This window comes from Bradyrhizobium sp. UFLA06-06 (assembly GCF_054820065.1).
The window spans coordinates 1-44,719 of sequence record NZ_JADFUD010000067.1; the positions used below are offsets into that span (position 1 = coordinate 1).

The 44,719-nt window shown below is 63.2% G+C and carries 40 protein-coding genes; 23 read left to right on the forward strand and 17 right to left on the reverse strand.

Annotated elements, in window-relative coordinates:
• The coding region (locus tag IF803_RS35430) for a GMC family oxidoreductase (RefSeq protein ID WP_461195414.1) at positions 1–612 on the forward strand (612 nt) is incomplete at its 5' end.
• A 28-nt stretch (positions 613–640) separates the two neighbouring features.
• Positions 641–1,363: a GntR family transcriptional regulator gene (locus IF803_RS35435; RefSeq protein WP_304496648.1), complete on the forward strand. Its 723-nt coding sequence runs from the start codon at positions 641–643 to the stop codon at positions 1,361–1,363.
• Between the two features lie 10 nt (positions 1,364–1,373).
• Here IF803_RS35435 and IF803_RS35440 read toward each other — a convergent pair whose 3' ends face one another.
• The 4 genes from IF803_RS35440 to IF803_RS35455 are packed head-to-tail and all read right to left on the reverse strand — an operon-like array spanning position 1,374 to position 5,213.
• A complete protein-coding gene (locus IF803_RS35440; protein WP_461195415.1) occupies positions 1,374–3,164 on the reverse strand; it encodes a chloride channel protein in 1,791 nt (596 codons plus the stop codon).
• 1 nt (position 3,165) lies between these two features.
• Positions 3,166–3,432 (reverse strand): SUMF1/EgtB/PvdO family nonheme iron enzyme, encoded by a 267-nt coding sequence (locus IF803_RS35445; RefSeq protein WP_461195416.1) that lies wholly within the window; start codon positions 3,430–3,432, stop codon positions 3,166–3,168.
• The gene (locus IF803_RS35450; protein ID WP_461195417.1) at positions 3,429–4,163 is read right to left on the reverse strand and encodes an SDR family NAD(P)-dependent oxidoreductase; all 735 of its coding nucleotides are present in this window, start codon (positions 4,161–4,163) and stop codon (positions 3,429–3,431) included. Before IF803_RS35450 ends, IF803_RS35445 begins: the two co-directional genes overlap by 4 nt.
• Positions 4,164–4,178: 15 nt before the next feature.
• Positions 4,179–5,213, reverse strand: coding sequence for a LacI family DNA-binding transcriptional regulator (locus IF803_RS35455; protein WP_016848473.1), 1,035 nt, complete (start codon positions 5,211–5,213; stop codon positions 4,179–4,181).
• 181 nt (positions 5,214–5,394) lie between these two features.
• Here IF803_RS35455 and IF803_RS35460 point away from each other — a divergent pair, with 181 nt between their 5' ends.
• The 7 genes from IF803_RS35460 to IF803_RS35490 are packed head-to-tail and all read left to right on the forward strand — an operon-like array spanning position 5,395 to position 12,556.
• Positions 5,395–6,696 (forward strand): ABC transporter substrate-binding protein, encoded by a 1,302-nt coding sequence (locus IF803_RS35460; protein WP_461195418.1) that lies wholly within the window; start codon positions 5,395–5,397, stop codon positions 6,694–6,696.
• 58 nt (positions 6,697–6,754) lie between these two features.
• On the forward strand, positions 6,755–7,642 hold the full coding sequence (locus IF803_RS35465; RefSeq protein ID WP_035631714.1) for a carbohydrate ABC transporter permease: 888 nt from the start codon (positions 6,755–6,757) through the stop codon (positions 7,640–7,642).
• A gap of 4 nt (positions 7,643–7,646) precedes the next feature.
• The gene (locus tag IF803_RS35470; protein ID WP_461195419.1) at positions 7,647–8,474 is read left to right on the forward strand and encodes a carbohydrate ABC transporter permease; all 828 of its coding nucleotides are present in this window, start codon (positions 7,647–7,649) and stop codon (positions 8,472–8,474) included.
• A gap of 7 nt (positions 8,475–8,481) precedes the next feature.
• On the forward strand, positions 8,482–9,486 hold the full coding sequence (locus tag IF803_RS35475) for a zinc-dependent alcohol dehydrogenase family protein (protein ID WP_461195420.1): 1,005 nt from the start codon (positions 8,482–8,484) through the stop codon (positions 9,484–9,486).
• Between the two features lie 6 nt (positions 9,487–9,492).
• Complete coding sequence (locus IF803_RS35480) at positions 9,493–10,566, forward strand: ABC transporter ATP-binding protein (RefSeq protein ID WP_461195421.1); 1,074 nt, start codon at positions 9,493–9,495, stop codon at positions 10,564–10,566.
• Positions 10,563–11,522 carry a sugar kinase gene (locus IF803_RS35485; RefSeq protein ID WP_461195422.1) on the forward strand — a complete coding sequence of 320 codons (960 nt, stop codon included), beginning with the start codon at positions 10,563–10,565 and terminating at the stop codon, positions 11,520–11,522. Before IF803_RS35480 ends, IF803_RS35485 begins: the two co-directional genes overlap by 4 nt.
• Positions 11,519–12,556: a tagatose 1,6-diphosphate aldolase gene (locus tag IF803_RS35490; protein ID WP_461195423.1), complete on the forward strand. Its 1,038-nt coding sequence runs from the start codon at positions 11,519–11,521 to the stop codon at positions 12,554–12,556. The genes IF803_RS35485 and IF803_RS35490 overlap by 4 nt, the downstream gene beginning before the upstream one ends.
• Positions 12,557–12,679: 123 nt before the next feature.
• On the opposite strand, the gene IF803_RS35495 is transcribed toward IF803_RS35490, so the two are convergent.
• On the reverse strand, positions 12,680–14,467 hold the full coding sequence (locus IF803_RS35495) for a N,N-dimethylformamidase beta subunit family domain-containing protein (RefSeq protein ID WP_461195424.1): 1,788 nt from the start codon (positions 14,465–14,467) through the stop codon (positions 12,680–12,682).
• A 22-nt stretch (positions 14,468–14,489) separates the two neighbouring features.
• On the opposite strand from IF803_RS35495, the gene IF803_RS35500 reads away from it, so the two are divergent.
• The gene (locus tag IF803_RS35500) at positions 14,490–14,825 is read left to right on the forward strand and encodes a hypothetical protein (protein ID WP_461195425.1); all 336 of its coding nucleotides are present in this window, start codon (positions 14,490–14,492) and stop codon (positions 14,823–14,825) included.
• Positions 14,826–15,016: 191 nt separating this feature from the next.
• On the opposite strand, the gene IF803_RS35505 is transcribed toward IF803_RS35500, so the two are convergent.
• Positions 15,017–16,000 (reverse strand): phosphotransferase enzyme family protein, encoded by a 984-nt coding sequence (locus IF803_RS35505; protein WP_461195441.1) that lies wholly within the window; start codon positions 15,998–16,000, stop codon positions 15,017–15,019.
• Complete coding sequence (locus IF803_RS35510) at positions 15,997–16,806, reverse strand: HAD-IIA family hydrolase (RefSeq protein WP_461195426.1); 810 nt, start codon at positions 16,804–16,806, stop codon at positions 15,997–15,999. Before IF803_RS35510 ends, IF803_RS35505 begins: the two co-directional genes overlap by 4 nt.
• A 407-nt stretch (positions 16,807–17,213) precedes the next feature.
• Between IF803_RS35510 and IF803_RS35515 the strand changes: the two genes are divergently transcribed.
• From IF803_RS35515 to IF803_RS35530, 4 genes are all read left to right on the forward strand, one after another.
• The gene (locus IF803_RS35515; protein ID WP_461195427.1) at positions 17,214–18,623 is read left to right on the forward strand and encodes an ABC transporter substrate-binding protein; all 1,410 of its coding nucleotides are present in this window, start codon (positions 17,214–17,216) and stop codon (positions 18,621–18,623) included.
• 101 nt (positions 18,624–18,724) lie between these two features.
• Positions 18,725–19,705: an ABC transporter permease gene (locus tag IF803_RS35520; protein WP_461195428.1), complete on the forward strand. Its 981-nt coding sequence runs from the start codon at positions 18,725–18,727 to the stop codon at positions 19,703–19,705.
• 2 nt (positions 19,706–19,707) lie between these two features.
• Entirely contained in the window at positions 19,708–20,625 is a 918-nt protein-coding gene (locus IF803_RS35525) for an ABC transporter permease (protein ID WP_304496633.1), read from the forward strand.
• Position 20,626: 1 nt separating this feature from the next.
• A complete protein-coding gene (locus tag IF803_RS35530; RefSeq protein WP_461195429.1) occupies positions 20,627–22,447 on the forward strand; it encodes an ABC transporter ATP-binding protein in 1,821 nt (606 codons plus the stop codon).
• A gap of 4 nt (positions 22,448–22,451) precedes the next feature.
• Here IF803_RS35530 and IF803_RS35535 read toward each other — a convergent pair whose 3' ends face one another.
• Positions 22,452–23,858: an amidase gene (locus tag IF803_RS35535; protein ID WP_461195430.1), complete on the reverse strand. Its 1,407-nt coding sequence runs from the start codon at positions 23,856–23,858 to the stop codon at positions 22,452–22,454.
• A 201-nt stretch (positions 23,859–24,059) separates the two neighbouring features.
• Between IF803_RS35535 and IF803_RS35540 the strand changes: the two genes are divergently transcribed.
• Both IF803_RS35540 and IF803_RS35545 read left to right on the forward strand, forming a co-directional pair.
• On the forward strand, positions 24,060–25,016 hold the full coding sequence (locus tag IF803_RS35540; RefSeq protein WP_461195431.1) for a phosphotransferase family protein: 957 nt from the start codon (positions 24,060–24,062) through the stop codon (positions 25,014–25,016).
• A complete protein-coding gene (locus IF803_RS35545; RefSeq protein ID WP_028341168.1) occupies positions 25,013–25,969 on the forward strand; it encodes a choline/ethanolamine kinase family protein in 957 nt (318 codons plus the stop codon). The genes IF803_RS35540 and IF803_RS35545 overlap by 4 nt, the downstream gene beginning before the upstream one ends.
• Positions 25,970–25,996: 27 nt before the next feature.
• Here the strand turns inward: IF803_RS35545 and IF803_RS35550 are convergent, their stop codons facing one another.
• The 3 genes from IF803_RS35550 to IF803_RS35560 all read right to left on the reverse strand — a co-directional run bounded on the left by IF803_RS35550 (position 25,997) and on the right by IF803_RS35560 (position 28,722).
• On the reverse strand, positions 25,997–26,788 hold the full coding sequence (locus IF803_RS35550) for an inositol monophosphatase family protein (protein WP_461195432.1): 792 nt from the start codon (positions 26,786–26,788) through the stop codon (positions 25,997–25,999).
• 67 nt (positions 26,789–26,855) lie between these two features.
• The gene (locus IF803_RS35555) at positions 26,856–27,887 is read right to left on the reverse strand and encodes a helix-turn-helix domain-containing protein (RefSeq protein WP_028341166.1); all 1,032 of its coding nucleotides are present in this window, start codon (positions 27,885–27,887) and stop codon (positions 26,856–26,858) included.
• A 13-nt stretch (positions 27,888–27,900) separates the two neighbouring features.
• Positions 27,901–28,722, reverse strand: coding sequence for a DeoR/GlpR family DNA-binding transcription regulator (locus IF803_RS35560; RefSeq protein ID WP_028341165.1), 822 nt, complete (start codon positions 28,720–28,722; stop codon positions 27,901–27,903).
• A gap of 352 nt (positions 28,723–29,074) precedes the next feature.
• Here IF803_RS35560 and IF803_RS35565 point away from each other — a divergent pair, with 352 nt between their 5' ends.
• The 6 genes from IF803_RS35565 (at position 29,075) to IF803_RS35590 (ending at position 36,494) form a co-directional block, all read left to right on the forward strand.
• On the forward strand, positions 29,075–30,418 hold the full coding sequence (locus IF803_RS35565; protein WP_028341164.1) for an aspartate aminotransferase family protein: 1,344 nt from the start codon (positions 29,075–29,077) through the stop codon (positions 30,416–30,418).
• 110 nt (positions 30,419–30,528) lie between these two features.
• Complete coding sequence (locus IF803_RS35570) at positions 30,529–31,836, forward strand: glutamine synthetase family protein (RefSeq protein ID WP_461195433.1); 1,308 nt, start codon at positions 30,529–30,531, stop codon at positions 31,834–31,836.
• Positions 31,837–31,869: 33 nt separating this feature from the next.
• Positions 31,870–33,255: an aldehyde dehydrogenase family protein gene (locus tag IF803_RS35575; RefSeq protein WP_461195434.1), complete on the forward strand. Its 1,386-nt coding sequence runs from the start codon at positions 31,870–31,872 to the stop codon at positions 33,253–33,255.
• A gap of 9 nt (positions 33,256–33,264) precedes the next feature.
• A complete protein-coding gene (locus IF803_RS35580; RefSeq protein WP_028341161.1) occupies positions 33,265–34,437 on the forward strand; it encodes an iron-containing alcohol dehydrogenase in 1,173 nt (390 codons plus the stop codon).
• 3 nt (positions 34,438–34,440) lie between these two features.
• Positions 34,441–35,271 (forward strand): type 1 glutamine amidotransferase, encoded by an 831-nt coding sequence (locus IF803_RS35585; RefSeq protein WP_461195435.1) that lies wholly within the window; start codon positions 34,441–34,443, stop codon positions 35,269–35,271.
• A complete protein-coding gene (locus tag IF803_RS35590) occupies positions 35,268–36,494 on the forward strand; it encodes an allantoate amidohydrolase (RefSeq protein WP_461195436.1) in 1,227 nt (408 codons plus the stop codon). Before IF803_RS35585 ends, IF803_RS35590 begins: the two co-directional genes overlap by 4 nt.
• A gap of 581 nt (positions 36,495–37,075) precedes the next feature.
• Here IF803_RS35590 and IF803_RS35595 read toward each other — a convergent pair.
• From IF803_RS35595 to IF803_RS35620, 6 genes are all read right to left on the reverse strand, one after another.
• On the reverse strand, positions 37,076–38,296 hold the full coding sequence (locus IF803_RS35595; protein ID WP_411780263.1) for a hypothetical protein: 1,221 nt from the start codon (positions 38,294–38,296) through the stop codon (positions 37,076–37,078).
• A 778-nt stretch (positions 38,297–39,074) separates the two neighbouring features.
• On the reverse strand, positions 39,075–39,686 hold the full coding sequence (locus IF803_RS35600) for a TetR/AcrR family transcriptional regulator (RefSeq protein ID WP_080583573.1): 612 nt from the start codon (positions 39,684–39,686) through the stop codon (positions 39,075–39,077).
• Positions 39,687–39,729: 43 nt separating this feature from the next.
• On the reverse strand, positions 39,730–41,256 hold the full coding sequence (locus IF803_RS35605) for a class I adenylate-forming enzyme family protein (protein ID WP_461195437.1): 1,527 nt from the start codon (positions 41,254–41,256) through the stop codon (positions 39,730–39,732).
• Positions 41,253–41,687, reverse strand: coding sequence for a Zn-ribbon domain-containing OB-fold protein (locus tag IF803_RS35610; protein WP_038388116.1), 435 nt, complete (start codon positions 41,685–41,687; stop codon positions 41,253–41,255). Before IF803_RS35610 ends, IF803_RS35605 begins: the two co-directional genes overlap by 4 nt.
• Position 41,688: 1 nt before the next feature.
• A complete protein-coding gene (locus IF803_RS35615; protein ID WP_461195438.1) occupies positions 41,689–42,846 on the reverse strand; it encodes a thiolase family protein in 1,158 nt (385 codons plus the stop codon).
• Between the two features lie 252 nt (positions 42,847–43,098).
• Positions 43,099–44,010: a dihydrodipicolinate synthase family protein gene (locus tag IF803_RS35620; RefSeq protein ID WP_461195439.1), complete on the reverse strand. Its 912-nt coding sequence runs from the start codon at positions 44,008–44,010 to the stop codon at positions 43,099–43,101.
• A gap of 135 nt (positions 44,011–44,145) precedes the next feature.
• Here IF803_RS35620 and IF803_RS35625 point away from each other — a divergent pair, with 135 nt between their 5' ends.
• Positions 44,146–44,601, forward strand: coding sequence for a CoxG family protein (locus IF803_RS35625; protein ID WP_461195440.1), 456 nt, complete (start codon positions 44,146–44,148; stop codon positions 44,599–44,601).
• Positions 44,602–44,719: the final 118 nt, after the last annotated feature.

Sequence of the window (44,719 nt, forward strand, 5' to 3'; positions counted from 1 at the left end):
ATGTGTATAAGAGACAGGTTGACGGTGGGGGCGGGACAGGTGGGCGGAGCGGCCTGTACCGAATATGCGGTCGGTGGCCGTCCGGACGTGCAGTTCAACGTGATGCCGCTCTCTGTCGACAAGCCCGGCGAACCCCTCCACAGCTATTCCGGCTTCACGGCTTCGGTCTGGCAATGCCACGGCCGGTCGCGCGGACAGCTCGCGATCCGCTCGGCCGATCCGTTCGAGCAGCCGCTGATCGCGCCCAACTATTTCGCCGAGGAGATCGACCGCAAGACCATCGTTGCCGGCCTGAAGATCCTGCGCGAGATCTATCGGCAAAAGGCGTTCCGCCCGCTCTGGGACGTCGAGATGGTGCCGGGCGAGGCAGCAAGCAATGATGCCGGGCTGTGGGATTTCGCGCGCAACACCGGCGGCACGGTGTTTCACTGCGTCGGGACCTGCCGCATGGGCAGCGACGAGCGGGCAGTACTCGATCCGCAGCTGCGGGTGCGCGGCGTCGAGCGGCTGCGCGTGATCGACGCCTCGGTGATGCCGCAGATCACCTCGGCCAACACCAATGCGACCAGCCTGATGATCGGCGAACGCGGTGCAGCCCTTGTCATGCCGTGATTGGGCCGCTTGATTTCTGGAGGGCGAGATGGAATTGAGTTCCGACAGTCACGTCCCCAAATACGCGCAGATTGCCGATATCTTTCGCCAGCGGATTGCGCGCGGTGTCTGGAGTCAAGGTTTTCGCCTGCCGGCCAACGAGGAGCTGGCGGCCGAGTTCGGCGTCTCGCGCGTCACCATCAGGCAGGCCGTCGAACTGCTCGCCCGCGACGGTGTCATCGAGGCGCAGCAGGGCCGCGGCACCTTTGTTACCGGGACCGTACGGCAGGACCGCTGGCTCAAGGTAGAGACCACCCTGTCCGATCTCGCGGACATGTACCGAGACACCTCGCCGGAGATCATCAACATCTCGGAAAGCCGGAGCGATGCGCCGTTGCTTCCCGAAGACGGCAAGCCGGCCGAGAAATATGTCTTCATGCGCCGTCTGCACTCGCGCCAGAAGCAGCCTTACTGCGTCATTTCCATCTACCTCGATGAGAAGATCTTTCGCAGGTCTCCAAAGCGCTTTCGCAACGAGACGGTGATCCCGATCCTCAACGATCTCAGGGATCCGGCGATTGCCAGCGCCCGCCAGACATTGACCATCGGAACCGCAGACATCGAGGCGGCGCGGCTGCTGCGCGTGCCTTTGAACTCGCCGGTTGCCGAAGTCCGCCGTGTCTTCACGGCGAGCGATCGCACCGTGATCTATCTCGGTGAAGTCACCTATCGCGGCGATTTTGTGCGGATCGATATGGATCTAAGGCCATAGCGCACAAGCATCACCGCGAAAACAGCTCCTGATTGCGGCGTTCGAGCTCTTCCCCATAGGTGCGCAGCACATGGGATTCACTTAAGGTACCGATCGTGACGCGATGGTCGGCACGGTCAATGACCGCAAGGACGTCGGCTTCGCTCCGTTCAAAGGTCTTCAGGATCTCGCGAACCGACGTGGTCGGAAGCAGGTACTCATCCTGCTGCTGGGCCAGCGATCCGAGCGGATCGTCGTCCCGATTGGTGACGGAATGCAGCGTCGCTGCCGCAACGATGCCGGCATAGCTGCCGTTCGGATCGCGTAGCACGACCTGTCGGACCTGCGCCGGCGAAAACAGCTTCTGCGCCTCGCCGATCGGCATTGTCGTCAGTGCATTCTCGAAGTCGGCGCGCATCAGGGAAGCCGCGCTCATCTGACGGACCCAGCCGATGTCCTGCGGACCGCGGATCACCTCGCCGCGCAGGTGGAAGCGCCATGTCGCAAAGCTGTAGCCGAACAACTCGCGGACGATGAGCGCGCAGACCGATGATGCGACCACGGCCCCGACGGTCACGGAGAAATCGCCGGTGATCTCGAGCGCGAGACAAACCATGCTGAACGGTGCGCCCAGCACGCCGGTTCCGAGCGCAGCGAGAGCTGCGATGGCGGCGGTGCCGGGCTGAAGCGCGAGCGTGGGGAAGGGGCCGGTCAGCACGACGCTGTAAAGCTGCCCGATCAGCGCGCCGAGCAGCAGCGAGGCGAAGAACAGGCCGCCGCGAAAGCCGGAGCCGAGCGAGACGGCCGACGCCAAGATCTTGAGCACGATGGTCGTCGTGAGCAGGAGCCAGGTCGGATTGCTGACCAGCAGGATCTGCATTGCGCCATGGCCTGCGCCGAGCACGGTCGGCGTCAGCAGGGCGAGGCCGCCGAGCAGCAGGCCGCCGAGGATCGGACGCATGAAGCCGCTGAAGAGCGTGACGCGCTGAAAGCAACGCTCGGAGAATGCGACCGCGAGCATGACGAGGATGCTGACGAATGCGCAAATGATGCCGATCAGCACGGTCTGTCCGATCATCTCGACGGACACGGGCGATGGGAAGCCGGGCACCATCAGAAACGACTGATGCGTCAACTCCCGCGCCACCAGCCAGGCCGTGACGGCGCTGGCGATGACGGGCACGAGAGCGGCCGAAGTGTAGGCTCCCAGCACGACCTCGAAGGCATAGAAGGCGCCGGCCAGCGGAGCCGAAAACGCTGCGCTGATCGCCCCCGCCGCGCCGCAGGCCACCAATAGCCGCATGTCGTTGCGGCGGGCGGCGAGGCGCTGGCCGACATGGGAGCCAAACATCGAGCAGATCTGCGTGTATCCCGCTTCCAGTCCGACCGATCCACCGAACCCGTTGGACAGCAGCGTCTGGATCGAGATCAACAGGCTGCCGCGGAAGGACACCCGGCCGCCATAGAGCGCGTTGGCTTCGATGGCGTCAGCGAGCTGTTGTCCCTTCACGCGCCGCGCGAAGTACAGCCCGATCAGCGCCAGGACCAGGCCGCCAACTGCCGGGATCAGCAGTGTGCGCTGCCAGGAAATGACGCCGGTGGCGCTGAGATGTGCGTCGAGGGGAATGTCGAACAGCAGTGCGTGCGAGGCCTGGCTGAGGCCCGAGATCGCGGCAACGAGGACGCCGCTCAGCAACCCGACGACAATGCCGACCAGCACGAGGCCGGTCTCGCGATTGCGCACGAAATTGCGCAAGAACTGCGGCAACAGACGGGTGCCGGGAGCAGGGGCCGGCTTCGCCGCATTTGTCGCCAGCGTCATCCTATGCCGGGCTCCGCAGCGGCCCGGTGCGCGCGACAGGGAAGCCGATCTTGCTTGACGAGCCGACCGACGCGTTGGGGTTTCGTGCTGCGAAGTGGTGGCGGCTGCCGCAGGACTCGTCGCTGAGGAAGGATTCGCCGCGCGTCGAGCGGTTCGGTGCAGGCTCGCGATTCAAGGGGACTCCCGGCGGTGCGAGGCGGTCCTCGTACCATTCCCAGACATTTCCGGCGACATTATGCAGGCCGTATTCGTTGGTTTCCTGGCTCATCCGGCAAGAAACCCGCCATCCACCGCGACGACGGTGCCGGTCGCGTATTGTGATGCCGGCATGCAGAGGAACGCGACGGCTCCCGCAATGTCCTCCGGCTGACCCCAGCGCTTGAACGCGGTGCGGTCGGCGATGCGCTGATAATGCGCGCGATCGGTGCGGCCGGCTGCATTGATCGCCGTTTCGATATAGCCGGGCGCAACCGCATTGACCCGGATGCCTTGCTCGGCCCATGCCAAGGCGAGCGCCTTGGTCAGCATCACGACACCGCCCTTGCTGGCGCAATAAGCCGGGATTCGCGGCAGCGCCAATGTCGCATTCATCGAGGCAAGATTGACGATCGAGCCCTTGCTCTCGGCGAGAAGCGGACGGAACGCCATGCAGGTTCGAAAGGTGCCCGTGAGATTGACGTCGAGCACCTTCATGAAGGTCTCGATCTCGTATTCCTTGTCGCGGGCGAGAATTCCCGCGCAGTTGACCAGCGCATCGACGCGCTTGTGCTGCCGGGCGAAAGAGGCGACGGCGTCGTCGTTCGTAACGTCGAGTGTTGCGAGCGTGAGTCCGGGGCGCGATTTCAGCAGGGTGCGCGCCAGATCGGTCTCGTTGGCCGCCGTTGCGGTCACGGTCGCGCCGAGGTCGCAAAACTGATGGCTGATTGCGGCGCCAATGTCGCCGGCGCCGCCGATCACCACGGCATGGAAGTCGGGCGCAAGAGAAAAGTTTGAGCGCATTGGAGGGGTCTCGCTTCAGGATTTGAGAGGGGGAGCCGTCGATTCACGGACCACCAGGGAGAAGTCGATCTCGCGATGCATGATGGTCTGCTCGCCGGCGAGGCTGCGCACCAGATATTCCCCGGCGCGCTGCCAGGTTTCTCCGGTCGGTACGTGGATCGTGGTCAGGCTCGGCCGCAAATGGCGGCTCCAGTCGAGATCGTCGAAGCCGACCACCGACAGGTCGCGCGGCACCGAAAATCCATCGCGCTCCGCCTCGAGCAACACGCCGTAGGCGATGACATCGTTGCCGCAGACGACGGCGGTCGGACGATCCTTCAGGTTGAGGAGATAGCGGGCCGCTTCGCGCGCGTCGTCCAGCGTGTAGGGCACCTCGACATGCCATTGCGGAGGAAGCTCCAGGCCGTTCTCGGTGAGCGCGCGGCGAAAGCCGGCGACGCGAGCGCTGGCGCGGTCGTTGTTGCGCTGAAGCGCCGAGACGATCCCGATGCGGCGGTGGCCAAGTTCGATGACGTGCGCGGCGGCGCGATGGGCGGCCGCTTCGTTGTTCGTTCCGACGCAAGGGTGGGGCCGATCAGGCTGGTAGATGCCGACATTGATGAAGGGAACCGCATTGTCCGCAAGCAACTTGCGCAGTCCGTCGTGATGGCAATCACCGCGCAGCACAAGTCCATCGACGCCGCGGCTGATCAGATTGCGCGCTTGTTGCAATTCGACGTCGAGATCGTAGCCGCTCGTGGTGAGAAACAGCATGTATCCAACCGAGGAGAGATACTGCTGGAGCGAGGCGATGCCGCGCGCGAACATCGTGTTGTCGATTGTCGGAACGATCGCGCCAAGAGTGCGCGAGCGCCGTGACGACAGAATGCGCGCCGGCGCATGCGGAATGTAGCCGAGCGCATCGATGGCCTGTTCGATGCGCGCCCGCAAGGAAGGGCTTACCGCATCGGGATTGTTGAGTGCGCGCGACACCGAGGCCGTTGAGACGCCGGCGCGGGCCGCCACGGCGCGGATGCCCTGCTTCACGGATTTGGCGTTGGTCAATCGCATCAATGTAACGTTACATTCGATGGAGCAAACCGCGCGGTAGCGGTAATCTCGTAAATTTGCCGCAGAATATTCGGTTTGTCCATTGCTTGACACAACCAATGTGAGGTCTAGATTGTAACCGTTTTCAAGCCGCGTTCAAATGGCCCGCCAGCTTAAGGCGGCCAGCCGGGAGGAGAGTTCGATGAAGGCCAGGATGTTCGCGACGCACGTCGCGTTGCCCGTTCTCGCGATTGTCGCCGTCAGCGCGCAGGCTCATGCAGCCGATTTCGACTGGATGAAGTTCAAGGGCAGGACCGTCACCTTTCTCGCCAATAACAATCCGGTCGCGCAGGCGCTGCTGACCTACAAGGCCGATTTCGAGAAGCTGACCGGCATGACCCTGAAGGTCGACGGCTATCAGGAACAGCAGATGCGCCAGCGTCTGGTTACCGTCATGAATGCGAACAGCGACGAGGTTGACGTGTTCATGACGCTGCCTTCGCGCGAGGGCGAGCAGTTCGCCGCGGCCGGCTGGTACGGTGATCTCACTGCGATGGCCAAGAACGAGGTGGCCAAGGAATACGACCCGGCCGGCTTGAGCCAGGCCCTGCTCAAGGCTGCGACCTTCGGCGGCAAGCTGACCAGCATGCCGATGAACATCGAAGGTCCGATCTTCTATTACCGCACCGATATCTTCAAGAAGTGCGGCCTTGAGGCGCCAAAGACCATCAAGGATGTCGCGGCGGCCGCCGAGAAGATCAAGGCCTGCGACAGCGCTGTCACGCCCTTTGTCTCGCGTGGCCTCAAGCCCGCGGTTGCCTACACCTTCAGCAACATGCTGCACAACATCGGCGGCAGCTACATCGCAGGCGGCAAGTCGAACCTCTGCTCGGCCAAGGGCAAGGAAGCACTCGACACCTATAGCCGGCTGCTGCGCGACTTCGGTCCGCCGGGTGTGGTCAACTACAGCTTCCAGCAGATTTCGGCGCTCTACCGCAGCGGCCGCGCCGCGATGGCGTTCGAATCCTCGAATGAGTTGCGCACGGTGATGGAGGGCGGCGCGCGCCTTAAGGACACCGGCCTGCTGCCGTTCCCGGCAGGCGAGGCCGGCCAGGTGCCGACCACGATCGGCTGGGGCATGGCGGTGTCCTCGCACAGCAAACAGCCGGACGCGGCCTGGTACTTCGTGCAGTGGGCGACCAGCCCCGAGGTGCAGAAGAAAATGGCGCTCCAGGGCATTGCCCCGCCGCGGCCGTCGGTTGCCAAGGATCCCGAGTATCGCAAGTGGATCGACGAGGAACCGGTCCGCAAGGAATGGCAGGCTGCGCTCGACGTGCTGGCCACGAAGGGCTCCTCCGAGGTCGGCTATCCCATCATAGCCAATCCGGAATCCCGAGAGTTCATCGGCCAGGCCGTGCAGGACCTGATCTTGAAGCAGAAGCCGATCGACCAAGCCTGTGCTGATGCCGACAAGGCGCTCGATGCGCTGATCGCCCAGAAGTAACCGCTTGATGCTGGCAGGCTTGTGCGTGCCGGCGCCTCACTCTCAAGGAAACGGATGCATGTCGGACGCGGCTGCGACACTCACGCAGGACCGGCAAAAGCTGGAAATGTCGGCGCTATCGGCGCCGGCCGTGATCTTCACGGTCGCGATGATCGCGTTTCCGGTCGTCTATACGATCTGGCTCGGCTTCCAGACATTCTCCTCGACCGGCAAGCAGTCCTTCGCGGGTCTCGCCAATTACTCAAAGCTGATCTCCGACTACGAGTTTTGGCACGGGCTCTGGGTCACCATAGCGCTCTATGTGCTGTCGCTGGTGCTCCAGCTCGTCTTCGGCGTGTGGCTGGCTCTGGTGTTGTTTCACGCCAAGCGCCTGCCGGGAATCGTGCGCTCGCTGTTCATCTCCCCGTTCATGATGCCGCCGGTGGTGGCGGGCATGATGTGGCTGGTGATCCTCGATCCCTCGCTGGGTGCGGCCAATTACATCCTCCAGTCGTTCGGCCTGCCGCCGTCGGACTGGCTGGCGTCGCCGACCTGGGTCATTCCGACCGTCGCTCTGATCGACAGCTGGCAGTGGACACCGTACGTCGCCTTGATCGTGCTGGGCGGCCTGCAATCCCTGCCGCCAAGCGTCTACGAAGCGGCGCAGATCGACGGGGCTTCGCCGTTCAAGACCTTCCAGCGCATCACGCTGCCGCTGCTGCTGCCGACCATCGTCACCGCTGCCATCCTGCGCAGCGTCGATCTCCTGCGTTTCTTCGACATCATCTACATCACGACCCAGGGCGGCCCCGGCAACGCCTCGAACACGCTCAACATCTACGGCTTCCGGGTGGGTTTCGAGTTCTTCAACATCGGTTACGCCAGCGCCCTGATGCTGACGCTGACGGCGATCGTGTTCGGCGCCGTGCTCGCCTTCAACCGCCTGCGCGGCGCAGTGGCGTGGTGATGTCATGACGGATGCCGCCAACACCGACCGCTGGATCCGCTGGCTCAACACCGTGCAGCTCGTGCTGGCCGGCGTGCTCATCATGGCGCCGACGGTCTGGATGGTGCTGTCCTCGTTCAAGCCGTCGTTCGAGGTCACGGCCTATCCGCCGACGCTGATCTTTACGCCAACGCTCGACAATTATGTCGAGCTGACGAAGACCACGCCGTTCCTCAGCTATGCGCTCAACAGCCTCATCGTCACCGTCGGCTCGACAGCGCTCGGCCTACTGTTCGGCATCCCCGCCGCGTTCGCCGTCTCCTGGACACGGATCTCGTGGCCGGCGATCCTGACGCTCGCCGCGCGCATGGCGCCCGGCACGCTGTTCCTGCTGCCGTGGTACGTCATGTTCCGGCAGGTCGGCATGATCGGCTCCTACACCGCGCTGATCCTGAGCCACGCGGTCATCACGCTGCCGATCGTGATCTGGGTGCTGCTGCCATCCTTCGACGGCATCCCGCGCAGCGTCTTCGACGCGGCGCAGGTCGACGGGTGCAGCGTCACGCGCATCCTCTGGCGCATCGCGCTGCCGCTGGTGGCGTCCGGTGTCGCCGTCTCTGCGATCCTCGCCTTCGTCTTCTCGTGGAACTACTTCCTGTTTGCGCTGGTGCTCTCCAACGGCGACACCAAGACGCTGATCGCGGCGGCCTTCAACTTCATCGGCGAAGGCTCGACGCAATGGGGCGCCCTCATGGCCGCAGCGACGCTGATCGCGCTGCCGCCGCTGGTGCTGGCGGCCCTGGTTCAGCGCTGGCTGGTATCGGGACTGACGCTCGGTGCGGTGAAAGGCTAGGTATCTGATGAACGTGTCACCCCGTCCGAATTCGATCATGCAGGCCGCGGTCTTCCACGGCAACGACCGCATCACCATCGAGCGCGTGGCAATGCCTGACGTCGGCACAGGTGAAGTGCTCGTGCGCGTTTCGCGCACCGCATTGTGCGGCTCCGACTTCAAGCTCTGGCACAAGGGCGCCGAGTTCACCGCCGGCCATGAGATTTTCGGCATGGTCGAGCAGCCCGGTCACCGGCTGCATGGTCGCCGCTGTGCCGTCTATATTCCGCTCCACTGCGGCCACTGCGCGGCCTGCAAACGCGGCGACACCCAGATGTGCCTGGAAGTCTCCAGCCTGATCGGCTGGAACAGGCCGGGCGGCTATGCCGAATATGTGCCGGTGCCGGAAAACTGTTTGCTGCCGGTGCCTGACGATATCGAGGACAGCCTCGCGCCGCTGCTGCTCGACACCATCGGCACGTCGGGCCACGCCGTGCGCTTCGTCAGCCGCGTGGTGCCGCCGGGTGAGGCCGGACCTGTTCTTGTCATGGGCGCCGGGCCGGTCGGTCTCGGCGTCGTGCTGGCGCTGCGCGCACTCGGCTACAACGACATCTACGTCGCCGACCCCAATGCGACGCGGTTGAAGATCGCGCAATCCTTCGGCGCGAAGGCGCATCCCGTAGGCGACACCTCGCAGCGCTTCGCTCTCATTATGGAGTGCTCCGGCGCGCATGCGGCGCGCAATCTCGGCATCGAGCTTGTCCTGCCGCGCGGTGCGCTGGTGCTGGTCGGCGAGAACGCTGCGCCCTGGACCATCGAGGAGGGCAAGGTGTTCCGCCGCAAGGACTTCTACATGATCCGGACCTTCTATTTCCCGGTCTCGGATTTCGAGCCGAACATCGAGCTGCTGCGCAGGTTCAAGGATGAATACCGCGTCCTCGTCGACGGCGAGTTCAGCCTGTTGGCCTTGCCTGAGAATTTCGCCCGCTTTGCCAAGGGCGAGCTGATCAAGCCGGTACTGGCGCTGGATTAAGCGATCATGGCCTCGATCTCGATCCGCAACCTCGTCAAGCGCTACGGCAGTTTCACCGTGATCCCCGATCTCAATCTGGAGATCGCGGACCATGAATTCGTCGTCTTTGTGGGGCCATCCGGATGTGGCAAGTCGACCCTGCTACGAATCATCGCGGGTCTCGAGCCGATCACGTCCGGAGACCTCTACATCGGCGACAAGCGCGTCAACGGCGTGCAGGCTGCACAGCGCGACATTGCGATGGTGTTCCAGGACTACGCGCTCTATCCGCACATGCGCGTCTACGACAATATGTCGTTCGCATTGGAGTTGCGGGGAACGCCGAAGGCGGAGATCGATGCGCGCGTCAAGCGTGCCGCCGCGCTGCTGCACATCGAGCCCTATCTCGATCGCAAGCCGAAGGAGCTCTCCGGCGGACAGCGCCAGCGCGTCGCCATGGGCCGTGCGATTGTGCGCAATCCCAAGGCGTTTCTGTTCGACGAGCCGCTGTCCAACCTCGACGCAAAACTGCGCGGGCAGGTGCGGGCCGAGATCAAGGCGCTATCGCAGGAGCTCAAGACCACCATGGTCTTCGTGACTCACGACCAGATCGAGGCCATGACGATGGCCGACCGGATCGTGGTGCTCCAGAACGGGACGATCCAGCAATACGACACGCCGGAGACGGTCTACGAGCGGCCGGCCAACCAGTTCGTCGCCGGCTTCATCGGCTCGCCCGCCATGAACTTCTTCCCGGTCGAATGGCGTGGGGAGCGCGCGAACCTTTTGCAAGGCGCAACGGCGGTGCCGCTGGATGGCGAGACCGCAAGCCGGTTGCGCCGGGCCGGCAGCGCGATCCTCGGCGTTCGCCCCGAGCATTTCGTCGCGGCCACTGATACGGCCGACGGCGTTGCCATCAACGTCAAGCTCGTCGAGCCGCTCGGCTCGGATACGCTGATTCATTTCGATCTCGCAGGCGTCTCCGCGATTGCAAGGGTCGATCCGTCGTTGCGACCAAAGCTCGGCGATCGCCTCAGCTTGCGGCCGCAGCCGCGCAAGACGCATTTGTTCGATGCAGCGAATGGGCAGGTCTTGCGGTGAGCGCGTCGGCGGATATCGGAGATCTTTCGGCGCTCGCGGATGTGGCGTCCGGAGCCAGGCGTGTCCAGGTGATCTGCCTTGGGCTATCCGCGCTCGATCAGGTCTGGCGCGTCGATCGGCTCTTTGCGGGCAACAGCGAGAAGATAAAGGCCATCGACTACGGTACTATTGGCGGCGGAATGGCCGCCAATGCCGCGGTCGCGGTCGCACGGCTCGGTGCCTCCGTCGCGTTCTGGGGACGGGCAGGGGACGATGCCGCCGGGCACGAGATGCGGTCGGCCTTTGCTGCCGAAGGGGTCGACGTCGAGAATTTCCGGCTGTTCCCCGATGGCCGCTCATCGGTCTCGGGGATCATTGTCGACAGTTCGGGCGAGCGGCAGATCGTGAACTTCCGCGGTTTCTTTCCGGATGCGGCCGATTGGCTTCCGCTTGAAGCCGTCGCTCGCGCATCCTCGGTGCTGGCCGACCCGCGCTGGGTGGAGGGTGCCGCGACGCTGTTTCGCGAGGCGCGTGCGCGCGGCATTCCAACGGTGCTCGACGGCGACATGGCTGATGCCGAGGTGTTCGAGCGACTGCTGCCCCTGACCGACCACGCGATCTTCTCCGAGCCCGCGCTCGCTTCTTTCGCCGGATCTGTCAAAGACGAATCTCTCGCGGCGCTCGCGCGTTTCGGCTGCCGCGTCGTTGCCGTCACGCGCGGCGAGGATGGTGTGAGCTGGTACGAGAATGGCCAGCTGCACCGGCACGCCGCCTATGTGGTCGATGTCGTCGATACCACCGGCGCAGGCGATGTCTTTCATGGCGCCTATGCGCTGGCGATCGGCGCCGGTCTCGAAGTGCGCAACGCCATGGCGTTTTCTGCAGCCACGGCCGCGATGAAATGTCGCCACCCCGGTGGCCGCAACGGAATCCCTACCATCAACGAGTGTGTTGCATTCATGAGGACGAAGCCATGAGAACGATTGGAAAGAACCGCGGGCTGGGCCGCCTTGCTGACGCGGAAGGCCACTTTCGCATGGTCGCGCTGGATCAGCGGCCGCCGCTGTTCGATGCCATTGCGAAGGCGAAGGGAATCACGCGGGATCAGGTCGAATATTCCGACGTCACCGCGGCCAAGCGGCTCCTCGTGGAAAACCTTGCGCCGCATTGCAGCTCGATGTTGTTCGACCCGAATTTTGCCGTGCCCGCCGCGATCGATCTGTTGCCGCCGCGCTGCGGCCTGATCATGACGCTGGAGGAGCATCGCGTCGAGGAGACCGCGGGCGGTCGCAAGTCGCGCGCGATCGCCAACTGGAGTGTCGGGAAAATTCGCGCCATGGGCGGCGACGCCGTCAAGGTGCTGGCCTGGTATCGGCCGGATGCGGACGCGGCGGTAAACGAGCATCAGAAGCGCTTCGTGCGCGAGATTGGCGAGGAGTGCGCCCGCCACGACGTTCCCTATGTTCTTGAACTGCTGGTCTATCCGTTCCTTGGTAGCGCCAATCACACCGCCGATTATGTGGAATCGCCTGGCAAGCTCCCGGGCCTCGTCATCGATAGCGTGCGCGAGTTTGCCAAGCCCGAATACGGCGTCGATCTCCTGAAGCTTGAGAGCCCTCTCGCGGCAAACAGCCTGCCGGCCCGTGACGGCAGCGCCGAAGCCAGGGCCGCGCAGAAGGAATTCGATGCGATCGGCGATATCTGCCGTGAGCGAAGCATTCCCTGGGTCTTGCTGTCGGGCGGCGCCGCGCCGGAAAAATTCGAACGCGTCCTCGACTTCGCCTATGCCGCCGGCGCGGGCGGTTTCCTGGCGGGCCGCACCATCTGGCTCGATGCCGTCCTGAAGAATTTTCCGGACCTTACGGCGGTTTCGGCGAGCCTGCGCAAGGATGGTCTCGGCGTGCTTGAGCGGCTCAACAGGCTGACGACGGCCAAGGGCACGCCATGGAAGGCGCGCTTTCCTGTATTCACCGATATCAAGCAGGAGGGTGACTTCGCGCGCGCCTATTGAAACGGTAGCGGCTCAGCGTGTCTTGGTGGGCCCAGCAGGACTCGAACCTGCAACCAGACCATTCTGAGGGGCGAACGAAGGTCGTTGACCTTTCGTTTCAGGGGCGAAGTCGCGCTGACGGTCTCATGCTCCGAGCACCGGCTCCTTGCCGGTGAAGGCCCTGAGTATATTCGCCGTCAGGCGCGAAAGACCGTTGTCGCAGCCGTTCCAGGCCAGGGTGCCGGCATAGGCGATGGAGCCGACCGAAAACACCCAGCCGCCTCCATCGATCGGAAACAGGACCATGTCCGATCTCACCACGTCAGGCCGCTGTGCGCCTCCCTGATCCGGAAGCGAAAGTGTGAGATCTTCGATGACGAGCTGATACTCGTTGCCAAGCCCGGTCGAAGTCCCGAGCACATAGGCATGCTCGGGGCTTCCGAGCGCAACGTCGTACCTGTCGACCTCGTCTCCCACTGCTCCACCCAGCACATAGCCGTAATCGCCGACGATTTCCTCAGTGATGCCGTCGAACAATTTCGCGGCGGGCGAATTGTAGCTCGCCTCCAGACGTCGATATCCGCAGCCCCTCGACCATCCCTCCGATGCAAAGCCCACGCCTAGCATCTTGTTCGGGGCGCGGCCGCGCGTGCGCCAGATGCCGCCGGCTTCAGTCGTCGCAACATGGGTCCGTTCGCCATAGGGGGCATCCCAGCAGCGCGTGCCGCTGTTGTCGCGGCGCACCTCGATGACCCAGGGCTTTGCACCGAGCCGGCTCGTCACCCAGTAGAAGCCGTTGCCGCCAAGATACATGACCCGTCCGCCGTCATGCAGGTATCCGTCGAGGATATCGAGGCCGGTTCGTGTCCAGTATTCCGGGTGCGAGCCCGTGACGATCGCCGCGTACCGGTCGGCCAGGTTGCGCCCGCCACGTTCGAAATCTTCGTCGGTTGCGACGTGGTATTCGATGCCGAGTTGCTCCAGCCATTCGATGATGTACATGTCGACGGGAAAGTGACGGTACGAGCCCGTTAGCCAGTTCGGAAAACCAGGGCGGACGTTGAACAGCGGCCGTCTGCGGCTCGAATAGCGAACCGGCGTTCCGTCGGCATGGGTATCGTAGCAGGAGCGGCCCGGCTCCGGATGTGAGAACAGGTACTGTTCGTCCTCGGGCACCACCTTGTCATGAGGCATCACCGATGAGAAATCGAGCGAGGCCAGGTGGTCGTTCGCATAGGCCAGATAGGTGTTGGTCGGCACCAGGAACAGCACGGGTGCCGAAGTGCCTAGGACTGGCCTGACAAACAGCGGAAAATGATTGCGGCTTCCGCCGGCCTCGAGCCGAACTGCGTAGACTCCGCTTTGAAGGTCCTCCGGCAGGCGGAATTCGAGATTATACCTCCAGCCGGCATCCACCATGTCGTCGTCGTGGAATTGCAGCGCACAGTACTGCTCGGGAACTTCGACGAAGGAGTCGCTTCGCCCGTCCCAGTTGCGTCCGGTCACACCGCGCTCGACGCCGTTGACAAGGTGCCCCTGTTTGCCTCCAGCGTCCGGCTCAATCGTCTCTGACGCGAAGTCCCTGCCGAGTTTCCATGCTGCCCATGCCGGCTGCGTGGGAGTCTTCCCTGCGTGCCATGCGGCGATCATCTCGGCGGATGGCTTCGCGAGGTGCAGCGTTGGCGAGTCGATCTTGCCGTTATACGGCTCCAGCGGCGACCCGGACCGGCCGATGCCGGCCGCCGCGAGCAGGAGCGTCGCCGCATTTGCCGTCGCGCCGGTTGCCGCGCAGAGCGTGCGTTGTGCCCCAACCTTGGCATCAAGACGCCTGAGGTCGATGCAGACCTCGCCGTCGCCGATGGAAGTCAGGATCGAATACCAGTGTTTGGCGATGATCGCATCCGGCAAGACCGCGAGCGTTGCGCTGCCCATTCGAAGCGCAAGACCGCCTGAGATGATGACGAGCGCAACGTCGCCAATCGACCAGATGGCCTGCGGCGCGCTCCGCTCGGGGACGGTCGGCCATGCCCAGCAATGGACGCTGATCGCCGCATCGTTGATCGGTGAGGGAAGCGGAAATTCGGCGTGCGAGCCGACCATTGTGGATTGCACGCCGCCGGAAACGGTGCGGTCGAGCACCGACGAGAAATCGATCACCTTGCCCTCGATCGCTTCGTCGCGCCCGGGACCCGAGACCAGTCGCACGAGGCTTGCGCGGGCGGAGGCGTGCGGCGTGCTGATCGCGAGCCGGACGACATCGCCGGGCTCGCAGGACCACTCCTCGAAATAAGCCTGGATATCCATCTGACGCCGCCCACGCTCGCTGGTTAAGTCCGCTTCGGACGCCCGATGTCCGAACGCGCGCCCATCATTCGCGGATCAAAGCCGGCGAGGAAACATCTGTTGTGGCATTCTGGAGTCCGGGAGCAACAACACTGGAGAAGAGGGCAGGCGCGCCGCGGCTGATCGCGAAATTCCGCGTCACAATCCGCGCAGGAACCGGTCGCCGAGCGCGACCGTTCCGTCGGTGTAGCCCGTACCCAGGCGTCGTGCGGTTTCGGTGTCCGAATGCGAAGCGAGCCAGGCCGTCAGCAGCATGCGCCTGAGCATCACGAACGCAGGCAGCATGGCCTCGTCGTCGCGCGAGACCGGTGCGACGGTCCGGTATCCCGCAAGCCACGACTGCTGGAGCAGGTCTATCACCGGCTCGTGCTCGATGAAGCTGACGGCCGCGGCGAAGTCATAGAAGAACCACGAGAAGCCGCAATCGTCGAAGTCGATGACGCCGAGCCGATCGCCTTCGACGAGCAGGTTGGCGAGGCGGAGGTCGGCGTGAACGAGGCCAAACCGCTGCTCGTCCCGTCCGTAAGCCTCGATGCGCCGTTCAAGTTGGTCGGCGACCCTCTGCAACAGCCTGCGGCCATCGTCGCGCAGGCCAAGACCGGCGCGCCAGTCACCCCATAGTGGCCGGCGGCCCAGCATGGCATCGAAATCCCAGACTTTGCGCTGGAACGTTGATGGCATTGTCCATCGGCGGCTGTGCGCGTGAAGCCGCGCGCTGGTCGCGCCGAGCTTGCCGAACCAGGTGGCCAGATCGTCCGAGGCGTCCGGCTCCTTGCCGCTGAGGAATTCGAACGCAACGACGTGTCGCGTCGCGCCGCTCAGGGGAATGGGGCACAACAGGTGTCCCTCCCGATCGGCGACCGGGCGCGGCGTGAGCACCACGTTGTCTGCGATCAAGGCGTCGATCCAGGCGAGCTCGGACGCAATCTCGTCCGGCGAGTGATAGCCGGGCCGCTGCACGCGCAACACGAGTTTTTGCCGCGAGGCCGGATCCTGCACGAGAAACGTGGTGTTCTCGGAATGGCTGAGAAAGGCGAGCGTCGATTGCGATGATAGTCCCCAGCGCGGCAGGCTCGCGGCGAGAGAGGCCTGCATGCTCTCGATGAGGCCAGGAGTCATCATCGCGGCCAACCGACCGTCTCGGCGGGCGCGAGGTCAAGAAGGCTCGCGATGATGCGATCGGGAACGACGCCCGCAACCGCAATGAAAGGGACGTCGCTGGTGAGCAGGATCGACCGTATGCCGGCGGCCTTTCCTGCCGCGATATCGGTGCCGAGCTGGTCGCCGACCATGACGGTCTCATGCCGGGCAGTGCCGAGATGCGCCAGCGCCTGTTCGATCAGGAGCGGTTGCGGCTTGCCTAGCACGATCGGCTTGGTATTGGGCACGGCGGCCGCAACCGCGGCCGTGATCACGCCGACGCAGGGATCGTAGCCGTCATGAACCGGCGTCAGGACATCGGGATTGGTGGCGATGACGGTTGCGCCGGCGAGTGCGGCCCTGACCGCGGTGCGCAGTTTGGCGTAGTCGAGCGCGGCATCGAATCCGAGCACGACGATCTTGGGCTCGACGCAGGTCAGGCGATAGCCACTGTCCTCGATCGCCTCGAGCAGTGGTCGTTCGCCGATCGCAAACACTGGCGTGGTGCGCGGCCAGCGCCGTTCGAGCAGGGACGTGACCGCCGAAATCGTCGTGAAGACCTGTGACGGCTCGGCCGGAATGCCGATGCGGCTCAGCTTGGCGGCAAATTGCGCGGCGGATTTCGTCGAATTGTTGGTGACGAACGCGTAGGGCAGGCCCCGCTCGCTCCATCCGCGAAATGCCTTGACGGAGTCTTCGATCGGAGTGTCGCCGCGATAGGCGACGCCGTCGAGATCCGAGATGATGCCGCGAATGGGATGGTCGGCCAGAGCAACACGCTGTTCCAATGCTGGGATTCCGTTCAGTTCCGCGAGCGTGATCATATGGTTGCCGGCATGGCGTTGCTGCTCTGTGCATCCATCATTTGTGTGCTGCACATTGGAGAGGCGTCCTTGCCTTGCCGTTGTGCGCCATGCTTCCGGGAGCGGAAAATCTCGGTGCGCGACTGCGGCGCCCCGGGAGTGTCAGCAACGGAATCGTGGAGCAGCAGGAATCGGGCGATTGCGGCCTTTGGTCTAGGCTTTGCGGGCGTGAAAGCCACGATTTGTGCAAGACGATCGAAACGGCTGAGTGCCTTGCGGCCTCGAGAGCAGTTTCAGCGTTGCCGAAATCATCGAGGGATTACCATATGATCAACCGCAGAGACTTGATGTTAGGGCTGTCTCTTATACACATCTGACGCTGCCGACGAACTATGTGTATAAGAGACAGTACCAATCTCGGCCAGCTCATCGTCGAGGGCTTTGTGTTCGGCTATCTGACGCGGGCGCCGATGCGGCCGGAGAAGCCGGACGAGCTGATCTTCGAGCTGGCTGAATCGATGAAGCCCATCGACACCTATACGATGGAGGTGAAACTCAGGAAGGGCGTCAAATTTCATGACGGGACCCCGTTCACAGCGGCCGACGTCAAGGCGACCTATGAATATGGCTGCCAACCCGATCGTCCGGCGCAGTGGTACCCCGGTCTCGTCACCGTCGACGTCGTCGACGACTACACCTGCCACATCAACACCAAGGCGCAGGGCTATCCGGCGACGCTCTACTACTACCTGTCGTCCTTCCTGCCGATCATGTCGGCCAAGGACGTTGCCAACAAGGCGCAGCTCTCGGCGCGCATGAACGGCACGGGCCCCTACAAATATGTCGAGCAGAAAGGCGACACCACCGTTCTCGCCGCCAACCCCGACTTCTTCCTCGGCGCAGCGAAGATCCCGGGTGTCGAGTATCACTTTGTCGGTGACACCACGACGCGCACGCTGTCGCTGTTGAACGGCGAGGCCGACATCATCGAGCGGCTCGAGCAGGAGCAGGTCGAGACCATCTCGAAGGATGCCCGCTTCAGCATCCACAAGGCGGTTTCAGTCGAAAACAAATACCTGTTCTTCCGCTGCTCGAAGAAGCCGTTCGACGATCCGCGCATTCGCCTCGCCGCATGCTACTCGATCGACCGCAAGCAGGTGCTCGACGTGCTCGGCGTCTCCGGCATCTATTCCAAGGCGCACATCTCGCCGGTCAAGTTCGGCTATGCCGAGGTGGCCGACTATCCTGAATTCGATCCGGACAAGGCGCAGAAGCTGCTCGCGGAGGCCGGTTTCCCCAAAGGCCAGGGCCTACCCGAGCTCACCTATTACACGTCGGTCGGCTTCTATCCGAAGACGAAGGAATATGCCGAGTTGATTACCGGCATGCTCCAGGAGCAGGGGTTCAAGGTCAATCTGCAGACGCTCGAAGTCGCTGCATGGGGCAATTTGCTTTACGACAAGCCCGGCGGCGGTGAGGGCAACATGATCGACTGCGGCTGGTGCACCGGTTCGCCCGAGCCGGATCTCGTCCTGCGCACCCACTTCCACTCCTCCTCCAAGCGCATCACCGGCATCGTCGACAAGGACATCGACGCAGTGCTGGACAAGGAGCGCAACGCCACGACAATCGAGGAGCGCAAGAAGATCCTGCAGACCGAGACGCTGCCGACCATCGCCAGGAAGGCCCCGGCGCTCGCGTTGTTCACCTCGGTCTTCATCCATGCCTACAGCAAGAAGCTGGATGGTCTGTACATCTATCCGAACGGCATGCAGGACATGACCAAGGCAACACTGGCATGATGATTGCTCGGCAGGCCGGGTACGCCCGACCTGCCGGTTCGCGGACGCAGGCCGGACGGGTCGGGCCTGGTCCTCATGAATTGCAAAGGTAGCTCTTCTCGATGTTGATCCTGGAATTCCTGGTCAAGCGGATCGCGCAGGGCATCCTGATTGTCTTCATCACCTCGTTGATCATCTTCACGCTGCTGCGCGTGGTGCCGGGCGATCCCGTGCGCCTGATCGTCGGCGGCATGGCGCCGGCCGACGTGGTCGAGAAGGTCGCGACCAAGATGGGGCTGCGCGACCCCATCATCGTGCAATATGGTCGGTACATGCGCGGGCTGGTACAGGGCGATCTCGGGCAATCCTATTTGCGGCCGCGCAGCGGCATGATCGCGACCGGCGGGCAGTATGTTGACCCGACCAAGTCGGATATGGCGCCGGTGATCGATCTCATCCTCGAACGCCTGCCGTTCACGCTGCAACTGGGCGGCATGGCGCTCGTGTTCGCGCTACTGCTGTCGTTTCCGATCGGCATCGCGGGCGGGCTGCACCAGCATCGCTGGCAGAATGCGTTGGCGTTCGGAATGCAGTCGCTGTTCGTCTCGATTCCGAATTTCTGGCTCGCGATCGTTCTGATCCTGTTTCTGTCGGTGAAACTGAAGGTGCTGCCGGCGCTCGGTTACCAGGGATTTTCCTATGTCATCCTGCCGGCCTTCGTGCTCGCGGTGGAGATCGCCCCCTTCATCATCCGCACGCTGACGACCTCACTCGGCGAGGTCATGCAAGCGCCGTTCATCGATGAGGCGCGGGTGCGCGGCCTGTCTCGCCGCCGCATCGTCTATTCGCACGCCCTACGCAACGCGGCAGTGCCGCTGGTCAACCTGCTCGGGATCCAGCTTTCGACGCTGATCGGCGGCGTTCTCGTGATCGAATACATCTTCGATTATCCTGGCCTCGGCAATCTGACCGTGGTCTCCGTCGTCGGGCGCGACTTTCCAGTCATCCAGGGCATCGCCATCACCACCAGCGCCGTCTTTGTCTTCATCAATATCATCGTGGATTTGGTCGCTTATCTGATCGATCCCCGCGTGGAGATCTGATCATGACGGCCACCACGATCATCGCCGAGGAGCCCGCCTTACCGGCGGCCCCAACCCGTTCGGTCAACCGCCGCATCATGGCCGCCGCCTGGCGCATGCCGAGCTTCAAGATCGGCTTCATCATCTTCATGGCGCTGGTGCTGGCCTCGGCCATCTATCCCGAGGTGTCCTCGATCAGTGCGACCAAGATGGTGGTGAAGGACAAGTTCATGTCGCCGGTCTTTCTCGGCGACAAATGGACCTGGGATCATCCGCTGGGTACGGATCAGCTCGGCCGCGACATGCTGATGCGCAGCCTGATCGGCCTGCGCTATTCGCTGCTGGTCGGCGTCGTCACGGTCCTGCTCATCTTCGTCATCGGCTGCGGCCTTGGCCTGTTTGCCGGCTTCAAGGGCAAATGGTGGGACACCGTCATCATGCGGATCACCGATGCCCAATTGTCGATTCCGATGATCATCCTGGCGATCACCATTCTCGGCGTGTCGCGGCCGACGGTGCCGACCATCATCATCGTGCTGGCGCTGTCCGGCTGGCCGCTCTACGCGCGTGTGGCGCGCAGCGCCGCGGTCACCGAGCGCGGCAAGGAATATGTCCGCGGCCTGCGCGTGCTCGGCGCCGGGGACTGGCGGATCCTGTTTCTGTTCGCTGCGCCGAACATCCTGCCGCCGATCGCATTCGTCGCCGTGCTCGACGTCGCACGCATGATGATCTTCGAAGCGATCCTCGGCTTCCTGGGGCTCGGCATCCAGCCGCCGACGCCGAGCTTCGGCAGCATCATCGCCGACTCCCGCAAATACCTGATCAATGCCTGGTGGATCGCGACCACGCCGGGCGTGTTCCTGGCTATCGCGCTTACCTCGATCAACCTGATGGGGTCGGCGCTCGAGAAGGCGCGCAACCGGATCTATGGAGGTCTCTGAGATGGATCTCTCGCTCATTCTGGAGGTCGACGACCTCACGGTCAGTTCTGCGACACCGGGCGCCGCGCCGATCCTCGATCATATCTCCTTCCGCCTCAACACGTCGGAGATCTTCGGCATCTATGGCGAAAGCGGCGCCGGCAAGACCGTGCTCAGCCGCGCATTGGCGAACTGGCTGCCGGAAAGTCTGGCGTATCGCTCCGGAGGGGTCACGTTCGCCGGCCACGACATTCTCGGCGCCGGGGCGCGCGAGGTGCGGATCGGCCGCGACATCGCCTATATCGGATCCAAGCCGCAAAGCTCGCTCGATCCGACGGTACCGGTCGGGACCCAGATCGCGGAAAAGCTGCACAGCGTCAGGCCCGAATGGAATCCGCGCGAATGTCGCGAGCGGGTCGTGCAGCTCCTCGGCGAGGTCCGGATTCCATCGCCGAAAGAGCGCTATTGGGACTACCCGGCAAAATTTTCCGGCGGCATGATGCAGCGCGCGATGATCGTGGATGCGATCTGCGCCGAGCCCGCCGTCTTGATCGCCGACAACATTACCCAGCCGCTCGATGTCACCATCGCGGCACAGATCGTGGCGCTGCTGCACGACCTGTGCCTGCGCCACAGGATGGCGACGATCTACCTTTCGTCGTCCTTGCCCACGCTCGGCCAGTTCGGGGACCGCACGGCCGTGCTCCATCAGGGCCGGTTCGTCGAGCAGCAGGCGTTCGCCGACCTGCTCGCCGCGCCGCAGACCGACTACACGCGCAAGGCCATTGCCAGCGTGCCGCGCATGTGGGCGACCACGGAGGGCCCGCCGGCCCGCCGCAAAGCGCAAGACGAATTGCCCCTGATGAAGGTGGAACACGTTGTTCGGACCTATCGCGCACGCAAGCGGGGGACGTTCAATACCTACAGCAACGTGCAGGCAGTACGCGGCGTGACGCTCGACATCATGCCGCGCGAGAATTTCGGCATCGTCGGGGAATCCGGCTGCGGCAAGTCGACCCTCACACGCCTACTGGCCTGGCTGGAGGTTCCCGACAACGGCAGCATCGTCCTCAATGGCACGTCGCTCGGGACGTTGTCGCCGCGCCAGCTGATCCGCACCCGCAGCGAATTCCAGCTGCTGCTGCAGGATCCGTACAACGCGCTGCCGCCGCGCACCACCGTCGGCCGCATGATCGAGGAGAGCCTGCTGATCCGCGGCAATGTCGCCCGCGCGGAGCTGCGCAGCCGGGTCATCGCGGCGATGGCCGAGGTCGGTCTTGCCGCCGAGCTCTATGACCAGCTCCCGAACGCGCTCTCCACCGGCGAGCGCCAGCGCATCTCGATCGCGCGCGCGCTGATCCTCGATCCCAAGCTGCTGATCCTCGACGAAACCTTGTCCGCGCTGGATCAACGCGAGCAGTCAAGGCTGATCGACCTTTTCTCGAAGCTGCAGGAGAAGAACGACCTCACCTATGTCTTCATCTCCCATGATCTCGCAATGGTGCGCAGGGTCTGCACGCGCATTGCCGTGATGTATCTCGGTGAGATGGTCGAGATCGCCGACAACCGCGAGCTGTTCTTCGATCCCCAGCATCCCTACACCAAGGCATTGCTCTCGGCCGCCCCCACGCTGGAGGAGAAGCCGTTCAACCCCGCGGACTTCCTGCTGGAGGGCGAGCCGCCGAGCCCGATCGATATCCCGGCGGGATGCAGCTTTGCCTCGCGCTGCCCGAAGGCGTTCGGCCGCTGCCGGCTGGAGACGCCGAATCTGGTCGAACGCGCGCCCGGGCGCTTTGCCGCCTGCCACCTCCTCGACGGCGAGCCGGCGCAGGCCGCGGCCTGAGCGCTCAGGGGCGCGGCTTGAACGGCCAGTTCATCGCGAACGAGCGCATGTCTTCCAGCGCCTTGGTCACCTGCAGCACGCCGAGATCGTCGAAGCGGTGCCCGGTCACCTGGACGCCGATCGGCAAATGGCGGGAATCGAATGCCATGCAGACGGTGGAGGCGGGCTGGCAGGTCTGGTTGAACATTGCGGTGAACAGCGTGTGCGCGAGCGGCATCTCGCGCGACACGCCGGGCTCCTCGGCCGGGAAATTCACCACCGGCAGCGTCGGGGCGATGACATAGTCCCAGCCCTCGAAGGCCGCGAGCATCGCCGCCTTCATCTTGGCGATCTGGCCCAGCGCCCGGTAGAGGTCGGCGCCCGAATGTTTCGCCCCACCAAGGCACCATGCGCGAACGTAGGGATTGATGTCGCGTGCGGTGTCGCCATGCGGCGGCAGCGATGCATATTCGAGATAGCCGCGCACCTGGAGGAACAGGTCGATCGGCGCATAGGCGTCGTCGGTGAGCGGAGAGGTGAACGGCTCGACGATCGCGCCGGCGCCCGCGAGCAGCTTGCCGGCCGCTTCGACCGCGCTGCGAACCGTAGCTTCGGCCTTCATGCCGAAGCCCATGTCGGTGAGGACGCCGATCTTCAGTCCCTTCACGTCGCGCTTCAGATGCTCGTGATAGCGCACGCCATCGGCGGGCAGGCTCCAGGTGTCGCGCTCGTCCTGCCGCGTCAGCACGGTCAGGAGGCGCGCGATATCATCCACGCTGCGACCCATCGGGCCTGCCATGCGCATGGTGTCGGCCGGCAAATGCGGCACACGGCCATGGGTCGGCTTCAGTCCGGCCAGTCCGCAATGGGCGGCCGGAAGGCGGACCGAGCCCGCGATATCGGTGCCGACGGAAACATAGCCGGCGCCAGCGGCGACGGAGGCGCCTGCGCCGGCCGACGAGCCGCCGGTATTCCAGGCGAGCCCCCAGGGATTGCGGGTAACGCCGTGCAGCGAGCTGATGCCCGACGCCATCAGCCCGCAATCCGGCATCGTGGTCTTGGCAAAGATCACCGCGCCGGCCTCGCGGAGCGCGATCGCCGGCGGCGAATCGTAGTTGGAGGGCGGCAGGGCACGGTTGGCGCCGATGCCGTGAAAATAGGGCCAGCCGATCATGGCGACGCTGTCCTTGACGGTCATGGGGACGCCGTCGAGCGGACCCAGCGCCGCTCCCGCCTTCCATCGCGCTTCCGAGCCTTGCGCGCTTGCCATGGCTTGCTCCGGACGGAAGCAGAACAGCGCATTGATCGCGGAATTGACCGCCTCGGCATGGCCGAGCACGGTTTGCAACACCTCCACCGGCGACAATGCGCGCGATGCGTAGGCCTCCGTCAGCCCCGCAAGGCTCATCCCGATCAGTTCCGCAGCAGACATCTTGGCCTCGACAAATGGTGTTCTGGATCAGTGTCCGGATAGCGAAAGTCGCCCCCGTCGGGGTAGTGCCGCTGCCGCAAGGGCATGATTTGGTGGAGTGCGAGGCATCCCTTTTGCATCTGTCTTGATCGAATTTGTCATCAAACCGGGAGGCCCGCGACAAGCGGGCCGAACGACACCCGCGAGAGATCAGAAGTCGTCATGAGCCAGTCTGGAACGCAAATCGCCACGGTCCGGAACTACATTGCCGGGCTCCCGGGATGGGGGACGGGCGATATTGTGATCGAGCCCGCCATTCCGGTCCTCGCCTCGCCAAGCTGGCGCGGGGTCGACGGCGCTCCCTGGCGCGCCACCAGGAATGGAAGCGGCGAGAGCATCTTCATCAAGAGCATGGATGCGGATGCCAGGCTCTACATCGACGTCGCCTGCGCCTTCGAGGCGGCCCGACGCGCATCCGATCTCGGTATCGGTCCCAAGGTGCTTGCGGCGGATCCGGACGCGGGACTTCTGGTCATGGAGGATCTCAACCGTGGCTGGCGGGTCGGCACGCTGGAGCGGATGCTGGAGCCGAAGATCGTCGACGCGGTCATCGCGGCGCGGCGCCTGTTCCAAGCAGGGGCGCCTCTGCCGCGGCGCATGGGAGTCTTCGATGAGATCGAGCATTTCTACGAGGCGGCAAAGGCCGCGAAGGCGCAACTGCCCTCGGATGCGGAATGGCTGGTCAAGGAGCTGCGTTTTGCGGCCGATGCCTTGAGGAAACTCGACATCAAACCGGTGCCAATCCATGGCGATGGCAATGTCTCGAACATCCTGATCAGCGACACCGGCGAGGTTCGCCTGATCGATTGGGATCGCGCCACGACGGCCGACCCGCTGGAGGACCTCGGCAGCTTCCTCGTCGAAGCCTTCGCGCAGGAACCGGAGGCGCGCGAGGCCTTCAGCCGCAACGCCGGCGGATTCGACGAGCGCGCATTCAGCCGCGCCCGCATCTACGGCATGGCGGATGATCTGCGCTGGGGCCTGATCGGCGCCGTGCTCGCCGCGCGGTCGGCGCGCAACACCTTTGAGTTTTACAAGTTCGCCAGCTGGCGCTTCGTGCGTTGCCGCATGACGGTCCGGGAGCCGCGCTTTGGCGAGATGCTTCGGAGGATCGCATGACTGTCCGCAGGAAGCTCGGCGAGGGAGCGACAGTCCACGAGTGCAATGTCGAGGCGGCGATCGCCCGCGTGCCGCAATGGCACGGCAAGGGGGCGGCCTATACCCCGCTGGTCGGCGGCCTCATGAATCAGAACTGGCTGGTCGAGATATCCGGCGATGGACGGCGCTACTTCATCAAGGTGCCCGGCGAGGGCTCGGAGATGTTCATCGATCGCGTGACCGCCAACGAGGCTGCGCGCAACGCCCACGCCATGGGCGTTGCGCCCGAGGTGATCTTTTTCGACGCCGCGGACGGGCTCGAGATCAGCGAGTTCCTCGAAGGCTATCGCGCCTGCACCAATGCCGATTTCGGCGATGCCACCATCCAGGCCGACGTTCTCGACCTTTACCGCCGCCTGCATGCCGGCCCGAAGCTCGGGCAGACCAAGACCATCTTCGACATGATCGAGGAACATATCGAGCAGGGCAGGGAGCTCGGCGCGCATTTCCCGCAGGACATGCCCTGGCTGATGCATCGCTACAATCAGGCCAAGTCGGCGTTCCTGGCGTCGGGTCTCGATCTTGTGCCGTGCTTCAACGATCCGATGCCGGGCAATTTCCTGATCTCGGCGGAATCAGGCGCCCCAAAGCCGATGAAGCTGATCGACTACGAGTTCGCTTCCAACAACGAGCGTAGCTATGAGCTCGGCGTCCTGTTCGCCGAGATGTTCTTCGACGAGCATCTGACGGAGGCCCTGATCGAGCAATATCTGGGCGAGGTGCGGCCGCAGATGGTCGCGCGCGTGATCCTCAACCGGGCGCTCGCCGACATGAAATGGGCGTCATGGGCGGTCGTGAACCGGAAGCTCAAGGACTGGGATTTCGACTATCAGAAGTACGGCGTCTGGAAATACATGCGCGCCCGTGACGTGATGTACGATCCCCGCTGGGACGGCTGGTTGCGGCTCGTCTGAGCCGCGCCGCAGGATGGTTTCCGCAAACTATTGATCGAGGATCGCGAGTGCCTGCTCGAGCAGGCTGTCGTTCGCAGCCGCGATGACCCGGCCATCGGAGTCCGGCGACAGCGGTTGCCCCTGCCAGTCGCGGACGATGCCGCCGGCGCCCTCGACCACCGGAATCAGCGCCATGAAGTCGAACGACTTGAGGGAGGTTTCGACCACGAGATCGCAGTGGCCGGATGCGAGCAGGCCATATTGGTAGCAGTCGCCGCCAAATCGCCGGAACATGGCTTTCTGGCTCAGCGCGTCGTAGCGAGCCCAGTCGCCCGGCGTGAAGAAGTCCGGCGATGACGTGTAGATCTGTGCGTCTTCCAGTCGCGTCGTGCGGCTCACTTTTGCCTGCTTGCCGTTGAAGGTGGTGCCTTGCCGGGTGCCGTACCACCGCTCCGCCAGTGCGGGCATATCGATCATGCCGGCGGCGACCGAGCCGTCTTTCTCGTCGGCGAGCGCGACGAGCGTGCCGAACAGTGGCATGCCGGAGATGAAGCTCTTCGTTCCGTCGATCGGATCGAGATACCAGGTGTAGCGGTCCCCGGCAGTCGATCCCGTCTCCTCGCCGAGGATGCCGTGATCGGGGAAGCGCGCGCCGATCAGTCGCCGCAGCTCCATCTCGATCGCACGATCGGCGACGGTGACCGGCGTCAGATCCTGCTTGCGTTCGAAGTCGACGCTGGAGCGGAAGTGCGTCACGGCGATCCTACCGGCGACGTCGGCAAGTTCGTTGAAGAACGAGGCTAGCTCGCTTGCGGATAATCTGTCTTGAATGTCGTCCAATGATCGCTCCGGGCGGGAGGCGCGCCGGCGTCGCGGGACGCTCGACGCCTTGCCTTAGGATGGGGCGCTACGCCGTCTCGTGGACCGGCTGCTTGTCGATCTCCCAATAGGGGGAGCCGTATCCGTTGCGCGGCGCCACCCGGGCAGCAGGGCTCTTCGGCTGCGGCGAGCGCGCGCTTGCGGCCGGCTGCGGCGGCGCCACCGGCGTCTGGCGAACGTCGCGCGGCGCCACCTTGAAGTGCCGGCTGAAGCAGCGCGAGAAATGCGATACGTTCTTGAAGCCGACCTCGTAGGCGACCTCCGAGACGGTCCGCCGGCCCTTCGGGTCGGCGACCAGGATCTCATACGCCCGCTGCAGCCGCTTGGTCTGAACGAACTGGCTGACCGTGGTCTCGTTGTCGTTGAACAGGCTGTAGAGATAGCTGAGCGAGATGCGGCTCGAAGCCGCGATCTTCTTCGGCGACAGCGACTGGTCGCCGAGATGGCTCTCGATGAAGTCTACGATCCGGCGGCGCAAATGATAACGCGCGTTGCGTACATCGGTTGCCGCGCCGCGATCCTCTGATCCGATCGTCAGCGCGACGAAGCTGATCATTTCGGTCGCTAGCGCCTGGGGGTTCGGCGGCGGCGAGGCGACGAACAGCTCGGCCACGCTGCGGATCATGCCCGCGAGCAGGTGCGTCATCTGTTCGTTCGGCTTGAAGCGCCGGCTGATGTGATCTTCAACCGAGACCAGCCGGCCGCGCAGCTCGGCGGCCGGAATGCGCAGCATCAGGAAGCGCGCGGTCTTGTCGGACGACAATTCGTAAAAGGCGAGCTCGCTGAGCAGGACATATTCGCCGGGACGGGCGATCCCGATGCGGCTATCCTGGCTGAATGCGACGCATCCGGTCAGGGGAAACACCAGCACATAGGCGGCATCGTGGATGCAGGCGACGCGCTCCCAGTTGCGGGCAAAGGCGTGATCCGGCCCGATCAGCTCGAGATCGAGGCGTCCGATCCGAGTCCGCCAATCCTGCGTGGGACCGGGGTCCTTGTCGTTACCAGCATGAAGGCCGGTGTGGTCCTCGCAGGAAGCAACAGATGTCAGGCGTGCCATGGCTGGGCCTTTCTCAGGGTTGCGCAACAATGATCTCCGTTCCGGCCGCACGGAGAGCGGTTGCCAGAGCTCCCTCTGGTTGCCGATCGGTAACCAGACGATCGATATCGGTCCAATGTGCGAACACGGTGAGCGCACGCTGGTCGAACTTGCTGTGATCGGCCACCAGGATGGCCTCCGCGGCGCGCTTGGCCATGGCGCCATAGATGGCGCCGGCCTCGTCGTCGGCATCGTTCGCACCGCGCGCGCTGATGCCGGTCGCGCTCACGATGGCGCGGTTGGCCTCATAGCTGTTGATGTTCGCGATCGTCTGCGTGCCGAACACATAGCCTTCGGTGGGGTGATAGCGGCCGGGACAGCAGAGCACGCGGATCGACGGATTGACGGCCAGCGCGGCCGCGATGGCGTAATCATGGGTGATCACGGTGATATCGTGCGCGCGTGAGGCCAGCCGTCTTGCGATGTGAAACGTGGTCGCGCCGGCGCCGAGCATCAGTACCTCGTTCGGCAGGATGAGGTCGACGATCATCGCGGCCATTGCCTCGCGCTCGGCGATCATGATCGCCTTGCGATCGGTCAGCGCCGGCTCGAGTGCGAAGGGACGGGACGCCCCGCCATATGTGCGGTTGATAAGCTTCTGCTGTTGAAGCTCCATCAGATCGCGCCGGATGGTCTCGCCGGAGACGCCGAGCACGGCGGCGAGCTCGGAAGCCCGCAGCGTCGGCGCGGCGGTGAGTTGCGAGATGATGTGCTTGTGGCGCGCGAGCTTCGAGAGGCGGTCGCCGTCGGCCTTTCGTGGCCGCTTGTCGGCCGCAGCAGGGGCGTCATTAGTCATTCCGCTGTCTCTCCGGCTGCAAACCTCTCCAGCGTCCGCCTCATGATCGTTCCTCAAGCGATGTTGTGAGTCCACACCAATTATGTGGCATATTCCCCATTTTTTGGGCGCCGCGCTGCCTATGCTCTTCGCAAAGGGATCGCAGTGATCGCATAAGATACTGAAACATATGGAATATGTTTTTGGAATGCGGAGCGCATGCCTGACGTTCTGATGTCTTGTGCCTGCAATCCGCTTTTCAATTGTGGGAATTTGCACATGGATCCAAGGTCGTAGCGGAACGGCTGGGGCATGATCGCTGCAGGGGACGGCTTTGGTCCGCGCAGGCCGCGGGCCAAAGGGAAGGCGGGCGATGCAGCAGGAAAAAGAGATTCTGGCGTTGAACGCCTTCGATCAGGGCCGGGTGTCGTCAATCGACCCGGCGCTCGGCGAGGCGGTGCAACGGCGCCTGCGTTCCTTCGGAAAGGCCTCGGTCCTGTTCTATCAGGAGCCGATCCGGATGGCGCGCGCTGAAGGCGTTTACATGTTCGACGTCGATGGCCGGCGCTATCTCGACCTCTACAACAACGTCCCGTCGGTCGGGCATTCGCATCCGCGCGTCGTCGAAGCGATCAGCCGTCAGGCCGGCCTGCTCAGCACGCACACACGCTATCTCAACGACGTCGTCGATGGCTATGCCGAGCGTCTCCTTGCGACGTTTCCGCGCGGGATCAATCATCTGGTTCTGACTTGCACCGGCAGCGAGGCGAATGACCTGGCGCTGCGGGTTGCGAAAGTGGCGACCGGGCGGACGGGCTTCATCGTCACGGAGACCGCCTACCACGGCAACAGCACAGCCGTGACCGATGTCTCGCCGTCCTCGCGTCCCGGTCAGCCGCTGCCGCCCCACGTGCGCGCCGTTCCCGCACCCGAGATGTATCGCAATCCGGTCGGCGATCCTGGCCAGCGCTTCGCTGAGAGCGTTGCCGCAGCGATCACCGATCTTGAGCGCGGCGGCTTCGGCTTTGCCGCGCTGCTGGTCGACACGATCTTTTCGAGCGACGGTATCTATGCCGACCCTGCCGGCTTCCTGGCACCCACCGTGAAGCTCGTCCACGACCGTCAGGGACTGTTCATCGCCGACGAGGTGCAGCCCGGCTTCGGACGAACCGGGGCGGCGATGTGGGGCTTCGCGCGCCATGGCGTCGTCCCCGACATCGTCACGATGGGCAAGCCCATGGGCAACGGCTTTCCGATGGGCGGCGTCGCCATGCGCGCCGCGCTGCTCGATGGCTTCGCCGCGGAGGTGAAGTACTTCAACACCTTCGGCGGCAACCCGGTGGCCGCGGCCGCAGGCCTTGCCGTGCTCGACGTCATCGAGGACGAGGGCCTGATGCAGAATGCGCTCGAGGCCGGCCGTCAACTGATGGATGGATTGCGTGAGATCGGCAATCGCCACATGACCATCGGAGACGTTCGTGGCGCCGGCCTGTTCATCGGGCTCGAGCTGGTGCGCGACCGCGACAGCAAGGAGCCCGCGGCGGAGCATGCGAGCCTGCTGATCAACCGCCTGCGCCAGCGCGGCATCCTGATCGGTGCTGCGGGTCCCTTCGGCAATACGCTCAAGATTCGTCCGCCGCTGTGCTTCGGCAAGGACCACGCCGACATATTCATCACCGCTTGCGACGAGGAGTTGCGCGAGATCGCGGCGTCCTGACGCGATCGCCGATAGCCCGCGATGTCACCAAAGCCGAAGATTTGATCACCATGGATGCAAGAAGCATAAAAACCGCCGCCGAGGCGAAGGCTCTTGTCGAGGAGCGGGGCTTGTCCCACGTCAAGCTCGGCATCGTCGATCTCGACGGTGTCATTCGCGGAAAATATCTCGCGCGCGACAAGTTCGTCGGTGCGCTTGAGGCGGGCTTCAGCTTCTGCGACATCGTGTTCGGCTGGGACTCCAACGACCAGATGTACGACAATGGTGCCTTCACCGGCTGGCATACGGCCTTTCCCGACGCGACCGCGCGCATCGATCCTTCGAGCTGCCGCGATGTGCCGACGGAAGAGAACATGCTGTTCTTCCTCGGCGAGTTCGAGGGCGCCGCGGCCGGGCTGTGTCCGCGCCGGCTGCTGCGCCGCGTCATCGATCGCGCCGAAGCCATGGGGTTCTCGCCGTCCGTGGCCGCGGAGTTCGAGTTCTTCGTGTTCGACGAGACACCGCACAGCGTGCGCGAGAAGGGCTTTCGCGGCCTGAAGAATCTCACGCCGGGTTGGTTCGGCTATTCCATGCTGCGCGCCTCCGTCGAGTCGGAATTTCATCGCTCGCTGCTCAAGCTCTGCAACGAGATGGACATGCCGGTCGAAGGCCTGCACACCGAGACCGGACCCGGCGTGCTGGAGGCCGCGATCCAATACACCGATGCGCTCGCCGCTGCCGACCGCGCCGTGCTGTTCAAGACCTTCTCCAAGGTCTGGGCCGAGCGTCAGGGCAAGATGCTCACCTTCATGGCCAAGTGGTCGAACACCTATCCCGGGCAATCCGGGCATCTGCATCTGTCGCTGCGCGACCGGGACGGCAAGCCGGTCTTTCACCAGGGCGGCAGACCCGGCAACATGTCCGACATCATGCGCTGGTTCGTCGGCGGCCAGCAGGCGCTGCTGCCGGAGCTGCTTGCGATGGTTGCATCGACCGTGAACAGCTACTCGCGCCTGATCCCCGGCTTCTGGGCGCCGACCGACGCGACCTGGGGAATCGAGAACCGGACCTGTGCGTTGCGCGTCATTCCCAGCAAGCCGTCGAGCCAGCGCGTCGAGTACCGCGTCGCCGCCGCCGACATCAATCCGTATCTCGCGATCGCGGCTGCGCTTGGATCGGGCCTCTGGGGAATCGAGCACCGGATCGAACCGGACGAGCCGATCACCGGCAATGCCTATGACCGCAAGCATCCGCCCGAGCGCGCGTTTCCGCGTACACTGTCGGAAGCGGCTTATCGGCTGGTCGCTTCGCAGGCGGCGCGCAACCTGTTCGGCGACGTCTTCGTCGATCACTACGCGATGACGCGGCAGTGGGAGGAGCGCGAGTTTCGCAAGGCCATCACCGACTGGGAGCTCGCGCGCTACTTCGAGATCATCTGAGACCGATCCTGCTTCGAAGACGAGTGACATCACGTGAACGATATCGTCTGCATTTCTCCGGTCGACGGCAACGAGGTTGCGCGGCGGCCCGTCGCAACCGGTGCTGAGGTCGCAGCGGCTCTCGCGCAAGCGCGGAAAGCGCAGCAGGAATGGTCAAGGGTGCCGCTCGCCGAGCGGAAGGCCATGATGCTCGCCTTCCTGCACGAGATGCGGGTGCAGAACGACGAGGTCGTTCCGGAACTCGCGATGCAGATGGGCCGGCCGGTGCGCCATGGCGGCGAACTGCGTAGCCTGGAAGAACGCGTCTGCGCACTGGTCGAGCTCAGCGATGAGGCGCTGGCGCCGATCGTGCCGGCCGAGCGTCCCGGCTTCCGCCGCATGATCAAGCGCGTCCCTGCCGGCATCGTGCTGGTGATCGCGCCCTGGAACTATCCCTATCTCACGGCGGCTAACACCATCGTGCCGGCGCTGCTGGCCGGCAATGCCGTGATCCTGAAGCATGCCGCACAGACCCTGCTGGTCGGCGAGCGCTTCCAGGCGGCACTGGACCGGGTTGGCCTGCCCAGGGGCTTGTTCAGGACGCTCACGCTCGACCATGGCATGACCAGGGAGTTGATCTCATCGCGCTCGGTCGACCACGTGAACTTCACCGGCTCGGTCGCCGGCGGCCGGGCGGTCGAACGGGCAGCAGCCGGGACATTCATCAGCCTTGGGCTGGAGCTCGGCGGAAAGGATCCGGCCTATGTGCGGCCGGACGCCGATTTCGATTTCGCGGTCGAGCAGCTCGTGGACGGCGCCTTCTACAATTCTGGCCAGTGCTGCTGTGGCATCGAGCGGATTTACGTGCATGAGCGCATCTATGACTCCTTTGTCGACGCCTTTGCCGGCCTGACCGCGCGCTACCGGCTCGGCAATCCGCTGTCGCAGGACACAACGCTCGGCCCGATGGCGGCGACACGCTTTGCCGATACCGTCCGCGCCCATATCGGCGAGGCCGTGGCAAAAGGCGCGCGGCCTCTGATCGATCCGGCCCGGTTTCCGGCGGACAAGGTCGGTACGGCCTATCTGATGCCTCAGGTCCTGGTCGGCGTCGATCACTCCATGCAGGTGATGATGGAGGAGAGTTTCGGGCCCGTGGTCGGCCTCATGAAGGTCTCCTCCGATCAGGAGGCGATTGGCCTGATGAACGACAGCCCGTATGGCCTGACTGCATCGGTCTGGACCGAGGACGCCGCCGCAGCGGAACGCATCGGTGACGGTATCGCAACGGGCACCATATTCATGAACCGCTGCGATTATGTCGATCCCGCTTTGGCATGGACCGGCGTCAAGGACACCGGACGTGGTGCCGCCATGTCGCGCCTCGGCTTCGAGGCGCTGACGAGACCCAAATCATTCCACCTTCGCATCGAGCACTGAGAGCAGCACATGGACGTTCAGATCACCGGCGCCTGGAATTTTCCGACGCGCGTCGTCACCGGCGCGGGCCGCATTGCCGAGCTTCCCGAGGCGTGCAGGACCAACGGCCTCACCAGGCCGCTCCTGGTTACCGATCACGGGCTCGCCAAGACCGATCTCATCGCCGGCATCGTCGACCGCGTGCGCGAGTCGGGCATCCCGCTCGCCGTGTTTTCCGACGTGAAGGCCAATCCGACCGAAACCAACCTGACGGCCGGCGTCGAAGCCTTCAAGGCCGGCGGTCATGACGGCGTGATTGCGGTGGGTGGAGGTTCGGCGCTGGATGTCGGAAAATGTGTGGCCTTCATGGTGGCGCAGTCGCGGCCGGTCTGGGATTTCGAGGACGTCGGCGATTGGTGGACGCGCGCCAACACTGAGGGCATCGCGCCGATCATTGCGGTGCCGACGACGGCAGGCACGGGGTCCGAGGTCGGCCGCGCCGGCGTGATCACCCGTGAGGATACCCATGAGAAGAAGATCATTTTCCATCCCATGATGATGCCCAGGATCGCAATTGAGGATCCCGAGCTCGCGGTCGGTCTCTCGCCGTTTCTCACCATGGCAACCGGCATGGATGCGCTGTCGCACTGCTTCGAGGCCTACTGCGTCAAGGCATTTCACCCGCTTGCCGACGGCATCGCGCTGGAAGGGATGAAGATCGTCGACAGCTATCTGCCGCGTGCGGTCGAGAACGGTCGCGACCTCGAAGCGCGCGCCTACATGTTCGCTGCGGCCTCGATGGGAGCCACTGCGTTCCAGAAGGGGTTGGGCGCGATCCACTCGATATCCCATCCGGTCGGCGCCCGATACGACACTCATCACGGGCTGACCAATGGTGTGGTCTTCCCTTATGTCCTGGTCTGCAACAAGGCTGCGATCGCCGACAAGATTCCGCACATTGCCCGCGCGCTCAACCTGCCGGGTCAAGACTTCCATGCCGTGCTGTCCTGGCTGCTGGCCTTCCGCAAGAAGCTCGGCGTGCCGCATACGCTCGCCGAGCTCGGGGTGAAGGAGACCGATGCCGGAACGATCGCGGCGGATGCCGTCAAGGATCCGACGGCGGGTGCCAATCCGCGGCCGTTGACCGAGCCGGAGTTCAAGCAGCTGACGCTGGCCGCCATTCGAGGCGATCTTGGAAGCTGAGCCGTGCTGAGGCTGCTCGTTCTCGAGGGCAATACTCTGGCCGGCCGGCGACGGATCGCCGAGACGGCGGGCGCAATGCCTGCGGAGAGCTATGCGGCGGTCCTGCGGTCGCTTGCACCTCGCGTCGTCGTCGACATCGCGACGCCGGCGGATGCGAGCTTCGCGCTGCCGCAACCGCTCGAAGCTTACCACGGCATCGCGATCACGGGATCGACCCTCAATATCTACCAGCGGGAGGTCGAAGCGCTGCGGCAGATCGACCTCGTGCGCGAGATCTTCGTTCGCGGCGTGCCAATGTTCGGCTCGTGCTGGGGCTTGCAGCTCGCGACGGTCGCGGCGGGCGGCGAGGTCGGTCTCAACCCGGCGGGACGCGAGGTCGGATTCGCGCGAAGGATTATGCTGACGGCTGAAGGCCGCGCTCATCCCATGCATGCTGGTCGTGCGGCGGTTTTCGACGCGCCGGCCATCCACAGCGATATTGTCACCCGCCTTCCGCAGTCCGCAACCGTCACCGCCTGGAATACCATGTGCGAGGTTCAGGCGGCGGAGATCCGTTTCGGTCGCGGGCTATTCTGGGGCGTGCAGTATCATCCCGAATATCGCCTGCACGACGTCGTCGCCGTCATCCTGCGCTACGGACAGCTCCTGGTTGACGAGGGTTTCTTTGCCGATCTGGACGCGCTCGCGCGTTATGCCGCCGACCTCTCGGCGCTCGACGTGGACGAACGGCGTGGCGATCTCGCCTGGAAATTGGCACTTCACCGCGACATTCTGAGCAATGATTGCCGGCAAACCGAGCTGAGGAACTGGATCGCATCGCTGGAGCAGACATGACCGCATTGCATGACCTCATCGCGCGCTTTGCCAGGATCGGTGCGACCGACGACGGTGGCGTGTGTCGGCTGGCTGGAACGGCGCGCGACAAGGAGGCAAGGGACCTCTTCTTGCACGAGATCGCCGAACGCGGCCTTGTTCCAAGGATCGATGCGATCGGCAATCTGTTTGGCGTGGCGATGCTGGCGCCGGCGTCCACGGACGTCGTCATGACCGGCTCGCACCTCGATTCCCAGCCGACGGGAGGACGATATGACGGGGTCTTCGGCGTGCTCGCCGGGATCCTTGCGGTCGAGGCCGTCAGGGAGCGTTGCCGTGCCAATCCCGGCGCCGCGCGACGCAACCTCGCCGTCGTGAACTGGACCAATGAGGAGGGCGCCCGCTTCCAGCCCAGCCTGACCGGCAGCTCGGTTTTCGCCGGCGCCCTGAGCCTGAAGGATGCATATACGTGCAGCGACGCAGAGGGCGTCACCCTGGGCGAGGCGCTGTCCGCGATCGGCTATTGCGGGACGACGCCGCTCGAACACAATCCGGTGCGCTATGTCGAGTTGCATGTGGAGCAGGGCGATCGCCTGGAGCAGGCGGCCGCCGACATTGCCGCAGTGTCCGGCGCGTGGATGACGCGCAAGATATCGGTGATGTTCGAAGGCGACTACTCGCACACCGGACCGATGCCGATGGCGCTCCGCCGCGACGCCCTGCGCGCAGCGGCCCGGGCGATCGAGGCGCTGTACCAGGAGATCGCGAGCGAGACAGCGGGCGCCCATGCCTCCGCGGCGCGCATCAGCGTTTATCCCAACTCGCCGAATGTCGTGGCGGGCCGTGTTCGGGTCTGGTTCGAGATCCGGCATGAGGACGAAGCCGTGGTCTCAGCGATCAGCGACCGCTTTCTGAGGCGAATTGAGCGTGAGTCGGGCGAGATTGGCGTTGGTCTCTCGATCGTAGCCGACGAGAGGCGAGCGGGGACCGTGCTCGATCCCGGCGGCGTGGCACTGGTCCTTTCTGCCGCCGCGGATCTCGGTTTCAAGGCCATGACGCTCAAGACCATTACCGGCCACGACGCGCTGGCGATCCAGAAATCTGTTCCGTCCTCGTTGATCTTCGTCCCGAGCCAGGGCGGGCTCAGCCACAATCCGCGCGAGTTCACGGCGCCCGCGGCCCTCGACAAGGGCTACGCCGTGCTGACCGAGGTGCTGTGGAGAATGGTCACCGCGAAGGCGTGAGGCGTTTCGGGTGCGATGATCCCATGGGCGATGAAGGGACACCACCCGACAAAGTTGATTTGCTGGCGGGCCCGGCGGGACTCGAATCTGCAACCAGATGAGCGACGAGCGTCTCTGACACGAACTCCTGACACACCTCCGGCGTCGTGAACGATTTCGGTGCGCGAACTTGCGCACGAACGAAAAGAGCACGTATCTGGTGCGGTGGCCGCGCTGCGGGCAACCGGGACCCAGTAAGATCTTGATCTTCTTGGTGGGCCCGGCAGGACTCGAACCTGCAACCAGACCGTTATGAGCGCAGCGAACATCCGGAATATCTGAGCATTTTCAACAAAGCTCGCGCATTCTTGCGCACGTTCGTGCGCGTTTGTTCACGGGGTTTCTGTGGGATTTCTGGTGGGCGGCTTTTCTTTCCTTGCGGCTGCGGCCCATTTGATCATGTCGGCTTTCGGGTGGAGACCGGAAGTCATGCGCCGTCGACAGAAACGACGCGATTGACCAAATTCGGACCTATCGAAATCGAAAAAGCACTTAACTTGGATGGGACTGAAGGGCTGAGACGGGCGCCACTGCGGCCTTAACTACGGAAGTCCTTTTGTCGCCGTAAAGGGATTGAACCCCCGTTCTGCAAGAGCAGCCCACGAAGCTGCGCCAAGATGTGGCAATCGGAAATAGAGCCGTGGCTTGGCCGGATCGGTATCCAACATGAACCCAGTCGGTAGCCCTCGGACACTTGTGGCATAGAATCCGGCATCCGGCGACCTCTGGGATTCGATGACAGCGACCAACGATTTTGCCTCTCCAGTCCTGCCGAGCAATTCCAGCAAGAGAGCCATTTGGCCGGTCCCTTCGGTCCACACACCATCTCGGTCTTCACCGTAAGAAAAGCCCTTGTCGACGCTCATTCGCTGTTCGGCGGTAGTAATTGCCGATGCAAATTTCTTGGCCGCTCCGGCGAGTGCCATTAAGGGCCAGACTTGAGCATCAAGTGCCAAAATCGGATTGCGCGTGACGCCGTCTTCGGCGGTGCCTGCTGCGAAACAGGCGCATGCCGGATCCCACATCGTATTTACGAAGTGCTCAGCAGCTGTTGCCATATCACGCCAGCGCGAATCGCCCGTGCGGGTTGCAAGAAGGCCAAACGCGGCGGCGAGGTCAGTATTGTGTTCGGTCGATTTCCATGTCCGTACGTCGGGCGTCGGTTCGTGCCCAAAAGTACCGCCCGTGAAACCGCCAGTACCGCGCGTGTCGGCCCATTGCGCGACCCAGGTGGCAAGCCGTGCCGCACCATCGCGGAACCGAGAGCTGGCACTCACATCGTCAATCGATAGCAAAGCCAACATTGCCCATGCAACGTTGCCATTATCGCTGCCCACCTGATATCGATCTTCTAACCACTTGTTCTGAGTATTGTCCCACCAACCCGGAAGTTTGGCGAAGCCACTCGCCACCACACCCGCGGCGTAAGCGTTCCGGAGCCGTCCATCATGCCAGGTCCGGTCGTTATCGATGGCCCAGAGAATCGCCGTGCCGATCCGAGATGCTTTGTCTCGCTCACCGCAACCGACCAATGCGATGGCGGCCACCGCATTGTCATAAAGGTATGCGGCGCCATGGAGAGGCCCCGATTCCACGGTCGGATAGCTGGGCAAGAACAACGGCCCTGGCGGTGCCTTGTCGATTAGACCAGCGAGGTAACCGCATGCAGACGCTTCTGGTGTTGCTAAAGCCCGTAGTGGAGTGGCGGCAATAATGATTATGAAAGTCGTTACGATCCATACGGAGGTTTCTATTCGGGCCACTTGCTGTTCTCCGGGGTGGACGATGATCCTATATACCCATCGGCGATATCTGGAAGTGGCCCATCTTGGACCTGCGAACGTCGCCAGCCAATGTCCGATTGTCGCGCAGAAGCAGACGTCGTAGCAGCCGACTTTCCTGTTGAATGACGTACGAGCACGCCGTCTCAGACGGCCAACCATATGATCGTCATTTGCGCGAATCCGTCCGCGTTCGACGACATTCGTTCGACTTCGTCGTAGAATATCTGTGGGGAAAATCACCGGCAAAGCGGCACGCAGTTCGGTAAGTGTTTGATCTTCTGGTGGGCCCGGCAGGACTCGAACCTGCAACCAGACCGTTATGAGCGGCAGGACAAGGGATGCGGCCGTTGATTTTTCAGCATTTTTTGTGATGGTTGGCCGCGTTTATCGCTCTTGGAGGGATCGTTTCTGGTGCGAAACTGGTGCGGTTGGCCGAGCTTCCGATCCCGACCGCCGAACGGCCTGGCTCGTAGGTTCGACTTCCACTCTCTCCGCCAGCTCCTTTGCGCCCTTCACATCAACGACATACCGCGGACCTGCCGATCGGCATCGTTCGACGGGCCGCGCGTCGCGAATCCAGTGCTCGCCGCCAGCGCTCAATGTTCCACGAGTGGCGGCACCCATCACGCCGGTGGTGCGGCCGCGATCGGCCTCGCTCCAGCAGCTGCCAGCGCAGATCCCGACCAACGAACAGGAAGCCCTCGCGCCGGAAAGCGCGAACGCGAGCCGCGGTGCCGACCAAATACGGATGTGCAAATTACGGCTTGTCGAGGATCGCGTCGATCATCCTGTTTATCGCCTCGCGCGCATCCATCCGCATTCTCGGATTGGGCTTGACCAATTGCAGAATGACATGACCATGCACCTCGACCAGCATCCGATCGACGGTCTCTTCGACCGGTAGGTCGCCACGGATTTCGCCGAGCTCCTTGCCTTCCCTGAAGAGCTTGATCCAGAACCGGCGCTGCTTGTCGAAGCGTCTGGTTTGAATCGCCTGAATTTCAGCGTCGCGGGTGCTCATTGCGACATAGTTTATCCAGAATCGCCACCAGCGCTCCTTGGGCGACTGCAATGCGTAGGATAGAGCAATGCGGCGAAGCTGGGCAGCTGGCGAGCCCTTATACTGATCCCAGTCGTCCGGCAATTCATAACCAGATTCCAGCGCAGCGGCGATCAATGCTTCCTTGCTGCGAAAATGGTACGTGATGGTGCCCAAACTTACCTTGGCAGCATCGGCAACTTGTCGCATCGTGAGATTCTCGATCCCTTGCTCCGCAATGAGATCATACACCACGCCGGCAATATGCTTCTGCTGCAATTGCCCGCGGGTTTCAGGCGGAGGTGTCCGTTTGAAGGAATTGACGCTCATTTGCGTTGTTGCGCTCGTTCGTTAGGTAGCCACGCTTGGCGTGTCAGTGTCGTAAGCGGAATAGCGTCCGCAACTCAGTCTTGATCACCTTGCCGGTACTGTTCCTCGGCAATTCGCGCAAGAACACCACGTGCTTCGGCTTCTTGTAGCTTGCCAGCTCAGAGGCGCACCATCGAATCAATTCGTCCTCGGTGAGCATCACATCCACCTCAGGCTCGATGAACGCGGCAACGGCTTCTCCGTAAACGTCGTCGGGGACGCCTACGACGGCGGCGTCGGCAACCCCGCTATATCGGAGCAGCACTTGCTCGACCTCCTTGGAGTAGATGTTGTATCCGCCGGATAGCACCATGTCTTTCTTGCGGTCGACAATATAGAGAAATCCATCCGCGTCGAAACGGCCGATATCGCCTGTCTTGAACCAGCCTTCCTGGAAGGCGTCTCGCATCGCCTGCGGTTGATTGAAGTAAGTGCTGAACAGCAGATATTGTCCGGGTAACCCGCATCTGACCCAAATCTCGCCTGCTTCGCCGGTGTTGACCGTCTGTCCGTCTGCATCGACGAGGCGCATTTCGACGCCGGGAGTGACGCGACCGACCGAAGCCCCATGGTCGAACTGTTCGTCCGGCTTGAGCATCGCCAGCGAGCCGGCCTCCGTCATTGCGAAAAATGAAAATATCTCGAGCTTCGGCAGCGCCTTTAGCAAACGCCGCTTGATCTCGGCTGGAAAGGCCTCGCCCGTTGCGACCAGCACGCGCAATGAACCGAACCGGGTCGGTTCAGCCTCGATGACGGGCAACATCATTCTTCCGACGGTCGGAACGATCGAAATCAAGCTGATCTTTTCGGCCTCGATCAGTTGCATCGCTTCATTCACGTCAAAGCGCGGCATGATATACAGTGTCGCGCCCAACACGGCCATGTTGCCGACCCGTGCAAATGCCGTGCGATGCGCAAGCGGCGTCGTCACGACGATGCGATCATCGGGCGACAGCTTCCAATACATCGCGTTCAGGAAGCCATTTCCGACGATATAGTTCGCCTGCGTGGTGACGACGCCCTTGGGGTGTCCAGTCGTACCGGACGTGTAGGAAATCATGCAATCGTCGTGCTCGGAAGGCAGTTCAATTGGTTCCGGTTGACATGCGAGCATCGACGCAATGGAAAGTTCAGTCGGGTCGTCGGAAGGCCCGACCACGAAGCGGCGGACGGCGCCTCCACGGCAGATATGATCGACCACTTCACGCTCGCCTTCGCTGAAGAAGACCGCGGCTGGCGCCGCGTCCGCAAAGATGGTCGCAATCTCGTTGGTCGACAATCGCATGTTGATCGGCATCGCCAGCGCGCCACTCTTCACGATCGCGAAGAACACTGTGACGAACTCGCAGCAATTGGGCAGGCACATTGCCACCCGATCACCGATAGCAACGCCCGACTTCCGCAGTGCGGTCGCTATTCGATCGCTGTCCTCGTACAATTGACGAAACGTCACGCGGGTCTCGCCGCAGACGAGTGCGGCTTTGTCAGGGAACGCCTGCGCTTGCGCGGCCAGATAAGATGCAAGCTTCACGGCGCGACCCGTACAGGAGCGAAGTCGGGATAGACGGTCTCGTCGTTTAGCCGGTCCCAGCGAACCTCGACCGGCATGCCGATGACAACTTCGTCTTCTGAACAATCGACGAGATTGCACAGAAACCGCACTCCCTCCGCGAGGTCGACATAGGCGCACAGGTAAGGCACCCGCGCCTCATGACCGGGCCAGGGCGAGCGCGTTACCGTCCACGAATAGATTGTGCCCTTTCCCGAGGTCTCGCGCCATTCGATCGTATGTCGGCCGGTATAGAGACTAATCGGCCGTGGATAGTGCTGGTATCTTTGCGTCTGTGTGCAGAACTGCAGCATGAGCTTGCCGCGCTTGGCCCCGCCCCAGAACTCCTTGGTATCGAGATAGGAGCCGATCTTCGGCAGCGGACGCTGGGGCTTGATGTTGTCGTCGATCATATCATTGCTCCAGGATCATCACGCCGGACGTACACCAGTTGCGCGCGTAGGGAATGCCGCCGATACCGGTCACCATGGCGTTCCGAGTTCTCTTGATTTGACGCGGACCGCCGTCACCAAACATTTGCCGAACGGCCTCAACTAGATTGAGCCCGCCGCCCGCGAGACCTGGTTGACCCGCAGATATCTGACCGCCTCCGGTGTTGAGGGGCAAATCGCCCTTGAACGTCATGTCCCGGCTCAGGACAAAATCCGCACCCGTACCCTGTGGGCAGAAGCCGATCTGCTCAAGCTGCAACATGATGGCGATGATGAAGTCGTCGTATGGATGAAACGACTGGATGTCCGAGGCTTCGAGCCCGGCCTGCTTGAGCGCCCGCGGGCCGGCCTCGAGAAACCCGGAATCCATGATTTCGGTCATCGGCTCGGTCACCTTGTAGTGCGTCCTTTCCGCGTAGGCCGTCGGATAGACCGCCTTGAGACCCCGCCTCGTCGCTTCCGCTGCCGACATCACCAGAACGGCATTCGCACCGTCACAGACCATGACGCTGTCCAGCACGCGCAGCGGGTCGGAGACCAACTTCGAATTCAGATAGTCGTGCTCGGTCATCGGCTTGCGCAGGCGCGGACAAGCATTGTCATTCAAGATCGAATGCTGCCGCTGGGTGACCGCCAGCTTTGCCAATGCGTCCCTGTTCAGGCGGTAGAGATGGTCATAGCGGCGCATGATCATGCCGAAGGCGCCGACAGGTCCGCGCAAGCCGGTTGGATATTGAAACTCGTGCCGCTGGGCACCTTGCTCCGGCGTCGTACCACTGGATTGCGCGTCTGCTGCAAGAACCAACGCAATCGAGCACATGCCGCCGCGGATCGCCATTGCTGCCCGCGCTACGCCGCCGATGCTCGATACGCCGCCCAATCCCATCAGTTCGAGCCAACTCGGCGAGATGCCCAGTACGTCCGCCATGTATTGCGCCCAAAATGGATTCGCGCTCTCGCTCATGGTCTCCGAAACGGAAAGCCCATCGATTTCAGACTTATCGACATTGGTCCGGACCAAGATCTCGTCGAGAGCGTCTCCCGCAAGCTCATAGGATGTACGCCCGGTACGGACATCTATTTTTGTTTCAGAGTACCCTACGATCGCAACGTCTCTCATGGCGCCCTCTATCTGTCGACAGCAAACTGTACATCTGTACGAATAATCGTACAAGTGTACAAATTGGATGCGGGCCGGCAGGACAGGCGACTGCTTCCGCGACATCCAGTGGGCCCGGTTGTTCGCCTCACCCTTCCGTCGAAGCGGGCGACCACGCGGATTCCGTTTCTGCGTTTGACGAGTGCCGGCGCAGACGGGCGCACGTAGCTCGGACGAGCAACGCGGCCAGCGAAAATGACTGAGATCGAACCCTCAGAAGGTGGGCGCGTTTTCAGAGACCGGTGTGCCGAGTTCACCAAACTCCCTCAGGATGTCGGAAACTTCGGCGCCTGCTGCTTCAGACAGGGGAGACTGCGGTTCAGCGGGCGATCCGACGTCGTATCCCTGCAAGCGAAGGCCATACTTGATGCAGGCTGCCAGGTTGAACCTTGCGAAGACCTCGTTGACGCGCCATAGCCGGCGTTGAAGAGCAGCCGCCTCTTCCCAGCGCCCGGCGACTGACAGATCATAAAGTCTGACGCTCGTGCGGGGCAGGATGCAGGCCGGACCTGCCATCCACCCCAATCCTCCCAACATCATGACGGCGACTGGAATGTGAGAAGAAGCTGCAAAGATGCCAAGTTGGGGGCATCGGTTCATGATTGAAAGGAGCCGCCCCGTGTTGTTGGAGGCGTCTTTCACGTACTGAATTTGCGGATGGTTGGCGAGGCGTTCGATAACGTCAATCGAAAAGTCGGTCTTCTGGAACTGGGGATTTGTGTAGATCAAGAGTGGCAAAGCGACCGAATCCGCAACGGCACGAAAATAGCTTTCGATTTGCCTCTCATCCAACGGGAAGTATGACTCGAGTACCAGGAGGATGCAGTCAGCTCCCAGTTCCTTGCAGCGCATGGCTTGCCGGATGGCCTCGCGAGTCGTCGTGGCTGCGACGCCGGCGATAACAGGCACCCGCCCTTGGGTCGCATCGGCAGTGTGTCGCACGACTTCGGCACGAGCGTCGGCATTGAGATAGGCATATTCGCCCGTCGAACCGAGAGCTGCGAGACCATGCACGCCGGCCTTGATCAGATCATCGCAAATGGCCCGTAACACGGGACCATTGACAGTCCCGTCGCTTCGAAGCGGCGTCGGAAGATAGGGAAACACTCCTCGAAACTTCGTCATGGACCGCTCCGCCCAGGTGCATCTGCCGCAAAGTATATCTATGTTGACTATTTGGTCAACTGAGGACATCATGCGGCGGAAACAATCTGGCCCCGGCTCTACGGAGGGGGTTGCGAACAGAGGAGATTGGTTTGCATGGCCATGACCATGAACGGCGAAGTCCAGCTTCCGGCGTCTCGCGAGGCGGTATGGGCGAAGTTGAACGATCCCGAGGTGCTCAAGGCGTGCATTCCCGGTTGCGAGGAGCTTGAACCGACGGACGACGGCGGCTTTCGTGCGGTCGCCAAAATGAAGGTCGGCCCGGTGTCGGCCCGCTTCAAGGGACGCGTGACGCTTGGCGATCTCGACCCGCCCAACGGCTACAAGATTTCCGGTGAAGGAGAGGGCGGAGTCGCCGGCTTCGCCAAAGGAGGTGCGACGGTGCTTTTGGTTGAGAAGGACGGTGGCACGCTGCTGACTTACAATGTCGAAGCCCAAATCGGCGGGAAGCTTGCGCAGTTGGGGCAGCGCCTGATCCTTGGCTCGGCCAAAAAACTGGCAGACCAGTTTTTCGGCAACTTTGCCAAAGAAGTACAGATCGTCGTCATTTGACGGGCCGATCACGCATTCCACGAACCGACGTCCCCCGAGACGATCCAAGAGGGCAGCGCGGCTCGACGCGGTGAGCAGCAGCTCCGGCAGGACCGCCAGTCTGCCTCTATGTTGACTA

Excerpts from the sequence above, each read along its gene's own strand:
- IF803_RS35505 (WP_461195441.1), bottom strand. The coding sequence starts at position 16,000 with ATGATGACTCCTGGCCTCATCGAGAGCATGCAGGCCTCTCTCGCCGCG.
- IF803_RS35610 (WP_038388116.1), bottom strand. The coding sequence starts at position 41,687 with ATGATCGACGACAACATCAAGCCCCAGCGTCCGCTGCCGAAGATCGGC.
- IF803_RS35490 (WP_461195423.1), top strand. The coding sequence starts at position 11,519 with ATGAGAACGATTGGAAAGAACCGCGGGCTGGGCCGCCTTGCTGACGCG.
- IF803_RS35525 (WP_304496633.1), top strand. The coding sequence starts at position 19,708 with ATGACGGCCACCACGATCATCGCCGAGGAGCCCGCCTTACCGGCGGCC.
- IF803_RS35520 (WP_461195428.1), top strand. The coding sequence starts at position 18,725 with ATGTTGATCCTGGAATTCCTGGTCAAGCGGATCGCGCAGGGCATCCTG.
- IF803_RS35455 (WP_016848473.1), bottom strand. The coding sequence starts at position 5,213 with ATGCGATTGACCAACGCCAAATCCGTGAAGCAGGGCATCCGCGCCGTG.
- IF803_RS35590 (WP_461195436.1), top strand. The coding sequence starts at position 35,268 with ATGACCGCATTGCATGACCTCATCGCGCGCTTTGCCAGGATCGGTGCG.
- IF803_RS35625 (WP_461195440.1), top strand. The coding sequence starts at position 44,146 with ATGGCCATGACCATGAACGGCGAAGTCCAGCTTCCGGCGTCTCGCGAG.
- IF803_RS35555 (WP_028341166.1), bottom strand. The coding sequence starts at position 27,887 with ATGGCACGCCTGACATCTGTTGCTTCCTGCGAGGACCACACCGGCCTT.
- IF803_RS35615 (WP_461195438.1), bottom strand. The coding sequence starts at position 42,846 with ATGAGAGACGTTGCGATCGTAGGGTACTCTGAAACAAAAATAGATGTC.
- IF803_RS35470 (WP_461195419.1), top strand. The coding sequence starts at position 7,647 with ATGACGGATGCCGCCAACACCGACCGCTGGATCCGCTGGCTCAACACC.
- IF803_RS35495 (WP_461195424.1), bottom strand. The coding sequence starts at position 14,467 with ATGGGCAGCGCAACGCTCGCGGTCTTGCCGGATGCGATCATCGCCAAA.
- IF803_RS35565 (WP_028341164.1), top strand. The coding sequence starts at position 29,075 with ATGCAGCAGGAAAAAGAGATTCTGGCGTTGAACGCCTTCGATCAGGGC.
- IF803_RS35460 (WP_461195418.1), top strand. The coding sequence starts at position 5,395 with ATGAAGGCCAGGATGTTCGCGACGCACGTCGCGTTGCCCGTTCTCGCG.
- IF803_RS35465 (WP_035631714.1), top strand. The coding sequence starts at position 6,755 with ATGTCGGACGCGGCTGCGACACTCACGCAGGACCGGCAAAAGCTGGAA.
- IF803_RS35540 (WP_461195431.1), top strand. The coding sequence starts at position 24,060 with ATGAGCCAGTCTGGAACGCAAATCGCCACGGTCCGGAACTACATTGCC.
- IF803_RS35435 (WP_304496648.1), top strand. The coding sequence starts at position 641 with ATGGAATTGAGTTCCGACAGTCACGTCCCCAAATACGCGCAGATTGCC.
- IF803_RS35475 (WP_461195420.1), top strand. The coding sequence starts at position 8,482 with ATGAACGTGTCACCCCGTCCGAATTCGATCATGCAGGCCGCGGTCTTC.
- IF803_RS35620 (WP_461195439.1), bottom strand. The coding sequence starts at position 44,010 with ATGACGAAGTTTCGAGGAGTGTTTCCCTATCTTCCGACGCCGCTTCGA.
- IF803_RS35450 (WP_461195417.1), bottom strand. The coding sequence starts at position 4,163 with ATGCGCTCAAACTTTTCTCTTGCGCCCGACTTCCATGCCGTGGTGATC.
- IF803_RS35500 (WP_461195425.1), top strand. The coding sequence starts at position 14,490 with ATGATGACGAGCGCAACGTCGCCAATCGACCAGATGGCCTGCGGCGCG.
- IF803_RS35560 (WP_028341165.1), bottom strand. The coding sequence starts at position 28,722 with ATGACTAATGACGCCCCTGCTGCGGCCGACAAGCGGCCACGAAAGGCC.
- IF803_RS35515 (WP_461195427.1), top strand. The coding sequence starts at position 17,214 with ATGTGTATAAGAGACAGTACCAATCTCGGCCAGCTCATCGTCGAGGGC.
- IF803_RS35440 (WP_461195415.1), bottom strand. The coding sequence starts at position 3,164 with ATGACGCTGGCGACAAATGCGGCGAAGCCGGCCCCTGCTCCCGGCACC.
- IF803_RS35580 (WP_028341161.1), top strand. The coding sequence starts at position 33,265 with ATGGACGTTCAGATCACCGGCGCCTGGAATTTTCCGACGCGCGTCGTC.
- IF803_RS35480 (WP_461195421.1), top strand. The coding sequence starts at position 9,493 with ATGGCCTCGATCTCGATCCGCAACCTCGTCAAGCGCTACGGCAGTTTC.
- IF803_RS35445 (WP_461195416.1), bottom strand. The coding sequence starts at position 3,432 with ATGAGCCAGGAAACCAACGAATACGGCCTGCATAATGTCGCCGGAAAT.
- IF803_RS35530 (WP_461195429.1), top strand. The coding sequence starts at position 20,627 with ATGGATCTCTCGCTCATTCTGGAGGTCGACGACCTCACGGTCAGTTCT.
- IF803_RS35600 (WP_080583573.1), bottom strand. The coding sequence starts at position 39,686 with ATGAGCGTCAATTCCTTCAAACGGACACCTCCGCCTGAAACCCGCGGG.
- IF803_RS35545 (WP_028341168.1), top strand. The coding sequence starts at position 25,013 with ATGACTGTCCGCAGGAAGCTCGGCGAGGGAGCGACAGTCCACGAGTGC.
- IF803_RS35535 (WP_461195430.1), bottom strand. The coding sequence starts at position 23,858 with ATGTCTGCTGCGGAACTGATCGGGATGAGCCTTGCGGGGCTGACGGAG.